Genomic DNA, 57,671 nt, shown 5'->3' with positions numbered 1-57,671 from the left:
ACCAGTCCCTGGATCGCCATGCTCGTGATCGTCGTCATGCTGACGTTCATCGGTATGGTGATGGATCCATTCGGTGCCGTGATTCTGGTGTCTGCCACGATAGCCCAGCCGGCCATTCATCTGGGTATTGATCCCCTGCATTTCTGGCTGGTCTGCCTGGTGGCCTTCGAGCTGGGCTATCTGAGCCCGCCCGTAGCCCTCAACCATCTGCTGACCCGGCAGGTGGTCGGAGAGACCGAGGTGCTGGCGGCCGAGCGCACCGGTTCCTTCTGGCATCGCTATCAGCGGCTTCTGCTGCCGCTGGCGGTGATGGGGCCGACGCTGCTGCTGGTGGCATTCGTGCCAATGTTGTTCTACGCGTTGTAGGGCCACAACGAGCCTTGCCAAAAAGCCGGATCCCGAGTGGTCCGGCTTTTTGCATCCGGGCTGTGAGGAATGACAGGTATTTGTCATTGTTTGGTTCTACAATGACGGTAGTCCCGCACCCGGGGTATACCGTCATCGAGGTAGAGGTTGTCATGGTTGTTCGCGACGTTTTGGGTGGGTCCGTACTCGTCTCTATCCTGGCTTTGTCCGGTTGTGGTGGCGGGAGTTCTACGGCCGATGATGGCGGCGATAGCACGGCGCCGGCCACCGTGGTATCTGGGTCGATCGGCATTGAAGCAAATACTCGTGTTGATATCGATACTGCTGACAAACTCCGCTTAGTCGATGGTTATTTGGATGCCTCTAGCCCCCAGGTGTTGCCCGGTAGTGTGATTCTAGGTGGGTATGTCAGTGATCGTTCGGGTTCCCGGGATCCTTCTGATCCCAACGATGATTATGATTCCGATCCAATCGATCGTTATCAGCTGGTGCTTAATGAAGGCGATCAGGTCGAGCTTCAGACCTTCTATAGTTATTACCTCGTAAGCAATAACAGGGTCCCTGCAAACTATCCTTTGTCGATCACTCTGAGAAGGGCTTCTGATCAAGTGGTGCTGGATTCAGCTCAAACGAATCCTGATGCATCTTCCCCAGTATATTCGGTTCAGGTTACGGTCCCAAAAGGTAGCGGCACAGCCACTTATTACCTTGATATAGAGGCAATTGACGGACCGATGCGTTATGTAATCAATACGCTGCCGTCCGAAAGTGCAACCGCTTTAGCATTTGACTGGCCTCGTTACCAGTTTGCTAATGACGAGGCGCTGGTGTCGCTCGCTGACCAAGGGATGCCTCGCACATTAACTGCGTCCTTGGCGGCCTCGCCAGTGAGGCTTTTGGGGAACAATACATGGTTGATGCGGCGATCGGATGCCAAAGCACTTTCTTCTAGTGGTGGATCCCGTCGGACTGCAAACTGGATCCATGAATTGCGGCGGCAGCCAGGCGTTAAATCGGCCACACCTAACTATAAAGTGTTCGCTCAGTCTCCAACCAGCGAGCCACTTTATCCAAAGCAATGGCATTATCCGCTAATCAATGCGCCCGCTGCTTGGCAGCTCGCTCCAAGCGGCGGAAGTGGGGTCCGGGTGGCGGTTGTGGATACGGGACTTTTTTTGGGGATCAATGGTTCGTGGCATCCGGATCTAAGTGACAACGTACCGCCCCTCGGTTCTACTTTACTTAGCGGTTCGGACTTTGTTAGTCAGAGTGACCTGGACAATGATTCAGCGAATACCAGTTTGTATGGTCCAGTTGGAAGGGACAGTATCCCGGCTGATCCAGGTAGTGCAGTGGGCAGCAATGTATTTCATGGCACGCATGTGGCAGGAACCATTGCAGCCGATGCCAATAACAATATTGGGGGAACGGGCTTAGCGTTTAATGCAAGTTTGCTGCCCGTTCGTGTGCTAGGTGAAGGAGGCAGTGGATCGCTTGATGATTTAATTGCGGGATTGAATTGGGTAGCGAGCGGTAATCAAGCCGAGATCGTTAACTTAAGCCTCGGTGGGCTACCCTTTGTACAGTCACTTGAGGACGCTTTGGAGAGCTTAAATGCCAAGCAAATCACTGTGGTTGCCGCTGCAGGTAACAGTGCAAGTAGTAGCAGAGAATACCCGGCTGCTTCCAGGTATGCAGTGGCGGTCAGTGCAGTTGATGGCGCCGGCAATCTGACATCTTATTCCAATTTTGGCGATTGGATCGATATTGCGGCACCGGGAGGGAGCGCCGCTGATGCCAATCTAGATGGCCAGCCAGATTTGGTGCTTAGTACGAGTGCAGCTCTTGGAGATAGTGGCAATTTTGAGCCTAGCTATCTGGGTTTAGCTGGTACTTCTATGGCAGCGCCGCATGTCAGCGGGATATTTGCCTTGATGAAAGGGGTTAACGGTAATCTTCAGCCTTCTAACTTCGAAGCATTGTTAAAGAGTGGCGCACTTACTCGGGATGGCAGCGGGCCTCGAAATGATCAGTTTGGCTATGGCATTCTGGATTCGGCAAAAGCTGTGACAGCGGCTCTAGACAACCCTTCGGTTACTGTTCTCTCTCCTGATCCTTACTATGTGAATCTTAACGATCAGAAGACCTCAGAAATTGTAACGCTGACTCGTATAGGGGATCTCTCCAATGATGTTTCGAGCTGCAGCGTTGGGTCTTCTCCTGCCTGGCTGAGCGAGGCCTGTGATCGATCGACTTCTCCGGTGAATGTTTCCTTTGTTCTAACTGATCCTGCAAGTTTGGATCCTAACGTGCCGTTGAAAACGTCTGTCCAGATTACCTACACCACAGATACCCAGCGAACATTGGAGATCCCAGTATCTGCTCAAGTGGTGACGGATGCTGAAGAAAGAGATGCAGGGCTTCACTTTGTCCTTCTGGTTCGGACAGAACCCGATGAGAATGGTAATTACCTGACCGAGGCACAGGATTCTGTTCAAGCAGATAATGGTCAATATGTATTCAGTTTTCGCCATTACGATGGTGTTGGGGAGCAAGAGCCGGACGAAGTGCGACCCGGAACATACTATTTAGTGGGCGGTACTGATCTGGATAACGATGGCATCATCTGCCAGCCGGGCGAGGCCTGCGCGGAATATCCGGTGTCCGGTTTGAGGGAAGCTATCCATGTAGATCAGAACACCGATCTGACCAGTATTCGAATGACCACCGGCTTCAGTCGCCCGACCATTTCTGCGGCAACGCCCGACGTGCTGCCCCGTCCGGATTTTGCAGGTTACCGGCTGATCCCGGAAGATGACTTTGTGAGACCCTTGAAGAAGCTGTCAGGAGAGTGAATGTGAGTCGGATTCTGCGATCAATGGTCGTCGGTGCTGCCACGCTTGGTATGGTGGGCCTGGCCGGTTGTGCGGCCAGCACGCCGGATGTCGTCTCTGCGCCCGCCAAGGTGCGGCAGGTGACCGAATCCAGTCATTGCGGGCTGATCGGTCCCGGCCTTTTGCTGGTCACTTCCGACGCGCAGCTGTCGAAGTATCTGGGGCTTCCTGCCCAGAACCTGGCAACCCAGCAGCTCCGTAACGTTGATCTGGAGCGGGAGTTTCTGTTGTTTGTAACTCTCGGGAAGAAATCGACCTCGGGCTATGGCGTCCGGCTGACGTCTGCTGAGATCCACGGTGATGTCCTGGATATCCGGGCCGAGGTCCGCTCTCCTCCCAAGGATGCCATCCTGGCCCAGGTGATGACGTCACCCTGTGCGGTGCTGGCGGTTGAACCGGGGAACTGGAATGCCATACGGGTGACCGGCGTCGGTGATTCGCCGTTGCTGTTGCGCCCCTGATCTTTCGATCGGAACACAAAACAACCGTTGATCTTTCCCGGTGAATCCCTAAGCTATGGCTCAGAATTTCTGATCCATTGCGGAGTCTCGTCCTGCCTATGAGCCAGCAACAGTACAACGCCGACGCCATTGAAGTTCTGAGTGGTCTGGACCCGGTGCGCAAACGCCCGGGCATGTATACGGACACCTCCCGGCCCAACCACCTGGCTCAGGAAGTCATCGATAACAGCGTCGACGAGGCGCTGGCGGGGCATGCCCGCCGGATTGATGTGGTGCTCCACGAGGACGGCTCTCTCAGCGTTGAGGACGATGGCCGTGGCATGCCCGTGGACCTGCATAAGGAAGAGGGATTGCCGGGGGTGGAGCTGATCCTGACCCGGCTCCATGCCGGTGGCAAGTTCTCCCAGGGCAATTACAACTTCTCCGGTGGTCTGCACGGCGTGGGCGTCTCCGTGGTTAATGCCCTGTCTACCGAGCTGGAAGTCACCATCAAGCGCGACGGACAGTTGCATCGGATGACCTTTGCCGACGGTGATAAGGCCTCCGAGCTTGAAGTGATCGATACCGTTGGCAAGCGGAACACGGGAACACGCCTGCGTTTCAAACCGGACCCCAAGTATTTTGACAGCCCGAATTTCTCCATCAGCCGCCTGAAACACAACCTGCGGGCGAAGGCCGTATTGTGTCCGGGGCTGACGGTAACCTTCCTCCAGGAAAAGTCCGGTGAAAAGGACGAATGGTTCTACGAGGATGGCCTGCGCGATTACCTCCGCACCGCGCTGGCGGATATAGAAGCGGTTCCCCTTGAGCCGTTCACCGGTACCTTCTCCGGCAACAGCGAAGCCGTGGACTGGGCGATCCAGTGGTTGCCCGAGGGTGGCGAGACGGTCATGGAAAGTTACGTCAACCTGATCCCGACGGCCCAGGGCGGTACACACGTCAATGGTCTGCGAACAGGCCTTCTGGAGGCCATGCGGGAGTTCTGCGAGTTCAGGAATCTGCTGCCCCGTGGAGTCAAGCTGTCTCCCGAAGACATCTGGGAGCGGGTCGCCTACGTGCTCTCGTTCAAGATGCAGGAGCCCCAGTTCTCGGGCCAGACCAAGGAGCGTCTGTCTTCCCGGGAAGCGGCGAGTTTTATTTCCGGGGTGGTCAAGGACGCGTTCAGCCTGTGGCTGAACCAGCACACTGACATTGCCGAGGCGCTCGCGGAGCTGTTCATCAACAATGCCCAGCGGCGGTTGCGTGCGAGCAAGAAGGTCGCGCGAAAGAAAGTGACCTCCGGGCCCGCCTTGCCGGGCAAACTGGCGGATTGCTCCGGTGGGGATACTGCCCGCTCGGAGCTGTTTCTTGTGGAAGGGGACTCGGCCGGTGGATCGGCCAAACAGGCCCGCGACCGGGAGTTCCAGGCGGTCATGCCGCTGCGGGGCAAGATTCTCAATACCTGGGAAGTGGACTCCGGTGAAATCCTGGCCTCCCAGGAAGTCCACGACATTGCCGTCGCCATTGGTGTGGATCCAGGCTCGGACGATCTGGCCGGACTGCGTTATAACAAGGTCTGCATCCTGGCGGACGCGGATTCGGACGGTCTGCACATTGCGACGCTCCTGTGCGCCCTGTTCGTAAAACATTTCCGTCCGCTGGTCGCCGCCGGTCACGTGTTCGTGGCAATGCCGCCGCTGTATCGGGTGGATCTGGGCAAGGAAACCTTCTACGCGCTGGATGAGCACGAGAAGCAGGGCATCATTGACCGTATCGAGGCGGAAAAGCGACGCGGCAAGATCTCCGTCACCCGCTTCAAGGGGCTTGGCGAGATGAACCCGTTGCAGTTGCGGGAGACCACCATGGCGCCGGATACCCGTCGGCTGGTCATGCTCACCCTTGAGGATGGCGACCAGACCGAGGAGCGAATGGACATGTTGCTTGGCAAAAAGCGTGCGTCGGATCGCCGTGCGTGGCTCGAAACCTATGGCAACATGGCGGACGTGGCGGTTTGATATTCCTTTTAGCGCTTTAAAAATCGCCCATTATTCTTTTTCAGTATTCATTAAAGTCGTTATCCTGCCAGTTTTTATGACGGGGAATACCGTACATGGACTGGCAAGGCTGGTTTTCTCTGGCACTGGCGGCCGGCGCGCTGCTGATGATGAGCTCTGGACGATTTGCCCCCCACATGGTGATGATGGGGGTGCTGGTTGTTCTGAGCACCAGTGGCATTATATCGCCGGTCCAGGCGCTTTCCGGGTTCAGTAACAGTGGCCTGATTACCGTTGCTGCCATGTTCGTCGTGGCCGCGGGTATTCACCATTCGGGCGGTGTCGACCTGGTGGTCCGATACCTGCTCCGTTCCCCGAAAACCGTCCGCAGTGCCCAGGCCCGTATTGCCTTTCCGGTTTCCCTGCTGAGTGGCTTCCTGAACAACACCCCCGTGGTAGCCACCATGATTCCCGCCGTCCACAGCTGGTCCCGACGCATTGGCATTGCCCCCTCCAAGCTGATGATTCCCCTGAGCTATTCGGCAATCCTGGGGGGTACCCTGACACTGGTCGGTACCAGCACAAACCTGGTGGTAAACGGCCAGTATCAGCAGCTGACGGGAAGTGCCGGTTTCTCCATCTTCTCGATTACCAGTGTCGGATTACCGGTTGCCGTGATCGGTCTGGCGGTGATGCTGCTGGTCCTGCCCCGGATGCTGCCAGACCGCAAGGATCAGCAGAAATTCGGTTCCATGCGGGAATTCACGCTGGAGGTGGCGGTGTCGCCCAACGGGCCGCTGGTTGGCAAAAGTGTGGGCGAGGCCGGATTACGAGAGCTTGAGCGTCTGTATCTGGTTGAGATCGAGCGGGATGGCAGCGTGGTCACGGCGGTGCCCTCGGAAGAGCGTTTGCAGGGAGGGGACCGCCTGGTGTTTGCCGGCGATACTCAGGCGATTTCCGATCTTCTGCGGATTCCGGGCATCGTCCCCTCGGTGCACGAGGACGAACCCAGCCTGAGTAAAGACCGGGCGGAACGGCGACTGGTGGAGGCGGCTCTTTCGCCCCAGTCTGACGTTCTCGGGCTGACCATTCGCGATGCGCGTTTCCGGGATCGCTACGGTGCGGTGGTGCTCGCTGTGGCCAGAGGGGGCCAGCGGGTATCGGGCAACCTGGGCAATATCCGTCTGAAACCGGGGGATGTGCTATTGCTGGAGGCGCGGCCTGCGTTTGTCAGCCGGCAGCGATACAACCGGGATTTCCTTCTCATCAACGATCTCGATACGGAGACGCCACGCCATGACCGGGCCTGGCTGGCATGGCTGATTCTTCTCGTGGTGGTGAGCCTGGCGGCCTGTGGAGTCATGACCATGCTCAATGCCGCTCTGTCCGGTGCTGCTCTCATGATCCTCAGCGGATGCTGCTCCGCGGGCCAGGCCCAGAAAGCGGTGGACGTGCCGGTGATCCTTACCATTGCAGCGTCGTTTGCGCTGGGGGCAGCACTCGAGGAAACCGGCGCAGCCACTTTTCTGGCGGGGACCATTATGGGCCTGAGCCAGGGGCACGTCCTTCTGAGCATCCTGATGGTGTATTTTGCCGTATCCGTGCTGACGGAAGTGGTGACCAACAACGCCGCTGCGGTGCTGGTGATTCCCGTGGTGTTGTCGATGACAACGGTCATGGGGGTGCCGGCAGAGCCTTTTGTTATAGCGGTGATGATGGCTGCGTCGGCCAGTTTTGCCACACCGTTGGGATATCAGACCAACATGATGGTGTTCGGTCCGGGCGGCTATCGATTTTCGGATTTTCTGAGGGTGGGGCTGCCGATGAATATCTTCATCGGATTGCTGACGGTTCTGGTCATCGGACTGGTCTACGGCATCAGCTTTTACTGATCTCCGTCCCCATCGGGTTGGAGAGGATGTCGCAGCAAAGCACTCTCAGTTGACCGTTGTCGTAGAAGCCCTGGGACATGGTGACGCACATGTAGGCGCCCGTGACACACAGGTAGGGTGCGGTTACCTGGAGTTGTTCCGGTTGGGCAAGCGCCTGGCGAAGGTAGTGCTGTCGATACCAGTCGGCGCTGGTGGTGCTTTCCAGTGGCTTGAAGCGCGGGTCCAGATTACGCACGCCGGCGTCTGATATCAGGGTATCTTCAATCTGAATGCCCTCGGCATTGACCAGATAGCACCTGGATACCGCTGGATGATCAAGCAGTTCCCTGCAGGCCTGCTGCATACCCGTACCAGAGCAAAGCCGATCGATGGCGGTCTGGAAAAATCCGTCGAAAAAACTGACCAGTTGGCGCGTCGGGTCCAGCGTCACCTGGGTCTGCTGCTTGTAATCGCTTAACAGGTGATCAAAATCCGCCGGCTGGATATCAATGCCCTCAAGCTCGATGGTGGGCTTGCGGAAGTAGTAACCCTGTACGAAGTCCACGCCCGCATCGATGGCAATCATCGCCTGATCGTAGGTTTCGACGCCTTCCAGCAAAACCAGACAGGCGGATTGATGCAGAAGAGATACGATGCCGTTCAGGATCTGCCGGGCCTTGTGATCCTCTGTCGCTCGGGTAAGAAGAGTTCGGTCGAGTTTGACGATGTCCGGTGACAGGTTCCAGATGCGTTCGAAGTTGGAATGTCCCGCGCCGAAGTCATCAATCGCAGTCAGGCACCCCAGGTCCTTGTAGTACGCCACGGTTTCCCGCAGCCGTTCCGCGTTATCCGTCGGCTGCTCCACAATTTCCATGACGATGCGATGGGGTGGCAGTCCGGTTTTCTTCAGCAGCTGGCCGAAGAAGGAATCCGAGTGACTGGCGCCTGCGGCCACCCGGGGTGACACGTTCAGAAACAGCCAGTTGAGCTCATCCCTGATGCAGCTGTAGTTGCGGATGTGAAGATAACGACACAGGCGGTCAAGCAGCAGGTTCTCTGCCTCGGACGCGGGTAACTGGAACAGCTGGACGGGCAGCACTGGCGCGTTGTCCGTATCGAAAGCCCGGATCAGGGCCTCGTAGCCAACAATGCGTTTGTGGGAAATGCTGTAAATGGGCTGGAGTGCGGTTCTGAGGGTGAGTCCTCGAAAATCTGCGGTCCAGCCGTTACCTTCCTGGTTCAGCATAGGGGACAGCAGATCCAGTTCCGGTGCTGTCAGCTTTTCAGGTAAGGGTCGCGACATAGAGTTTGTGGCTAGTTTGACGAACACAACGGGCAGCAGTCAGGCCCGAACTGTCTGAAACACGTACGTAAAAGCGGCGATCGACTCACCGAAGCACGTAGGAAGAAGCTTGCCAAAAAACCGGGTTTATTACCACCATTTCATATACAAACGAGAAACGGTTTGTATCCGGCGGATGTCAGTCGGTGCTGATCAGGAGGGAGGGCGGCGCGCGGGCCGCCCGAAACATCAGTTGTTGCTGGGAACAACCACGTTTTCGTCAAATTCCAGTTCCATGCTATGCCTCACGGTCGCTTGTTCTGATGGTTTTCAAGAATGCTTAAAGTTTATCGCCGCGATGAAATTCAACAATCCGTAAAACCCGTATAAGACTAAAGGGATAGGTGAAGATCGATCAGAAATTCTGATGAGCCACAGCAAAAGATTTTGGTTTGCTGTCGGTTAACGTCTTTTTAGACTGGGCTGATCAAAGTGACAGGGAGCAGTTGGAACCGTATGCAATGGCGTAATGATTCAACCCGTTATGGTGCCGTGGCCGTGACAGCACACTGGGTCGTGGCCGCCGCGGTACTGGGCTTGTTTGTCCTCGGCTCCTGGATGGTGGATCTGACGTATTACCACGCCTGGTATCAGCGCGGCCCGGATCTGCACCGGAGTTTTGGCATTCTTTTGCTGATGGTCATGATTGCCCGGGTTGCGTGGCGACTGACCGATTCCGTGCCGGATCCCGTTCAGGGGCATGCACGAATCGAGAGGGTCGTGGCCCGTCTGGCGCACGGTAGTCTGTACCTGTTGCTGTTTGTGGCGATGGCCAGCGGATACCTGATCACAACGGCCGATGGTTCATCCATCAGCGTTTTTGGCTGGTTCGATGTGCCGTCGATGACGGGCGACGTCGATCATCTGGAAGATGTCGCAGGAGGTGTTCATTACTGGTCAACCCTGGGGCTGGTCGTTCTGGCCGGGGTGCATGCGCTGGGCGCGCTCAAGCATCACTGGGTTGACCGGGACGAAACGCTCCGGCGTATGCTCGGTTTATAGAGTCAGGGGTTGTTATCTGAAATCTGTCCCGGTCAGGGACCGACATTGATGAAAAAGGAGATCACCATGAAAAAACTTATTCTGGCATCCGCGGTTTCACTTGCGTTGACGGGGGTTGCCTCAGCGGCGGAAGACGATGGCAGTGGCACCTATCAGTTCGATACCAAGGGCGACCACCAGTTCATCATGTTCAAGATTTCTCACCTCGGCTACAGCTGGCTCTATGGCCGTTTTAACGAGTTCGACGGCCAGTTCACCTACAATGCGGAAAATCCCGAGAAGAGTTCGGTGTCGGTGACGATTGACACGGCCAGTGTGGATTCGAATCACGCAGAGCGCGACAAGCATCTCCGGAGTGAGGACTTCCTGTACGTCGACAAATACCCGCAAGCCTCATTCAAGAGCAAACGGATCGAGATGCAGGGAGATGGTGAGGCCGACATCATCGGGGATCTCACGCTGCGCGGTGTCACCAGGGAAGTCACGCTCGATGCCGAAATGATCGGGCACGGAGCGGATCCCTGGGGCGGTTACCGAATGGGCTTCGAGGCCGAAACGGAACTGCGACTGAAGGATTTCGGTATCCCGATGGATCTGGGCCCCGCATCTGAAACGGTGGATATGATCATTTCCGTCGAAGGCATACGCCAGTAGGTCGTCGCGTCTCGGGGCCGATTTCGGGAATCAGACCCGGAATCGGCCCGTCTGTTGCTCCAGGTCGCTTGCGTAACCGTGCAACGACTGGCTGATCTCGTCGATCTCCCGCGAACGTTTGGCGCTGTCTGACGCCAGATCGTTGATTTCCGTAATACTTCGATTGATCTCGTCCACAACCTGGGTCTGCTGTTCCGTGGCGGACGCAACGCTGGTGTTGGCATCGCTGATATCGGCAATGCCTTCGAGAATGGCCTGAAGCCCGCTTTCGGCCTCGGTTGCCAGCTTCTCGGTTTCGGCGGCCTCGCGACTGCCAACCTCCATGACAGACACCACTTCCGATACGCCGCTTTGCAGGGCCGTGATCATGGTCTGGATATCTTCCGTAGACTGCTGGGTTCGCTGCGCCAGTGTTCGGACTTCGTCAGCCACAACCGCAAAGCCGCGCCCCTGTTCGCCGGCTCTGGCCGCCTCTATGGCCGCGTTAAGGGCGAGCAGGTTGGTCTGCTCGGCAATGCCCCGGATCACGTCCAGTACCGACGTGATGTTGTCGGAATCTTCCGATAACTTCCGGATCGCTTCGGCCGCTTTGGCGGTCTGGGCGGCGAGGCTGTGAACCTGCCTTGAAGAGTCCCCGATAATGCGAGCATTATCGCGACCTTTCTGTTCCGCTTCCCGGGTGATCTCGGCCGCCCGCGAGGCGTTGCCGGCCACTTCTTCGATGGCACTCTGCATTTCATTGATGGCGGTGGCCACCATGGCAATGGAGTCGGTCTGCCGACTCACGCCGTCGTTGTTTTCCTGAGCCGCGGTTGCCAGGCGACCGGCGCCGTCACCAAGCCCGTTACTGAGTTCCTGAATCGACCGGATCATGCTCTGGAGATTGGCGAGGACCTGGTTAAAACTGTCGGCCAGTCGGCCAAGGTCATCTTTTACTTCGACAGGAATTCGCTGGGTAAGGTCGCCTTTGCCCTGTGCTATTGCGTCGAGCTGACGGCGGACTGCACTGATTGAGCCAATGATCAGTCGCATGAAGAGCAGGAACAGAGCGAGACTCAGAATGATCGCCAGAACGGTGACAGTGCCCGTGGTGATTGAGCTGGACATGCCCTCCTGCGCAGAATCCTTTGCACGGTTTGCGGCCTGTTCGTCAGCAAGCGCGCCGAGCTTGTCGTAATAATCCCGCAGGTTGCTGAACAGTGTAGAAGTCTCACTCTCTGCAAGGGTTCTGGCCTGTTCGGGGTCGCCGTCGAGTGCGGTCTTTATTACCTTTCGGGCCGATGTTTCCCAGCGATCAAAGGCGGTGTCAAAGCCCTGGATAACCGGAGCCGCGCCCGAATCGGAGAGAAGGACAGACGCCTGGGTGAAACGATCCTGTGCCTGCTGGGCATTTTCATTGAAGCTTTCCAGGAACGCGCCGGTGTCTTCCTGATTGAAGGCTGCGTCAACCAGTTTGATCTGAGCTACATAAGCCTGATAGAGGTCGCGGTCGCCGTTCAGGATTTTGCTGACCGAGGGCAGGTAATTGGTAGCAATGCGATTGGTATCCGAGATGAGTTCCCGGACGGTCAGCGCGTTCAGAATTCCGATTACGATCAGGGCCGCGGCAGTGATGCCAAAAGGGAGGGCGATTTTGGTCCGGAGACCAAGGTTTCGAAACACCTGCATGCTGTCCTCGCAATGTCTGTTGTTCTGAAGACAGCATAGCAGCTGGATGCGTCAACGCTCCGAAAACATTAACAAAACGATGAGTCAGGGAATGGGGTTATGATGTGGGTCAACTTGGCCGGTCTTACGACGAAGAACGGGGAGATTCCTCGTTGGAGCTGCAGTTTCTGCAAAGATACCGTTGACGCCAGAACTGACCGGCAAAGATAACGACCCAGATCAGCAGGCCTGCCCACAAATAAGTTTTCGGAACGTCGAAGTTGCCGCTGATCGCAAATTCCACGAGCAGCATCAGTGCCACGGCCAGTACCGCATTGACCAGGGCTGTCACCATGGCCTGCCCGCAGGCTTTGAGGTTCTGTCTCATAATGTTCCGCTCGTCCGGGAAATAAAACGGTCAATGACTTACGCCTGATGAGAATACGATCAGGGTTACGGTCTCTCCATTCGGGAATTCCGCTATTGGCGTTTTCATCATTGGCCGGGATTGGAGTATCTGGGTTGGCCTCCATATAATGTGCGCTCGCACATATCCCGTGTATTTCGCGGGCGCAAAAGGTAGCATCACTGCCAGTTTCGACAAACCGGCAGTCCAGGTAAACAAGAGGCATACATGCCAGAATTTCAAACCACTGATGAAGGCTTTGAGCGCGTCTCGCTCAGGGATTACACGGAAAAGGCCTACCTTGATTACTCCATGTACGTCATCCTCGACAGGGCCCTGCCCAATGTCGGAGACGGGCTGAAGCCGGTTCAGCGGCGCATCGTTTATGCCATGTCGGAGTTGGGCCTGAAGTCCACCTCCAAGTACAAGAAATCGGCCCGCACGGTCGGGGATGTACTGGGCAAGTTCCATCCTCACGGTGACAGTGCCTGCTACGAAGCCATGGTGTTGATGGCCCAGCCGTTCTCCTATCGCTATCCGCTGGTGGACGGGCAGGGGAACTGGGGGTCTCCGGACGATCCCAAGTCCTTTGCCGCCATGCGTTATACCGAATCCCGTCTGGCTCCGTTTGCGGACGTTCTGCTGGGTGAGCTTGGCCAGGGCACGGTGGATTGGGTGCCCAACTTTGATGGCACAATGGAGGAGCCCTCCATCCTGCCGGCGCGTCTGCCCCATGTGCTGCTCAATGGGACCACCGGTATTGCAGTAGGCATGGCTACGGATATCCCGCCCCACAATGTCCGGGAAGTCGCGGCCGCCTGTATTCACCTGCTGGACCAGCCGGATGCCACCGTGGACGATCTCTGCGAGCACATCAAAGGCCCGGATTTCCCGACCCACGCCGAAGTGATCACACCGCGTCGGGACATTCGCCAGATGTACGAAACCGGCCGCGGATCACTGCGGATGCGGGCCCGCTGGACGCGGGAAAATGGCGAAGTGGTGGTCACGGATCTGCCGCACCAGGTGTCCGGAAACCGGGTGCTGGAGCAGATTGCCCATCAGATGCAGACCAAGAAACTGCCGATGGTGGCGGATCTGCGCGATGAATCCGACCATGAAAACCCCACGCGCCTAGTGATCGTTCCCCGATCCAGCCGCGTTGACCTCGATGGGCTGATGGCACACCTCTTTGCCAGCACCGACCTGGAAAAAACCTACCGGGTGAACATAAACGTTATCGGAAACGATGGCCGCCCGGGCGTGAAGGGGCTCCATTCCGTCCTGACCGAATGGCTGGCCTTCCGTCGAACAACAGTGGTTCGCCGCCTCCAGCATCGGCTGGACAAGGTGTTGGCCCGTCTGCACATTCTGGAAGGCCTCCTGGTCGCCTATCTGAATATCGACGAAGTCATCGAGATCATCCGGTATGAGGACAAGCCCAAAGATGAGCTGATGGCTCGCTTTGGACTGTCGCCGGAACAGGCAGAGGCCATCCTGGAGCTGAAACTCCGTCATCTGGCGAAGCTGGAAGAGATGAAAATCCGGGGCGAGCAGGACGAACTCTCGGCGGAGCGTGACGAACTGCAGTCCATCCTGGGATCCGAGGACCGTTTGCGCGAGTTGATCAAGACCGAGATCCAGCAGGATGCGGAAAGCTTTGGCGATGATCGCCGCTCACCCATTGTGGAGCGTGAAGAGGCACGGGCGTTCAGTGAAGTCGACCTCGTCTCCAACGATCCGGTGACGGTTGTGTTGTCCGAGAAAGGCTGGGTCCGCGCTGCCAAGGGCCACGATATCGAGCCCGAGGGCCTGAGTTACAAGGCGGGTGACCGGTTTGCACTGGCGGCCCGGGGGCGCAACAACCAGCAGGCGATCTTCCTGGATTCCACCGGGCGGGCATACTCGCTTCTGGCGCACACCCTGCCGTCAGCCAGGGGGCAAGGCGAACCGCTGACCGGCCGCATCAATCCGCCCTCCGGCGCGACCTTCTCCGGGCTTCTGCTGGGTGAGCCGTCCGGTAAGGTGCTGCTGGTTACCGATGGCGGGTATGGCTTCGTGACCAGTATGAACGACATGATCAGCAAGAATCGCAATGGCAAGGCCGTTGTCAGTGTGCCGAAAGGCGCAAAGATCCTGTCTCCGGTTTCCGTTCCCCGGTCGGAGAGTCCGCTATACCTGGCGGCCATTTCCAATGAAGGTCGGATGTTGGTCTTCCCGCTCAGTGAGTTGCCGGAGCTGGCCAAAGGGAAAGGTAACAAGATCATCAGTATCCCCTCTGCCCGCGTCCAGAACCGCGAGGAATATGTCGTGGCGGTGGCTGTGTTCGCGCAGGATGACCAGATCGAGATCCGGGCCGGCAAGCGCAAGATGGGATTGAAATTCAGTGATCTTGAGCATTACATCGGAGAACGCGGGCGTCGTGGCCATAAGCTGCCGCGGGGGCTTCAGCGGGTCGATGCCATAGACGTGATAGCCACTGCCGCCCAGGCGGGGCAAGAGGAGAGCGGCGACAGTGAGTGAGCTGGTACTGATTAACGTATCGGGACGCGACAAGCCCGGACTCACCTCGGAAATCACCGGCATCATGGGGCAGTACGATGTCCGGATTCTGGACATTGGCCAGGCGGTGATTCACGACCATCTGACCTGGGGAATTCTGATCGAGATTCCGGATGAGTCCAAATCGTCCCCGGTCATCCGGGACCTGCTGTTCCGGTTGCATGCCCTCGATCTTCAGGTTCACTTCGCGCCGATTACTGTCGAGGAGTACCAGGCGTGGGCGGCAGGTCGGAATCGTGCCTGCTACATCGTCACTCTCCTGTCCCGGGATATCAAGGCGGAGCAGATTGCCAAGGTTTCGGCGATTACCGCCCGGCATGGCCTGAATATCGACAACATCAGTCGCCTGTCGGCGCGACCGTCGCTAAATACGGGCGACAACCGGATTGCCTGTGTGGAGTTTTCGGTACGCGGTACGCCGGCGGATCTTGAAGAACTGCGCGCCGATTTCCTCCACATCGCCGGCGAAATGAACGTGGACATCGCCTTCCAGGAGGATTCCATTTTCCGCCGGAATCGTCGACTGGTGGTTTTCGATATGGACTCCACGCTGATCGAGGCAGAAGTCATAGACGAACTCGCTCGGGAAGCTGGTGTGGGTGACCAGGTGGCCGAGATTACCGAGCGGGCCATGCAGGGGGAACTCGATTTCAGTCAGAGCTTTGCCGAGCGTCTGGCCCTGCTGAAAGGGCTTGATGAGTCTGTGCTTGAAGGCATTGCCAGCCGCCTCAGGTTGACGGAGGGGGCCGAGCACCTGATTCGCAGTCTCAAAGGTCTGGGCTACCGCACGGCCATCCTCTCCGGTGGTTTTACCTACTTTGCGAAGCATCTGCAGTCAAAGCTGGGCATCGACTACGTTTACGCCAACGAGCTGGAAATCGAGAATGGCAGGGTGACCGGTCGGGTAGCGGGCCAGATTGTGGACGGCAAGCGCAAAGCGGAATTGTTGCTGGATATCGCGAAAAAGGAGCACATTTCCCGCGAGCAGGTCATTGCCGTGGGAGATGGTGCCAACGACCTGCCAATGCTGAGTCAGGCTGGTCTGGGAGTGGCCTTCCGGGCCAAGCCCCTGGTCAAGGAGTCTGCCCGCCACTCGATTTCCACGCTGGGGCTGGATGCCATCCTGTACCTGATCGGATTCCGGGAAAGTGAAACCAACCAGTCGATCCAGCAATCGGGATTGTAGGGTTTCTCAGTGGTACTGAACCAGAAACGGCGCTCACTGGAGCGCCGTTTTTTATTGGGTCCGAGTATCAGCTGTCGCCGAAATCGTAGTTCATCTCGGGAACCGGTGCCTGCAGGTAATAGCCCTGGATGTAGTTGACGCCGGCCTGCCAGAGTGTCGCCAGGATACTGGCGTTCTCCACCAGCGGAATGATCGTCAGCTTGCCGGAGGACTGCAGGCTCTTGACCATTTCCTTGACCTGCTCCTTGGCGTCGTCATTTTTCTGCATCTCTTCCGTGAAGGACCCGTCGATTTTTACGTAGTCCGCGTCAACGTGTTTGAAGGTGTTGAACGGATTCAGGCTGCAACCGAACTGCGAGATCGAGACCTTGCAGTGCAACTCGTGGACGGACTTGGTGAAATCCTTGGCCTGCTTCATGAAGTTGTTTGCATCGCCTTCACGGAGCTGGAAGATCAGTGAGTCACCGGGCAGGCGAGCGGCCTTAAGGGCTACGCTCAGCCAGGGCGTGAAGGTCTTGTCCTGGAGTGTTTCCGCTGTGACGTTCAGGAACAGCCGGGTGTCATGACCACGGGAACGATGACTGGCCAGCTGCTTGATGGTCTGGAGAATGACCCAGCGGTCGATCTTGATAGCCGTGTCTGTGGGCCCGGAAGGCGGCAGGAAGTCATAGGGGGATACTTCCTTCTCGTCCTTGTCGAGCATCCGAACGAAGGCCTCGTAATGCTCCTCTCCCTCGCCACGAAGGTTGATGATGGGCTGGAACAGCAGCCGGAAACGGTTGTCGTCGAGGGCTTTCTGAATGGTTTCCACCGAGTTGGTGGTGTCCAGAGATTCGTATTCGGCCGGGTTGTATACGAGGACTCCGTTACCCTGTTGCTGGCCTTCCTGCTTGCGAACATCGGCAGATGCCGTGTGGGCGCGACCGAGCAGTTCCTCTGCCCTGGGCGAGTTCTCGGTAATGGCCGCGACACCAATGCTCACGGTCAGGGGTACTGTACGGCCATCAATGTCGAACAGATGGTCCTCGACAGCCTTCCGTACCTTTTCTGCCTGCTCGGCCATGGCCTTCTCATCGCACGGCTGGCACATCATGCTGAAGGCGTCGTCACTGAGGCGGGCAAGCGTCATGTTGTCATCCACCTGTTCCTTGAGCAGTGACGCCAGATCTCCCAACAGAAGATCCGCGCCGGCAATGCCGACCTGGCTCTTCATGGTGATGAAGTTGTCGAGCGCAATGTAGGCCAGGGCGCCGGTTTCGTTTTCCTTGCCCGCCCGTGCGATTGCTTCGCCCAGCGCACTCATCATGTGCTGGCGGTTGTACAGGCCGGTCAACAGATCCTGGCTGCTGATCTGGCGCAGCTTTTCTTCCAGTTCCGCGTCGTTGTGTTCCGGTTGCAACACGATCTGCGTGCAGGCTTCCCCGTCGTAGGTGGCTGCGGACACCGACATGGTCACACTGAGCTCCTGGTCGTCACTGCGCCGGGCCGTGCAATTGAGGGTCATGCCGTCTTCGCCCTTTTCGACAAAGGACTTCATGAACTGTTTGTACTTCTCCTGACTTTCGGGTGTCAGGGTGTCCAGAACGGGAATGCAGATCAGCTCGTCAATGTCGTCGTAGCCGAGAAAATCCATGTACGACTGGTTTGCATAGATGTGCATGCCATCGTTGATGTAGGCGATCGCATCTTTGGAGCTTTCCAGAAGTAATTGACACCGCTGTTCCGCCTCCCGGAGATGGGATTCGAGCACCCGCCGGCGACGCCGTTCCTCCAGCGCTGCCAGTTCCCGGTTGACCACCAGCATCAGCATATCGGAATACTCGGCCGGTACCGTGTCCTGGGCGCCGGCCTTCATGATGTCGACAGTGCGCTCGCGGTTCTCCTCGGAGGTCAGCAGGATGAAGGGAATGTCCTTGTCCATGCGTCGTATGGTGGCCAGGGCCTCGTCCGCCGTGAACTCTTCGTCGCCGTCTCGAGCAAGGAGCAGGTCCCAGTTCCCCGTCTTCAGAACTTCTTCCAGATCTTCCTCAGACGTGATGCGGTGAGCGCGCGTCGCTTTTCCGGAGTTGCGAAGAAGGCTGACCAGCGATTCAGCATCGTTCTGGGAGGGATCAAGAATCAGGAGGTGTACGGTGGCGTTCTTTTTCTGCATTCGGAAAACGTCTCAAGCTACTCGTTGGCGGCGCCGGCTGATGGCAATGGTGACGCCGGCTTATTGCGTAAGCAGAATGATGCAGGGGTTAATGGCTAATAACAACCCTACAATCCGCGACAGCGCCACAGTTCTCGTATCATAAGGATGGCCAGAGCGAATCGAATTCGTCCTCGCTGGCGCAGCTATCGTCCAAACGATCGTCCGCAGCCTGGAGCCGGCTATTCTGAAGCTTCAGTTCGAATTGGCTGATGCTGCCTGTGGAGGAAACCTTGCGACCCAGCGTCCCCTGGTCGTCCCGCCCATCGTGCAGCAGGGAAATCCGGCTGCCGGACTGGAACGGCAGACGAGGCGTGATCAGGGTGGCAGACTGATTCACAACACTGATTTCCGGAAGGAGCAGGCCGCGCAGGTACTCACTGCTGTTGCCGATCTTCTGGATCAGGCGAACGCCACAGGGTGACGCACTGGGCGCGAGCAGCTCAATGCCCACCTGGGTTCCCTGGTTCTTCACCTGACGGATCCAGCGGACCACTGCAACACTCCAGGGGTGGGTTCGCTGTTCCCGAACACCCAGCACTTCGCCGGCCTGCAGAGAGATGGGGACATTCGATTCCCAACCCACACAGTATCCACCGGGGCTGGTGTTGATCAGGTACGCATGGTGAGAACCGGGACGGTTACGTTCCGCCTCGTTCTGGGGTGTTGTACCCCGGGCGCCCCGGAAATTGATCGGGGTATCTGCAGAGTAGAGGCGATCCTCGCTCGGCCCTGCGTCGTGAGCGCCCGACCAGGCATCGTCGCGTTGGCGTGAGGCGCGCACGAACCGGTTCTCTTCGTCTCCATGGCCATTATCATTGCCACTGACAAACTCGGTAAACGTTTTCTCTCCGGCAATGAAATAGTGAGCAGCGGTAAGGCCGACGCAGATTTCCAGCGTGCCCTGGCTGGCGATTCGGTTGAAATTGCGTTTGGCAAGGATACCCAGGGCCTGACTGAGGTGCAGCAGGAGCGTGTCGTTGATCTTGGCAGGAACCGACAGTGGGGTATCCTCTCGCCGGCCCTCGCGGCGCGCCTGCAGTGTTTCCGACACCAGTGCGGAGAGTTCGCGGGTATCAAAGCCGTAGCTTTCCTCTCCCGGGTGGGTATCGAGCAGGCTGCGGTAGATCGGCGGGCTGTCTTTTTCCATGTTGATGACAAACAGACTGTCCTGGCCAATGTTCGATCCGCAGTCGGTATGGTCGGTCCAGGTCTCGAACAGGTCATAGACCTGTTCCAGCTCTGACTGTCTCAGCTGGTTTGGTCGCGCGCAGCCCAGGAGCAGAATCCGCTTGTAGCTGTCTGCAATCGTACTGGCCCTTCGGTGTACCAGCGTGTCGTCGTCAACGGTCGCCGAAGCGAGCCCCTTCTGATAGGCGTACCTGAAGAGGTGGTGACACTCCAGCCAACTGTTGGTCGGGCTCGGACAATAGAGCTGGTGGGAGCGGAGTATGGTCGCGGAAAGCTCCGAGATCGCCCGGTGAATAGCCATGATGACCGGTTTCCGGAGTTTGTCCGATCCACCATTGTCGATCAGCTCCACAAGACACAGTTTGTAGCCACCGGCCAGGTGCAGCTGCAGAGCCTGGGACAGGTTGGCGACCTTGCGTTGCTTTTCGGGGAGTGCAACGGCAAGACCCAAAAAATGGCGGGAGAGTTCCTTGCACACGAAGTGGATCTTGTCCCGCAGCAGCTCGAGCAACTGAAGACGCTGCTGCGGCGCGATAAACAGCTGATTCACTTCGATAATGGCGTGATAAAGTTGCCGCGATACTTCGCCGATATTGGCCATGGGCAACTGGCTCACCCACTGGCGAAACGCCTTGGGGCTGGTGTCGCAGAACGACAGACTGGACGTTTTCTGTTCAGGAACTTTCAGCTCGTTTTTCAGGGTATTGCCTTCCATGAGTGCGCGCCAATCTCGGACCACGGTGAATATCCCGGAGTTTACCTCCATGAACAGCATCGGTCGGCCTTTGCTGCACATTATTCAGGAAAACGCCGTAAATACATGTTTTTATCGTTAAACACTACTCGACTTTAAAATAGCAAACCATCATCAAAAAGCGAGAAGATCACGTGTTGACAATCTTTGACAAGTCCCGGACGCGCGTTTTCTGTGCGCGATTTCACGGGAACAGGTCCAGCGGTGTCTTGCTCGTTCGCCCCGGAATTTCCCGGACAAGTTTCGGAACCAGGAAGCCCGGGAGTTGGTCGAGCAGCTCTCGCACCAGGTGGCGGGCCTTGTCATCGCTGACGTTGAAGTGGTGAGCGCCGGCCACCGGATCAAACGCGTGCAGGTAGTAGGGCATGACACCCGCATCGAACAGGCGTTCGCTGAGTGACGCCAGCACCTGCGGGCAGTCGTTGACATCCCGCAGTATGACACTCTGATTCAGCAGAGTCGCGCCGGCGGCCCGAAGATCGGCCAGGGCCTTGTATGTTGGCTCATCAAGCTCGGCGGGATGGTTGGCGTGCAGCACAATAACAATCTGCAGATCGGATTCCCGGATCCACTGCAAAAGTGTGTCGCAGACCCGCTGTGGGATAACCACCGGTAACCGGGTATGGATCCTGAGCCGGCGGATATGCGGGATTCGGGCGATATCCCGGGCCCATTGCGACAGCAAGCGATCGTTCACGGCCAGCGGGTCGCCACCGCTGAATATAACCTCGTTGAGCTCGGGGCTCTGTTCCAGTGTCCTGAGGACCGTCTGCCTGTCTTCGGGGGTCAGCCGCTGTTCGTCGTAGGGGAAGTGGCGGCGGAAACAGTAGCGGCAATTGATGGCGCACTGGCCGGTCACCATCAGCAGGGCGCGGCTCCGGTATTTCCGGATCAGGCCGGTGGTCTGGATGGCCTCGTTCTCCGCCAGAGGGTCGCGCACAAAGCCGTCGCGATTTTCCCGTTCCTCCTTACGCGGCAGCACCTGAAGCAACAGCGGATCGCGGGCGTTGCCGTACTCCATGCGCATCAGAAACGGTTCGGGAACCCGTATCGGAAACAGGCGGTGCCCGTCGGATGCTCCATCAAACCATGCCTGTGGGTCCAGGCCCAGACGCTCAAGCAGTGATTCCGGAGTGGTGATGGATCGGGATAGCAACGTCTGCCAGCTGCCCGAGGCGACTTCAAGTTCTTGGGCTTCTATACGGGCGGGGGTTCGCTGTATCATAGCGACCTTTCAAATTTAAACGACATACTGTCAGGTGGACATTTCATGGCTTCATATTCTACCAATGAATTCCGCGGCGGTCTTAAGGTTTTGCTCGACGGAGACCCCTGCATCATTCTGGAAAACGAGTTCGTAAAACCCGGTAAGGGTCAGGCATTCAACCGGGTGAAGCTGCGTAACCTGATGACCAACCGGGTGTGGGAGCGGACGTTCAAGTCCGGGGAAACCCTGGAATCTGCGGATGTCATCGACCAGGACATGGAATACCTGTACAGCGACGGTGAATTCTGGCACTTCATGGCGACCGACGGTTCCTTTGAGCAGTTCCCGGCGGACGCCAAGGCCGTCGGCGATACGGTCAAGTGGCTCAAAGAGCAGGACGTGTACACCGTGACCCTTTACAACGGATCGCCACTCACGGTGACGCCGCCCAACTTTGTCGAGCTCGAGGTTGTGGACACGGACCCCGGCATGAAGGGCGATACTGCTCAGGGCGGCTCCAAGCCGGCAACCCTGTCTACCGGTGCTGTGGTGAACGTGCCTTTGTTTATCACTATTGGCGAAGTCCTCAAGGTGGATACCCGCTCCGGCGAATACGTTAACCGCGTCAAAAGTAGCTGATCAGCCATGAGTGAAAAGCCGGCCTGGCGCCCCACTGCGTCGATGGCCGTCCTGAAAAGCCGCGCACAGCAACTGGCCTTTGTGCGCGGCTTTTTTGCTGAAAGAGGGGTTCTTGAAGTCGAGACGCCCGCGCTCGGGCGATTCGGCGTGACCGATCCGAATCTTGATCCCGTGGCCGCAACGGTGTCCGCGTCTGGTGTGCGTGGCGGGTGGCTGCAGACATCGCCGGAATATCACATGAAGCGGCTTCTGGCCGCAGGGGCGGGGTCGATCTATCAGGTTTCCAGGGTGTTTCGCGATGGCGAGCGAGGCCGTCGCCACAACCCGGAATTCTCGATGCTCGAGTGGTATCGCCCGGATTTCAGTGACAACGAGCTGATGGCGGAAGTGGCGGACCTGGTCTGCGACTGGCTCGACTGCGAGCGCCCGGATACGCTCTCTTATCGGGATGCCATGATCGCGTGGGCTCATGTGGACCCGTTTGAAGCAACCGATTGCATTCTGCGCCGTCGCTGCGAGGAATGGCTTGAACCGGAGCAGTTGGCGGGTCTTGGCCGCGATGGTTGTCTGGACCTGCTAATGAGCTTTGCGGTCGAGCCCAACCTCGGGCCGGAAAGACCGGTTTTTATCACGTCCTATCCGGCATCCCAGGCTTCGCTCGCGAAGATCTCGATGGAGAGCGGGGTTCCGGTCGCGCACCGTTTCGAGCTTTATCTTAAGGGGATCGAGCTGTGTAACGGCTATTGGGAGCTGACCAATCCGGAAGAGCAGCGACAGCGGTTCCAGGTGGATAATCGGCTCAGGCGCGCGTCAGGAAAGCCTGAAATGGCGATCGATGACGCGTTTCTGGCGGCACTGGACGAAGGGCTGCCGGAGTGTGCCGGCGTGGCACTGGGGCTGGATCGGCTGTTGATGCTCAAGCTCGGTCTCACGGATATCGCCGAGGTATTGACGTTTCCGCTTGAGAGGGCCTGATCTCAGGCCTGCCTGCCGAAGGCTTCACCCATCCTGACGGTTTTGCCGGCCTGTTGATCGTCGTTCCAATGGACGCTGCCTTTGGGCATGACCATGATCACCGTCGATCCCAGACGGAAGCGTCCCATTTCCTCGCCCTTGCCAAAGCGGATCGCCTGCTCGCCCTCATAGGCCGAGGCTGTAACCTGTCCGTTCCCCGGAGCGACGACGCCGGACCAGGTGGTTTCGACGCTGCCGACTATCATGGCGCCCACCAGAACCATGGCCATAGGACCGGCGTCGGTATCGAAGATGCAGGCGACGCGTTCGTTGCGGGCGAACAGGTTCGGGACATTCTCTGCCGTCACCGGGTTCACCGAGAAAAGCTTGCCCGGCACGTAAACCATCTCGCGCAGGGTGCCGGCCATCGGCATATGGATGCGATGATAATCCTTCGGAGACAGGTAGATCGTGGCGAACTCGCCTCCGGTGAAGGGTTGGGCGCGCTGTTTGTCGCCGCCAAGCAGCTCGACCAGGCTGAATGACTGGCCCTTGGCCTGGAAAACCCGGTCGCCGGTGACGGAGCCGATCTGCGAGATGGCGCCGTCGACCGGGCTCACCACGACCTCATCGCCTTCTGCAATGGGCCGGATGCCTGGCTTGAGGGCACGGGTGAAGAAGGCGTTGAAGCTCGGATACGTTGTGAAGTCCGGTTCCGTCGCTTCACTCATGTTTACGCCATAGCGGTCGATAAACCATTTGATCACGCGGTTTTTCAGTGCCGGGGTGCGGTCGTTATCCGCCAGTCTCCCGGCAAGGCGTGAGACGGCCAGTTGGGGTGTAACGTACTGGCTCAGTACGAACAGTTTATCGAGCATTAAAACGATACCTTTGATTTCAGGGGCCGGAAGTTTACCAAATCCGCGGGCGTGTATAGAAATTGTTTCACGGCTTCGCGGTTCCCGCGGCTCCTTGCTATTATCAGAAGGATTTTTGCGCGCTGGCATCTGACAGAAGCCTATTACATAACCATAAGGTTTGCGAAGTATCCCATGTTGCTGATTATTGGTTCGATTGTTGTTGTTGCCTGTGTTCTGGGCGGTTTCACCCTGCACGGAGGTAATCTTCTGGTTCTGTGGCAGCCCACAGAAGTGCTGATCATTTTTGGCGCTGCATTGGGCTCGTTTGTGATTGCCAACCCCATACATACCCTCAAGGAAGTGTTCAGCAAAGGTATGCGGCTGATTACCGGATCACCTTACAACAAGGCTTTTTACATGGACCTGCTCAGCCTGATGTATGAGATCTTCGATAAGTCCCGAAAGCAGGGGGTGATGTCGATCGAGGAAGATATCGACAATCCGGAGTCCAGCCAGATATTCAGTCGCTATCCCGCCGTCATGAAATCCAAGGATCTGCTGGCCTTCATTACTGACTACCTGCGCATCATCAGTGCCGGCAATATGGCCACCCATGAACTCGAAGGCATGATGGAGAACGAGATCGACAGTCGTCAGCACGAACTGGAAGAACCGGCTCATGCGGTCAACAAAATTGCTGACGCCTTGCCCGGCCTGGGGATCGTTGCGGCCGTTCTGGGTATCGTTGTCACCATGAACTACATGTCGGAGGGGCCGGAAAAAATCGGTCTCAGTGTTGCGGCTTCCCTGGTTGGTACCTTTATGGGTATCTTTATGGGGTACGGCTTTGTCGGCCCGGCTTCCATCGCGCTCGAGCATGCTTCCAAGTATGAATTGAAGGCCTACGAGTGCGTCAAATCTGCCCTTGTCGCGACGGTCTCCGGCCAGGCGCCGCAGATGGCAATCGAGTTCGGCCGCAAGGCCTTGCCTACCGACAAGCGCCCGGGTTTCCAGGAGCTGAACGATCATGTCCGGTCGACGTGATCCTCGTGACAGGCATCGGGAGCTGAAGCATGGCGGGTGAAGATCAGCCGATCATCATCAAACGCAAGAAAAAGGTCGTCGGTGGGCACCACGGCGGTTCCTGGAAGGTCGCGTTTGCCGATTTTGCCACGGCCATGATGGCGTTCTTCCTGGTCCTGTGGCTTACATCCACCGCCAGCCCGGAGCAGAAGCGGGCGGTTGAGGGGTATTTCCGGGATCCGGTGGGGTTCACCGAGGGTGGCTCGCCCAATCCGGTGGACCTGGAAGGCAGCGCCTCCGTGGTTAACGAGGCCACCCAGGATGTTGCAGACAGTCAGATCCAGATCAAGGACGAAGTCGTCGACCAGCTTTCCGATACCCTGGAAAAACGCCGGATGCAGGAGCTATTCCAGGAGCTCAAACAGCGGATCGAGCAGAACAAGACCCTGCAGGAGTTCAAGGACCAGTTGCTCATCGACATCACCGACGAGGGGTTGCGCATCCAGGTTGTCGACCGGTCCGGGCGGCCGATGTTCGACAGTGGCCGAGCTGAACTCAAGTATTATTCGCAGGAGATCCTGTTTGAGTTGGCCAAGACGTTGGGTTCGGTGAACAACAAGGTCAGCATCACCGGCCATACGGATGCCACGCCATTCAACGGGCGCCCCGGTTACACCAACTGGGAGCTGTCGGCGGATCGGGCCAATACCGCGCGGCGGGCTCTGGTGGCCGGCGGTGTCCGGCCGGAGCAGATCGCCCGTGTCGTGGGTTTGTCCGACTCGGTTCTGTTCGACAAGGAAGATCCCACCGCACCGGTGAATCGACGGATTTCTATTATCGTGCTGAACAAGAAAACCGCCGAGGACATCCAGCACAGCGCGGATGGCGGAGGTGCGCCGGTGATTGATCTGACCCGTCCCACGGACGCCGAAGCCCAACAGGCGATGGACAAACTTAAAGCGGGTGACTGGCAGCAGGACAAACCAAAGCCGGCGCCCGGCGAACTGAACTGGTAACCGTTCGATGGCTGCCTAGTCGATGGTCAGCCCACGGGATTGTTGTTCGGCCATGTCGGCCAGGATTCTGTGAAAGCTCCGGAGACGCTCCGGACTAATCCGGCCATCGGCCGCAGCCGCCTCCAGCGCGCAGCCTGGATCGCCCATGTGGCGGCAGTTTCGGAACTTGCACGTTCCGATGAGTTCGCGGATCTCCCGAAAACCGTATTCGATCTCCTGCGGCGTCATATGCCACAAGCCGAATTCCCGAATGCCGGGCGAATCGATCAGGTCTCCACCCAGGGGCAGGTGAAACAGCTTGGCGGTGGTGGTGGTATGGATCCCCTTGCCGGTGCTTTCTGAAACCGCGCCCACGCGCAGCGATTCATCGGGCAGCAGGGTCTGGATGATCGAGGATTTGCCCACCCCGGACTGGCCAACGAATACACTCGTCTGATCCTTCACCAGTCTAGTGACTTCCGGGGAAGGCTGGTCTCCGGCTTCGGCCGCAGATGTCCGCACCACCTCGTATCCGAGAGACTCATAGCGATGAAGCAGTTGTTCAATGGCATCCCGATTGGTGTCGGTGATGAGGTCGGTCTTGTTGAGCAGAATGACCGCCGGGATATCGGTGGTCTCTGACGCGACCAGATACCGGTCGATCAGGTTGTCGTGGGGTTCGGGCTCCGGTGCGATCACCAGAATGATGTGATCGATGTTCGCTGCCACAGGCTTCAATGCCCCGAAGTTGTCAGGACGCTGTAGCAGATTGCGTCGTTCACACCGGGCGACAATGACACCGGCATCGTTTTTACCCGGTCGCCAGATCACCTTGTCACCGGTCACCAGGTTGTCGATATTGGCCCGCACGAAGCACCGGAACACGGTGCCCCGCTCCTCGCCCTCAAGCGCTTCCACATCCAGTTGCTGGCCGTAGTGGGCGATGATCAGACCTTCCTGTTCCTGCCCCAGTTCTCCGGCCTCGGTCTGTTGCTCAATGGCTTTTTCCTTCCGTGCTGCACGGGCAGCCCGTTCCTGTTGGATTTTCTGGATGCGCCATTGCTGCTGTTTGTTCAGTCGCCGTTTTGCCATAGAGGTATCAGAGAGTGCCGTGAATGTTCCTTGTGGTCCGTGCCATCATACTGGAATCCCGCATGAGTCGCTGTACTATGTTGTCAAGCTTGGCGACTATATCGCCGGAATCTGAGCTGGAGAGCCGGCTCTCCAGCCTGCACCCGAAACCCAGAAGGTTAGAGCAATGTCTGAAGGAAATCGCCTGGTCTGGATCGACCTGGAAATGACCGGCCTGGATCCGGAGAAAGAGCGGATCATCGAAATGGCCACCATCATCACCGACGCTGAATTGAACGTCATCGCCGAAGGTCCCGTCATCGCCGTCCACCAGCCGGACAGCCTGCTGGATGCCATGGACGAGTGGTGTACCAGGACCCATGGGGCCAGTGGCCTGACCCAGCGGGTCAGGGAAAGCACCATTGACGAGGGGCAGGCGGAACAGCAAACGCTGGCGTTCCTGAACAAACACCTCGGTCCGGGGGAGTCCCCATTATGCGGTAACAGCATCGGCCAGGACCGCCGCTTCCTGGTGAAATACATGCCCGAGCTGGAACAGTTCTTCCATTACCGGAACCTGGATGTCTCCACCGTCAAGGAACTGGCCCGTCGCTGGCGTCCCGACGTGTTGGATGGGGTCAAGAAAAAGGGCAGCCATCTTGCGCTCGATGACATCCGCGATTCCATCAATGAATTGCGCCACTACCGGGAAACCTTTTTTAAGGTTTGATTCCGTGGCGGGCGAGCGCCCATTGGACGTGTTCCCTGACCACCTCGGAAGGGTGGTCAGCCCGCTTTTTGAGGGCCTCGATCACCGAGATGGTTGAGGGAGCATTGCCAAGGCCCACTGCGAGATTCCGGAGCCAGCCCTCATAGCCGGTTCGCCGGATCGCGGAACCTTCTGTACGCTTCAGGAACTCGGTCTCGGACCAGAGAAACAGCTCCGCCAATGACGCATTGTCCAGGCCGTGCCTTGGCTGGAAGTCCTGCTCGTCGGTGGGTTTGCTGAACTTGTTCCAGGGGCAGACCAGCTGGCAATCGTCACACCCGAAGACCCGATTGCCCATGAGTGGGCGCAGCTCTTCCGGGATAGAGCCCTTCAGCTCAATGGTCAGGTAGCTGATGCAGCGGCGTGCATCCAGTAAGTGGGGGCCCACAAACGCGTCCGTCGGGCAGACTTCCAGGCAAGCCGAACAGCTGCCGCAGTGATCGCTCTCGAAGGGCGGGTCCACCGGTAGCGGTGCGCTGGTAAAAATCTCCCCGAGGAAGAAGAACGAACCGGCTTTCGGGTGAATCAGCATATTGTTCTTGCCTATCCAGCCCAGGCCGGCGCGCTGGGCCAGTGCACGTTCAAGTACCGGCGCACTGTCGACAAAGGCGCGATGGTCATGGCCGGTGACGGCGTCGTCGATCCATTTGGCCAGGGTCGCGAGCCGCTTGCGCATCAGTTTGTGATAATCCCGCCCCAGGGCATAGCGCGTGATATAGGCTGTTTCGCGGTCAGTAAGTGCTTGTTTCGGGTTGTCCGGGGATGGCAGATAGTCCATACGGACGGAAATGACCCGGGCCGTTCCCGGGACCAATGCTGTGGGCGTGTAGCGCTTGTTGCCGTGGTGGCCCATGTATTCCATCTCACCCTGATAACCGCTTGCCAACCAGCTTTTCAGGTATCGGGCATGCTCTCCGGTGTCGGGAAGGGTGATCCCTGCATCTGCAAAGCCGAGCTCTCTGGCCCACTGACGAATGGTGCCGGGAAGGTCGGCCAGTGGTGGGGTTGGCGGTTGTTCTGACGTCAGGTCATTCATGGAGCAATGCACGGGGGTGGGCGAGAAAATCATCCATTGGATCTTTAATCTGATTAAGTTATGACCTTTTTCGCTGTTTTGCTATGCTTTACAGAGATCTGGCCAATTTTCTTAAACCGGTTTCTGTAACGGGAGCTCTGGCTCATGCCGCCACAATCTCCGCATAGTCTACCAGACGACCTTTACTCCGCCGATGCCGTTCGGCAGATCGACCGGTTTGTGATCGATGAACTGGGCGTTGACGGTTTCGAGTTGATGCAGGGCGCGGCTCGCGCTGCCTTCCGTCGGTTGATGGGCCGGTGGCCGGACATCAGTCCGTTGCTGGTTCTTTGTGGTGCGGGTAACAATGGCGGCGACGGCTATCTGGTGGCGGCCAATGCCCATCGCCATGGCCTGGAGGTACACTGTATTGCAGTGGCACCTACCGAGAAACTGGCCGGAGACGCCCGTAAGGCCTGGCAAAAGGCGTTGTCCGATGGCGTGGTGGTCAGGGAACTTGGTGACCTTGATGAGTCCGAGTTGGCGGGATTGTTCGACCAGGCCAGCCTGATCGTCGATGCCATGCTCGGAACAGGCGTATCCGGCGCCCCTGGGGGAGTATTTGCCGATTTGATCCGGCGAACCAATGATGTTCCGACGCCGGTGCTGGCTGTGGATTTACCGTCCGGCTTGAATGCAACCACAGGAGCCGCCGCAGGCGAGGTGGTCCGGGCAGATCTGACGGTGACTTTCATTGGTCTCAAGGCCGGATTGTTTACCGGACAGGGTGCCGCCGTGTGCGGTGAGATCGTGTTTGATGCGCTTGGAACCGGCGACGCCATTGAGGGCAGTGGCCAGGCGCCCTTGGCCTGGCTGCGCTTTCTCGACCGGATAGGTTCCTGGTTGCCAGCACGGCCGGCGAACGCTCATAAGGGGCGATTTGGCCACGTGCTGGTGATTGCCGGTGAACGCGGATTTGGCGGAGCCGGATTGATGGCGGCTGAGGCGGCGTCCAGGTCCGGGGCTGGCCTGGTGACCCTGGCCACTCGACCAGAACACGTGTCGGCGGCACTGGCCCGGTGCCCCTCCGTAATGGCTCACGGGATTATTCACGGCTCCGAGCTGGGTCCCATGTTGGAAGCGGCTTCGGTAGTGGTGTGTGGCCCGGGCATCGGTACCGGAAGCTGGGGGCAGCAGATGCTTCAGCAGGTGTTGGCATCCGAGAAGCCGAGGGTACTGGATGCCGATGCACTGAATCTGATGGCCGCGCGGGTCGCTGTCCTGTCTGATAGGCAGATTCTGACGCCGCACCCGGGCGAAGCGGCACGGTTGTTGGGCTGCTCGGTGGCCGAGGTCGAGAACGATCGGGTCTCGGCGGCAAAAAAGCTCCAGAGCACCTTTGGTGGAACCGTCTTGCTGAAAGGCGCGGGTACGGTGATAGCCCGGGGCGGAGAAACGGTGGATATTGTCGGTGGTGGCAATCCGGGCATGGCAACCGGTGGCATGGGGGACGTTCTGGCAGGCGTTATTGGCGCGCTGGCCGGACAGCTGGACGATATGTCCAGAGCCGCCACGCTTGGGGCTTGTGCCCATCTGGAGGCGGCAAACCTGGCTTCCCGGGACAAAGGCTACATGGGGATGATACCGGCAGACGTGATTGACGCCCTGCCGTCGGTCTTCCGTCCGATAGAATTCCCCGTACCCGATTTGCAGGAGTATTGATGACCATATACGGGAATGAGCGACGCCTGCTTCTGGACAGCGAATCAGAGACTGAACAACTTGGCCGCGAACTGGCACGACGGGCAGTTGAATCGGAATCGGGCCTGGTGGTTTTTCTCGAGGGTGATCTGGGTATGGGCAAAACGACCCTGAGCCGCGGCGTGATGCAAGGCCTGGGCCATGACGGGGCGGTCAAAAGCCCGACCTACACCCTGGTAGAGCCATACGAGCATCTCAAGCCGAGAGCCTATCATTTTGATCTTTATCGGCTCGGTGATCCGGAAGAACTGGAATACATGGGGATCCGGGATTATTTCTCGGACGAGAATCTGTGTCTGGTCGAATGGCCCGAGCGGGGACAAGGCGTTTTGCCCGAGCCCGATCTGGAAATCCATCTCGAGCGGCAAGGTGAGGGACGTTCTGTTGTCATTCGCGCGCGGTCGGCTCGCGGGGCTCATCTGATGAATGAACTGGAATTGATCGGGCCGGATCATTGACGGTCGGGTATGACTCAAGTCTGCAGGTATAGCGGTATGGACTGGAACAATCGTGGTGTTTTGAGGGCCCTTGTGTTTATCGCCAGTGTTTTGCTGGCGCTGAACGCCTGGGCGGGCGATCGTGTTAAGGATGCGCGTATCTGGCCCGCTCCGGACCACACTCGTCTGGTGTTGGATCTGACCGGTCCGGTGGAACACAACGTCTTTGCCCTGAGTGGGCCTGACCGGCTGGTCATCGATTTGAAGAACGCTTCGCTGAAGACCAATCTGGACGGTCTGGATCTTTCGGGAAGCCCGATTCGCCGTATTCGGAGTGCGCCGAGACACGGTCACGATCTCAGGGTCGTCCTGGATCTGAAAAGCGCCGTCAAACCTCGAAGTTTCCAGTTGGCGCCCAACCAGCAGTATGGTCACAGACTGGTTGTGGATCTCATTGACGAGAACGGCACAAGGATCGAGAAGGCCACGCAGCCAACGGTCACCCAGGATGCTGCCGGCAAGCGCGATGTGGTTGTGGTGGTGGATCCGGGCCACGGAGGGGAGGACCCAGGTGCGAGTGGCCCGCATGGTACCAAGGAAAAGGATATCGTCCTGAAGCTGGCGAAGAAGGTCGCTGCGATCATTAATCAGAAGGCCGGTTACACGGCCAAGCTCACGCGCACCGGAGACTACTATGTCGGGCTTCGGAATCGCACGGTGCTGGCCCGGAAGTACAACGCCGACCTGTTTGTGTCGATTCATGCCGATGCCTTTCGCACGCCACAGCCGAGGGGCGCGTCGGTATTTGCCCTGTCGCAGCGGGGAGCCACCAGTGAGACCGCCCGCTGGCTGGCGCAATCGGAAAACCGTTCGGATCTGATCGGCGGCACCGGGGGCGTCTCGCTCGATGGCAAGGACGATATGCTGGCGGGAGTGCTCCTGGATCTGTCAATGACGGCAAGCATCAATGCCAGCCTGGGTGTGGGCGGGTCCGTGCTCAGCAATCTGGACGACGTGGCAAAGCTGCACAAGTCCCGGGTGGAGCAGGCCGCGTTCGTGGTACTCAAATCCCCGGATATCCCATCCATCTTGGTCGAATCCGGTTTTATCTCCAATCCGCGGGAGGAAAAGAACCTGTCGACGGAATGGTACCGCAACCGGATTGCCAATGCCGTTGTCAGCGGCATCGATGAGTATTTCCGGAAAACGCCCCCGCCGGGGACCCTGCTTGCCTGGAAGAAAAAGCATGGCGACGTCAGTGACGGGATCAGTCAGTACCGCATCCAGCGAGGCGATACGCTGTCCCAGGTTGCGCGGGAAAACGAGGTTTCCGTCAATGAGTTGATGCGCTTTAACGGCCTGAGTGATGACCGTGTTATGGTAGGGCAAACCATTCGTATCCCTGCATCCTGATCAAGAGGTTTTTCCGAAACATGCCCCACATTCATTTGCTCTCGCCGCGGCTGGCAAACCAGATCGCCGCCGGCGAGGTGGTGGAGCGCCCCGCATCGGTCGTCAAAGAGTTGGTTGAAAATGCGCTGGACGCCGGCGCTGAGCGGGTCGATGTGGAAATCGAACAGGGCGGTGCCAAGCTGATTCGCGTCCGCGACAACGGATGCGGGATTGGCGAGGACGACCTTCCGCTGGCTCTGAGTCGGCACGCAACCAGCAAGATTACCAGCCTTGAGGATCTCGAGTCGGTGGCATCGTTGGGGTTCCGTGGCGAGGCTCTGGCCAGTATCAGTTCCGTTTCCAGGCTTACCTTGACTTCCCGAACCGAGTTTCAGGAGGCTGCCTCCCGGGTTGAGGTTGAGGGGCGGGAGATGGACGCTCGCATTTCTCCGGCGGCGCATCCGGTAGGCACCACCGTCGAGGTTCGCGATCTGTTCTTCAATACGCCTGCACGGCGAAAATTTCTGCGCACTGAGAAGACCGAATTCAATCATGTTGAGGAGTGTGTCCGGCGTCAGGCGCTGAGCCGTTTCGATGCGGGATTCACCCTGCGCCATAACCAGCGAGTGGTTCAGAGCCTTCGGCCGGCGGAATCCCCGCTGGACCGGGAACGGCGGATCGGCGCGCTGTGTGGCCAGCAGTTTATCGACAACGCCGTGGTGATCGATGCCGAAGCAACAGGTCTTCGGCTCTGGGGCTGGGTGGCGCTGCCGACGTTTTCCCGGAGTCAGGCCGACCTGCAGTATTTCTTTGTAAATGGCCGTGTTATCCGGGACAAGCTCGTCGCCCACGCGGTCCGACAGGCCTATCGGGATGTGCTCTACAACAACCGCCATCCCGCGTTCGTGCTGTATCTGGAAGTGGATCCGGCAACCGTGGACGTCAATGTCCATCCCACGAAACACGAAGTGCGTTTCCGGGATGGTCGTCTGGTGCACGACTTCATTTTTCGTACCCTGCATCGGGCCCTGGCGGATGTCCGGCCTGACGATCACCTGCGCGGGGCCGTTGCCCAGTCTGTCGGTCGCGAAACCGCGGGTCAGGCGACTCTGGTCGATTCAATGACCGGCAATGGGGCCGAGGTTGGTGGGGCAATGTCGGGTGCGCCGAGCGGGTATTCGGGATCCGGTGGCAACTGGAACCCGAATCCGCCACGGCAGGACTGGCAGGCCAGTGACCAGATGGCGTTTTATCAGTCGCTGAATGGTGGAGGGGGTGTTTCCGAGCAACCGGCACGCCCGGTGTCAACCCTGTCTGAGGTCACGCCAACGCCGCCGGCGGATACCGGTGAGGAACCACCACTCGGATACGCCATTGCCCAGCTCCACGGTATCTACATCCTTGCCCAGAGCCGCGCCGGGATGGTGGTGGTTGACATGCACGCCGCCCATGAACGGATTACCTATGAACGAATGAAGCGGGCGCTGGCGGAGCAGGATCTCAAGAGTCAGCCGCTGCTGGTGCCGGTATCGCTTGCAGTCAGCCAGAAAGAGGCGGCCCTCGCGGAGACCCACGGTGAGGAACTGCACCAGCTGGGGCTGCAGATTGAACGTATTGGACCGGAGACCCTGGCGGTGCGCCAGGTTCCCGCGTTGCTGCGGGGCGCGGATACCGAACAACTGGTTCGGGATGTGCTGGCAGATCTCATCGAGCACGGACAGAGCGACCGGATCGAGGCGGTGACCCATGAGCTGCTGGGCACCATGGCGTGTCATGGTTCGGTTCGCGCCAACCGTCAGTTGACCATTCCTGAAATGAACTCGCTGTTGCGGGACATGGAGGCAACCGAGCGGAGTGGCCAGTGCAATCACGGGCGGCCGACCTGGACGCTGGTTACCTTGAGTGAACTGGACAAGCTTTTCCTGCGGGGTCGATAGGACGAGCGGATGACAGAACAGAATGCCCCGGGGCACCTCCCGCCTGCCATCTTCCTGATGGGGCCGACTGCCTCCGGCAAGACCGACCTGGCGCTGGCCCTCTGTGAACGGTTGCCCTGCGACATTATCAGCGTGGATTCGGCACTGATATACCGCGGAATGGACATTGGTACGGCGAAGCCGTCGGCGGAGGAATTGGCCCGCGCACCGCATCGTTTGATCGATATCTGCGATCCGGCAGAGACGTATTCGGCCGCGGATTTTCGCCGCGATGCGCTGGCGGAAATGGCGAAAATCACCGAGCAGGGTCGGATTCCTCTCCTGGTGGGAGGGACCATGATGTATTTCAAGGCACTGATGCATGGCATCTCCGGCTTGCCATCTGCGAATGCGGATCTTCGGGCCGGGATCGAGCGGGAAGCCCGTGAAAGGGGCTGGCAGGCACTCCACGAAGAGCTCGAGCGGATCGATCCGGTCGCGGCCAGGATGATTCATCCCAATAACCGGCAGCGTCTGATGAGGGCAATAGAGGTCATCCGTCTGACCGGAAAACCCATTTCATCGTTCTGGCAGGCATCGCCGGAAGGTCATGGCAGTGAACCGGCGGGTGGCGTCGAGGATTACACCTATTTCACGCGCTGGCAGGCAGACGAAGGGGATGTGCTACCGTATACTGTAACCCAGCTTGCAATGGCTCCCCGGGCGCGTACGGAACTCCATGAGCGGATTGAGCGCCGTTTCCAGCTGATGCTGGAGGCGGGGTTTCTGGACGAAGTGCGGGGCCTCATGGCCCGAGATGATCTTCATCCTGAGCTGCCCTCAATGCGCTGCGTTGGATACCGGCAGGCCTGGGCGTATTTGTCGGGCGCGACGAATTATGAAGCATTTGTAAATTCCGGTGTGGCGGCGACGCGACAGTTGGCGAAGCGTCAGCTCACCTGGTTGCGCAAATGGTCCGATGTCCATTGGCTGGACAGTGACGATAAACTTATCGTCGCGACAGCCTTGAAAAAAATCGGGCAACGCACCACATTAAAATCTGAAAAATGACGATCTGCAATTACTCAAAACAGGAGAATACACATGTCAAAAGGGCACTCGTTACAAGACCCTTACCTGAATGCCTTGCGCAAGGAACGCATCCCGGTTTCCATCTTTCTGGTCAATGGCATCAAGCTTCAGGGCCAGATTGAATCTTTCGACCAGTTCGTGATTCTGCTGAAAAATACTGTCAGCCAGATGGTCTACAAGCACGCAATTTCCACAGTGGTGCCTGCTCGTAACGTTCGCGTTCCGCCGCAGAACCCGGCAGGTGAAGGCGAGTCTGAGGACTGATCTGTCCGGTAAAGCAGGTTTTGCCACCCGCGTTTCCGAGAGCCGTGAGCGGTTCCAGGGGCGCGGGTGTTTCTTTTTTGGCCTTCGGGCTTTTGTGATTCTGGAGTTGGTAGCCTTTGTTTGAGCGTCCCGATGTTGGTGAGAGGGCGGTGCTGGTCCACATCGATTTTACCGCCCACGATGATGTTGAAGATCCCGATGAGTTTCGTGAGCTGGTGACGTCTGCCAGTGTCGAGCCGGTTGTCCTGGTTACCGGTTCCCGGAAGCAGCCGAGCCCCCGCCTGTTTGTTGGTGAGGGGAAGCTTGAAGAGATTCGGGATGCGATTACGGCCCATGACGCAGACGTGGTTCTGTTCAATCACGCGTTGAGCCCGAGCCAGGAACGTAACATCGAGCGGGAACTCAAATGCCGTGTCCTGGACCGCACCGGCGTGATTCTGGATATTTTCGCCCAGAGGGCGCGGACGCACGAAGGTAAGCTCCAGGTCGAGCTGGCCCAGCTGGAGCACATGTCGACCCGACTGGTGCGAGGCTGGACACACCTTGAACGCCAGAAGGGGGGTATCGGTCTCCGCGGGCCCGGTGAAACCCAGCTGGAAACCGACCGTCGTCTGCTCCGGGAGCGGATCAAGTCGATCCACAAGCGCCTGGAGAAAGTTCGTCGCCAGCGTAACCAGGGGCGTCGGGCGCGCCATCGGGCGGATATTCCCACCGTGTCGCTGGTAGGTTACACGAACGCGGGCAAATCGACGCTGTTCAATAGACTGACCACCTCGACCGTGTACGCGGCCAACCAGTTGTTCGCCACACTTGATCCGACGCTCCGTCGTCTTGAACTTCCTGATATCGGGCCGGTCGTATTGGCGGATACCGTCGGGTTTATCCGGCATTTGCCGCACAAACTGGTCGAGGCTTTCAGGGCCACTCTGGAAGAAACGACGGAAGCGAGCCTGTTGCTGCACGTTATCGATTGTCATGACCACCGTCGGGATGACAACATCGAGCAGGTTGAAGGCGTGCTGGCAGAGATCGGTGCGGACGAAATCCCCGTATTACAGGTGTTCAACAAAATCGATCTTCTCGATGGGTTTGTGCCCCGTATCGACCGGAACGAAGAGGGGATTCCGGTGAGGGTGTGGGTTTCAGCGGTAACCGGTGATGGGCTCGACATCCTGTTCGATGCGGTGGTCGAGCGCCTGGCTGAAGACGTTGTCCATTATTTTGTGTTGCTCGGGCCGGCGGACGGAAAACTCCGGGCGCTGCTCCATGAAGCAGGATCGGTGCTCAGTGAAGAGCACCATGACACCGGCGAGAGCGTGGTGGAGGTGAGATTGCAAAACCGCGACTGGCTCCAGTTGCTGAGTCGGGCGGGGATGAAGGAGCATGAGGTTCGACTCGATGAGAGTCGGGCTTGAGCTGGCAGCTATTGCCGGGGCGTTGATAAATCCCTAGTATTTGCAGCCATTCGAAATGATAAGGAACGGAGAGCACTATGGCCTGGAATGAACCGGGTGGAAACCGTAATGACAACGATCCCTGGGGAACCGGGGGCGGTCGTCGCGGCAATGATCAGGGACCGCCAGACCTTGACGAGGCGCTGAAAAAAGGCCTGGACAAACTGAATCGCATGCTGGGCGGTAAAGGTGGCAAGTCCGGTGGCGGGAATACCGGTGGCAGCGCTGGTGGCTACGGCGCCATTCTGGCGATCGCAGTCATTCTTGTTGTCGGCTACGTGATCTATCAGTCTTTCTACACCGTTGACGAGCAGGAGCGTGCCGTCGTTCTTCGTTTCGGTGAGTATTCCAGGACCGAGGATCCGGGTCTCCGTTTCAAGGTGCCTCTCATCGATGACGTTTACAAGGTGCGGGTCACCAGTGTCCGTACGGCGGAATCTCAAGGTCAGATGCTGACGCAGGATGAGAATCTCGTGTCGGTAGATCTTCAGGTTCAGTACCGGGTGAGCAATGCCCGGGATTACGTTCTGAACGTCCGCGACTCCAACCAGGCCCTGGCGTTCGCTACTGACAGTGCCCTGCGTCACGAGGTCGGTAACGCCACCATGGACGCCGTTCTGACCGAAGGTCGGGCAGAACTGGCAATCAACGTGGAGCAGCGCCTGCAGGCGTTCCTCAAGGAGTACGGTGCCGGGCTCCAGATCATTCGTGTGAACGTTGAGAGCACACAGCCGCCCGCAGCGGTCCAGGACGCCTTCCGCGAAGTTCAGCGGGCGCGTGAAGATGAGCAGCGGCTGGTAGAAGAGGCCGAAACCTATCGGAATAAAGTCGTTCCGGAAGCGCGTGGTAGAGCTCAGCGTCTGGTAGAGGAGGCAAACGCCTACAAATCCCGGGTGACCGAGTCCGCCAATGGTGAAGCCGCCCGCTATCTGGATCTGTTGAGTGCCTATCAGGAGGCGCCGGGTGTGACCCGCGAGCGCATGTATCTGCAGGCTCTGGAAAACGTGATGTCGAATACCAGCAAGGTCTATGTCGATACCAAATCATCGAACAACATGATGTATCTGCCACTGGACCAGATGATGAAGAACCAGTCCGGTTCCTCCAGTCAGAACAGCACCTCCGGCGGGTCCGGCAGCGGTTCTGGCCAGGTGGATATCCAGTCGGTGACGGATCAGGTGCTGCGTGAACTGCGCAACCGCCAAACTGCCAATTCCAGGACGGGGAGATAATCAATGGGTCCGAAAAGTATTATCGGTCTTGCTGGGGCCTTGATCGTTGTTCTGGTGGTCACCTCCAGCGTCTACATTATTCCTGAAACCCATCGGGGCGTCCTGTTACGCTTCGGCGAGCTGATTGAAACCAACGTCGGCCCGGGTATCCACTTCAAAGTGCCGGTGATTGACCAGGTGCGAATGTTCGATGTTCGGGTGCTGACCATGGACCTTCCGTCTCGTCAGTACCTGACCGTGGAGAAGAAACCGCTGGACGTGGATTCCTACATCGCGTGGCAGATTAGCGACGTGGATACTTTCTACCGGGCAACCGGGGGTAACGAGTTCAGTGCCCAGTCGTTGCTTTCGTCCCGCATCGACAACGGCCTCCGAAACGAATTCGGTGTCCGTACCATGCACGAAGTAGTTACCGGACAGCGGGACGAGCTGATGCATACGCTCCGTGATCAGGTTAACGAGACGTCGATTTCGGAATTCGGCATCCGGGTACTCGACATTCGTGTGAAGGCGATCGAATTACCGAAACAGGTAAGTGAGAACGTGTATCGCCGGATGTCGACGGAGCGTGAAAAGCTCGCCCAGGAGTTCCGCTCCCGGGGTAAGGAAGCGGCTGAAGGTATTCGCGCCGACGCGGATCGCCAGAAGACGGTGATTCTGGCTGAAGCCTTCTCCAAGTCCGAGAAGATCCGCGGTGAAGGTGACGGTGCGGCTGCCCGGACCTATGCCAGGGCGTACAGCCAGGATCCGGACTTCTACAGCTTTTACCGGAGCCTGTCCGCCTACCAGAAGTCCTTCGCCAACAAGAACGACATCATGGTGATCGACTCGGACAGCGATTTCCTGAAGTTCCTGAAAGACCCGAAGGGCGCCCCCAACTGAGGGTGCCCTGGTCAAAGAACCGGAATGCTGCGGTATTCCGGTTTTTTTGTGCCTGACAACCGTGTAGAATTCGGTCGGTTTTGTTTCGGGTTTTTCCGGACGCCGACTATGTCACAAATCCTGAGCGTCCGTGCTGGCCATCCGGTCGTTGCGGACATCACAGTCAACGGAATCTCATGACAGTATCTGATCGCTGGTTACTGCCGGACGGGGTAGAGGACATTCTGCCGCCGCTGGCCGGACGGATCGAATCACTTCGCCGGGATGTAATGGATACCTGCCAGCGCTGGGGTTACCAGCTGGTGATCCCGCCGCTCATTGAATATCTGGAGTCATTGTTTACCGGTACCGGTCATGACCTGGAGCTGCAGACCTTCAAACTGACGGATCAGCTCACGGGACGCATGATGGGTGTCCGGGCCGACATGACACCCCAGGCTGCCCGCATCGACGCCCATACGCTGGGTGAGGAAGGTATCACCCGGCTTTGTTACGCCGGGCATGTGCTGCATACCCGTCCCCGTCACATGCTGACCGGCCGTACGCCCATTCAGGCAGGCTGCGAACTGTTTGGCAGCGCCTCCGAGTCTGCGGACATGGAAGTGATCAGCCTGATGCTGGAGACATTGCGTGTCGCGGGGCTGCCTCGTATCCACCTGGATCTGGCCCACGTTGCCATCTACGAGAGTCTGGTCGGCGAGGCCGATTTCGACCGTGATACCGAAGCCTCGATTTTCGATGCGATGGCCCGCAAGTCCGTGCCCGAGCTCGATGAATTACTGGGTGAATGCCCGGAGGGCTCGGCTGGAAGCCGATTGCGTCGGCTGGCCCGGGTCAGCGGTGGCCCGGAAGCGCTGGACGAGGCGCGTCAGATTCTCAGCGGTGCCTCCGAAGCACTGGACAGCGCGCTGGATCAGTTGGAGCGTGTGTCCCGGATGCTGGCCCGTGACTTCCCGGAGATCAGTTTCGGGTTCGATTTCTGTGAGCTCCGGGGATACAACTACCATACCGGCCTGGTGTTTGCGGCCTATGTGCCGGGCCACGGGGATTCGGTGGCCAAGGGTGGCCGATACGATGCGATCGGAAGCGATTTTGGCCGCGCGCGTCCTGCGACCGGTTTCAGCCTGGACATTCGTGCGCTGGTCTCCCTGGGGGAGCGGGTGGTCCAGAGGCAGGGAGCGATCTGGGCTCCGGCCGACCAGGATCCTGCCCTGGAGGGCGTCATATCCGGATTGCGGCTGACCGAAGCAGTGGTCCGTGCATTGCCTGAGGATGAAGGTTGCGATCCGGCCACCCGAGGGTGTAACCGGCAATTGGTTAAAAGAGATGGCCAGTGGGTCGTCGAATCTCTGGACTGAATCGAGAGCGAATCATGGGTAAGAATGTTGTTGTGCTGGGCACCCAGTGGGGTGACGAAGGCAAAGGTAAGATCGTCGACCTGTTGACCGACAAGGTATCGGCCGTGGTCCGGTTCCAGGGTGGCCATAACGCCGGCCATACCCTGGTGATCGAGGGCAAGAAGACGGCTCTGCACCTGATTCCTTCCGGTATCCTGCGCCAGGATGTCCAGTGCCTGATCGGCAACGGGGTTGTTCTCTCTCCGGAAGCGCTGTTGAAAGAGGTTCGGGAGCTGGAGAGCAATGGCGTTGCCGTCAGAGAGCGTCTGAAAATCAGTCTCGCCTGTCCGATCATTCTTCGTACCCACGTACGTATTGACCAGGCTCGTGAACGGGCCCGCGGTAACGACAAGATTGGCACTACCGGTCGGGGCATTGGTCCCGCCTACGAAGACAAGGTTTCCCGGCGGGGCGTCCGTCTGGGTGACCTCTGCAATCCCGCTGACTTCGAAGAAAAGCTGCGGGAGATCATGGCGTACCATAACTTCGTCCTGACCGAGTATTACAAGGAAGAAGCCGAAGACATCGACGCCGCTCTGGAAGAGCTGCGTCAGATGGGTGAGGAAATCCTGCCCATGTCCGCCGATGTGACCGACATTCTTCACGATCTCCGCAAGCGTGGTGAGAACATCCTGTTCGAGGGTGCACAGGGTTCGCTGCTGGATATCGATCTCGGAACCTATCCGTACGTGACGTCATCCAACACCACGGCCGGTGGTACGGCAACCGGCTCCGGGTTCGGTCCGCTGTTCCTCGACTATGTGCTGGGCATTACCAAGGCCTACACCACCCGTGTGGGTTCGGGCCCGTTCCCGACCGAACTGTTTGACAACATGGGCGAGCACCTGGCGGTGAAGGGCAACGAAGTCGGCACCACCACCGGTCGTTCCCGTCGCTGTGGCTGGTTTGATGCCGTGGCGCTGCGCCACGCGATCCAGATCAACAGCGTCTCCGGCATCTGCCTGACCAAGCTGGACGTGCTTGATGGCCTGGAAACCGTGAAAGTGTGCGTGGGCTACAAGACTCCGAATGGCGAAATCTTCCGTCCGCCCATCGGCTGCGACAGCTACAAGGACATTGAGCCGGTGTACGAGGAACTGCCGGGCTGGAGTGAGAGCACTGTTGGCCTCACCAGCATCGACCAGCTTCCGGAGAATGCCAAGGCCTATATCCGCTTCCTGGAGGAGCAGATCGAGGCGCCGATCGATATCATCTCGACTGGTCCGGACCGGATCGAGACGATTACCCTGCGTCATCCGTTTGGCGAGTGATCGGTCGGTTCCTTTGAAAAACCCCGCTGTTGCGGGGTTTTTGCGTTTCAGGGCTTGGTCGCGATAACCGTCGCGCGTCTGGGGCCGGGATAGCCTTCAATGGTGCGGGAGGGGTCCTCCGGATCCAGAAAATCCTGAAGCGAGTTGAATCGCATCCAGTCTGTGGAGCGCTGCTCCTCGGTGGTGGTTACCGAGACATCCACCACCCGGGCATCCCGGAAGCCGGTCCGTTGTAACCAGCGTAGCAGAGTGTCGCAACTGGGCAGGAACCAGACGTTGCGCATCTGGCCATACCGGTCCTCCGGCATCAGGCTGTAGCCTTCGGGGCCGTCTACAACCAGGGTTTCCAGCACCAGCTCACCTCCGCGGCGCAGCGTGCCCTTCAGTTCCAGGAGGTGATCCAGTGGTGAGCGTCGGTGATAGAGCACGCCCATTGAAAACGTGGTATCGAACGCCTCCAGTCCAGCCGGAAGGTCTTCCATTCGCACCGGCAGGAGATCCACGGGCACGTCTCCCAGATACTTTTTAACGGCCAGGAACTGGAACAGGAACAGCAGGCCCGGATCAATGCCGATGACCCGTCCGGCGCCAGCACCGTACATGCGCCAGCAGTGATAGCCAGAGCCGCAGCCCACATCCAGAATCTGTCGACCGCTCAGGTCCGAGAGGTGGGGCGCAACGCGATCCCATTTCCAGTCCGATCGCCATTCGGTATCAATATCGATGCCAAAGAACCGGAAAGGGCCTTTTCGCCAGGGCATCAGGCCTCTGAGTCCCTGCTCCATTTGCTCGCAGATGGACGCCGATAGCGGGGTCGGCGCATCCAGAGTAATCGCGGAGGTGGTGAGGTCGGCGCTCGCAGCGCTCACGGCAGGGAGCGATTCCAGTGCGTCCTGCCAGCGTCCCAGGTCGCCGTGGGGATTATCATCAAACTTGCGCCGGAACTGCTCTCTGAGCAGCTCTGCCCAGTCCTGAAGGCCGTCCTTGTCGAGGGCGTTCAGTACGGGATCGAAGGTGGACTGCCAGTCAAATCGGGTCATGGTAAGGGTCGGATGTCAGTCGGCCTTGATGGCCAGCATGGATACAAAATTGAAGCATTGGTACCAGAGCACCACCCGCTCGAAGCCTGCGCTTAGCAGTCGTTCCCGGTGGGCGGCCAGGGTCTCGGGAATCAATACCTGTTCGATGGCCGTTCGCTTCTGACTGATTTCCAGGTCGGAGTAGCCGTTGGCCCGTTTGAATTCATGATGCAGGCGGGTCTGGATGTCCTGTTCTTCGTCTGACTCGAAGCGAATCTTCTCCGACAGGATCAGGACGCCGCCAGGCCGGGTCGCTGATGCAATTCGGGTCAGAAGCTCGGTGCGTCGTTCCGGTGGCACGAACTGGAGCGTGAAGTTCAGCGTCGTCACTGAGGCGTTGCTCAGCTCGGTCGTAAGTATGTCCTCGCACCGAAGCGTCACCGGCACCGATGAATCGTCCAGCGCGACATAGTGTTCGCAGCGTTCGATCATGGCGTCGGAGTTGTCGACACCAAATAGACGGCAGTCGTCGTGCCGGATGCCATGGCGCATGGCCAGCGTCGAGGCGCCCAGGGAACAGCCCAGATCGTAGCAGTGGGAGTCCGGCTGGGCATACTGCTCCGTGATCACTTCGATCATCGGAATGATCGTGGTGTAGCCGGGCACCGAGCGCCGGATCATGTCCGGGAAGACCCGGGCGACGGATGCATCAAACCGGAAGTCTTCCGGTTTGCGTTCGGTGGCGAACAGACGGTCCGTGATTTGCTCCGGTGTCTTCGGACCCTCACTCATTGGCCGGCTCCTGTTTCGGAACGGCGGGCGCGGTTGGCGAGGGGCGGGTACAGCGTACGCCACGATTCTTGTAGTCCACCAGGATACCAAGGAACGACGGATCCTCGTCTGCGGCGATGGCCAGATAGCCATTTTCACAGGCGGCGTGCAGTTCCGAGGCCTTCGGAGACATCCGGAAATCCTCTCCGGGCGTAACGTGGATGGCCTGGAAATCCCCGACAGGCACATGGTCCTTGTTGTCGGAATGATCAATCCGGCCGGCGACCTCAAGGGCGAGTATGGTGCCGATCACCGACACCAGTGCTGTCAGGATCAGGCTGCGGGCGGTAAAGCGTGCTTCGGTCTGGCTCATGCCTACCTCAATGATGAATGGATGAAATCAGTATTGACCGGGAATGCTGATGGCCGGCGATTGCAGTGCTGAGATCTGTTCCCGGAGCGCCAGGATCTGATCCGACCAGAACCGCGCCTGGCCAAACCACGGAAAGAAGCGTGGGAAGGCCGGATCGTCCCAGCGTTTCGCCAGCCAGGCGCAGTGGGCGATTTGCCGGTAGCAGCGGAATGGCTCGATGAGGTGCCGTTCCCGCCGGTTGAAGTCACGGAACATTTCATAACCTTCCAGCAGTTCTCCCAGTTGGGCGCCCCGTTCGTTGTCTTCCCCGTTCAGGAGCAGCCACATGTCCTGGATTGCCGGCCCGGAACGGCAATCGTCGAGATCAACGAACAGCATCTGTTCCTCGCGGCAGAGGATGTTTCCGGCATGGCAGTCGCCATGCAGGCGAAGCGTGTCGACGGGGCCGGCCTCTTCAATGCGCGCAGCGCAGAGTTTGGTGAGCTCTGGAATCAGACTGTCCCAGGCCGGGCGAAGATCCCGGGGGACCCAGTCGCCCTCGATCAGCAGTTGGTTATTGGTCGCCAGCCCCTGAAGAAGCGAAAAAGACGGCCGGTGTTCAAAAGTGTGTCGGGCGCCGATGTTGTGCAGTTGCCCGAGCCACTGGCCCAGTCGATAAAGCGTGTCCGTTACGCTGGTGTCCGGTGCCTGCCCGCCTCGCTGCGGGAAGACCGCAAAGAGAAATCCTCCCTCCGATCCCAGCGTATCCCCATTGGCCAGGGGCACGGGCGCGACGACCGGAATGCCCGCTTCCTGCAGTTCAAGGCTGAACGCATGCTCTTCCCGGATTGCTGCTTCAGACCACCGACCGGGCCGGTAGAACTTGACGATGACGGACGGCGCGTCCTCGACACCAATCTGATACACCCGGTTCTCATAACTGTTCAGTGCGAACAGCCGGCCATTGACGGCGACCCCGGCGGCCTCGACAGCGTCAAGAATCAGGTCCGGTGTCAGTTGGTCGTAGGGATGGCTGGAAACATCGGGCATAGTGACTGCAAACCGCGGAAAATTTGGCCGATTATACCTGTTCAGGGGGTGGCCCGTAATGCTCGCTGGCGAGGAATGTTTATGGTTACAGGATCGGGATCAACAGGGTAAGTTGTCGAACTGGTGTGCAGGAGTATCGGGTAACCCCATGGAAGACGTACTGAAAACACAGACGGTCGTGATCGGCGCAGGCGTTGTTGGTCTGGCTATTGGCCGTGCACTGGCGTTGGCGGGGCAGGACGTTATTGTACTGGAGGAGGCCGGCCGCTTCGGCTCAGGGATATCCTCACGCAACAGTGAGGTGATTCACGCCGGTATCTACTATCCGGAGGGATCCCGGAAGGCTCGCCTGTGTGTGGCGGGGCGTCAGGCTCTCTACGAGTATTGCCGGCGGCATCAGGTCGGATACCGGCAATGCGGCAAGTGGATCGTGGCCACGTCGCCGGAGCAGGCCGGTCAGTTGGAAGACATTCAGCGAAAAGCGGAGGGCAACGGGGTGACGCTGACCGGGATGACGGGCCAGGATTTTGCCCGGCGGCTCCCGGATATCCGCGCCGATGCGGCCCTGTGGTCGCCGGAAACCGGCATCGTGGATTCTCACGGTCTCATGCTGTCACTGCTTGGTGACCTTCAGGATCATGGGGGTCAACTGGCATTGAACACGCCGGTTCTCCGTGGGGTGTCCGACCGGACCGGCCATCGTCTGATCGTCGGAGGAGCGTCGCCCTGTATTCTCCTTGCCGAACGGGTCGTGAACGCCGCAGGTCTCGGGGCACCGGGGTTGGCCGGTCACTGGGAGGGCTTGTCGGACGACTGGCGGCCCCGCCAATGGCTGGCGCGAGGTGTCTATTTTTCCTACTCGGGTCATCATCCCTTCGACAGTCTCATCTATCCTGTCCCGGAGCCGGGCGGTCTGGGTGTTCACCTGACCCTGGATCTGGCGGGCCAGGCCCGTTTCGGGCCGGATGTGGAGTGGATTTCGGAGGAACGTTATTTTGTGGATCCCGAGCGGGTTCATCCGTTTGAGGCCGGGATCCGGCGCTGGTGGCCGGATCTGGATGCATCCCGACTTCAACCGGCTTATGCGGGGATAAGGCCCAAGCTGGGAGGACCGGACGACGGCTTCCGGGATTTTCGGGTCGACGGCCCGAACGATCACGGCATCCCGGGACTGGTAAACCTGTTCGGCATCGAATCACCCGGCCTGACGTCTTGCCTGGCTCTGGCCGATGAGGTCGCGCAACTGTTGGGTTAGCCTTCGTGCTGGCCCTGGCCGGGCGTTCGCGCGAGGGCCCAGATCTCGACGTGCCGGGCGCCGGCTTCGAGAAGGTTTGCCGCCATCACTCTCGCCGTTGCGCCGGTCGTCACCACGTCATCCACAATCGCAATGTCTGAAGGCGGTGTACCGCAGACCTCGAACACTTCCCTCAGATTGTCCAGTCTCTGTGTCCGGGTCAGCGCTCTCTGGGGCGTTGTTCGCCTTGCCCGCCGGATAAGGCCGGCGTGAATCGGGAGTATCAGGTGTTTTGCGAGGCCCTCGGCAATGTCGTCAGCGTGGTTGAAGCCGCGTTGTCGGCGACGCCCGGGATGCATGGGAGCCGGCACAAGGGCGCAGGTGGCGGGGGATGGTTCTTCCCGCAGGTCCTGTTCGAGAAAGCGGGCAAAGTCCTCAATGAGAGGCCGCCCGAATTTCCGGTCTCCCCGGTATTTGTAACGACCGATCATGCCATCGACAGGAAACCGGTATTGCCAGGGAATCCGGGCCCTGACAAACGATGGTGGGTCCAGAATGCATTCGCCGCAAAGCCTAGGCATCGCCGATTCCGGCAGGGGGAGTCCGCAGCGGCGGCATCCATACCGGTTAACGGGAAGTTCCTGCCGGCAGGGCGCGCATAGGCCATTGAATGCGTTGGAATCCAGGCAGGCGACGCAGCGCCCGATAGTTGGTCGGCCGTTAACCTTTAGTCCTATCAAGGTTGACAGCGAGGGTAGTCCCTTTATCATCTGTTTATCCGTAAACCCAGAGACCGGGAAAGGTTAACAGGACTGAACTATGACCGCTACTGAACTGCGTCACGATTGGACCCTACAAGAGGCCCGGGCTCTTTTTGAGCTGCCGTTCAATGATCTTCTGTTCCGTGCCCAGACGGTGCACAGGGCCCATTTCGACCCCAATGAGGTGCAGGTGAGTACCTTGTTGTCGATCAAGACCGGTGCCTGTCCGGAGGACTGCAAGTACTGCCCCCAGAGTGGTCATTACAACACCGGCCTGGAAAAGGAAAAGCTTCTGGAGATCGAGAAAGTGGTGGCCGAGGCCCGTGCAGCCCGGGAGAAGGGCGCGTCGCGCTTCTGCATGGGCGCCGCCTGGCGGAGTCCGGCCCGGAAGGATATGCCCTATGTGCTGGACATGATCCGGCAGGTCAAATCGCTGGGGCTTGAGACCTGTATGACCCTGGGAATGCTTGAAGAGAACCAGGCCAGGGAACTGGCGGACGCGGGGCTGGATTATTACAACCACAACCTCGATACCTCCGAGAAGTTCTACAACCACATCATTACGACCCGGACCTACCAGGATCGTCTGGACACGCTGGATAACGTGCGAAAGGCGGGCATGAAAGTCTGCTGCGGCGGCATCATGGGTATGGGGGAAGAAGAGGATGACCGGGTTGGGCTTTTGGTCCAGCTGGCCAATCTGCCCCAGCACCCGGAAAGTGTTCCGGTGAATATGCTGGTCAAGGTGAAGGGGACGCCCCTGGAGAATGTGGAGGATCTGGATTCGTTCGAGTTTATCCGAATCATTGCGGTGGCTCGCATCATGATGCCGGCTTCCCACGTTCGGCTTTCTGCCGGCCGCGAGCAGATGAACGAGCAGATGCAGGCGTTGTGCTTCATGGCGGGAGCCAACTCCATATTTTATGGAGAGAAGCTGCTGACCACATCCAATCCGGAGGCGGATTCGGACATGCAGCTGTTCCGAAAACTTGGAATCCGGCCGGAGCAGCGGGAGCAGTGCGCGACCGAGGAGCAGGAGGAGGAAGCGATTGCCGAGGCGGTAGAGCATGAGGCAACCCGCCACCTGTTTTATGACGCGACCCGGGAGTCGGCCTGATAGCGGGGCGACTTTGGAGCTTGCTATCGGCGGGGAGGCCCTTCCAGGAACCGCTACGAGCACATCCATGTGCGCTTGAGTGAAGCCGTCCATGGCTTCACACATTCCTGGAAGGGCCTCCCCGCCGATAACCCGGGCCAAGGAGTCGTCTTCCGATCCAATATGGGCTTAAGTGATGCGTGATTTTGCAAGAGAGATTGAAGAACGGAAGCAGGTCGGGTTGTACCGGACCCGGAGGCTGGTTTCTGGTCCCCAGCGACCCGAACTGACGGCTGATGGTAACCGGCTGCTGTCCTTCTGTAGCAACGATTACCTTGGTCTGGCCAATCATGCTGCCAACATTGAAGCCTTGCAGAATGCCCTCCCTCAAACCGGCCTGGGCGGCGCGGCATCTCACCTGATCTGTGGCCATCATGAGGCTCATCACGAACTTGAGCAGCGCTTGGCAGCCTTTACCCGCCGCAGTGCGGCGTTGTTTTTTTCCACGGGCTACATGGCGAACATGGGCGTGATTTCGGCACTGGCCGGTCGTGGTGACACGATTTTCTCGGACAGCCTCAATCATGCGTCGATCATCGACGGTTGTATTCTTAGCCGTGCCCGAATCCAGCGTTACCCGCATGGTGATGTGAACGCCCTCGAATCCATGCTCCGTGAGACGTCAGGTCACAAACTTGTGGTTACCGATGGCGTGTTCAGCATGGACGGCGATGTCGCACCGTTGCGGGAGCTGGCCCGTGTTTGTCGCGAAAACGACGCGTTGTTAGTGGTCGATGATGCGCATGGTATTGGCGTGCTGGGTCCGGAGGGCCGGGGCAGTGTTCTCGATGCGGGGCTCACGGAGCAGGATGTGCCGGTTCTGATCGGTACCCTGGGTAAGGCTGTCGGCACCAGTGGTGCTTTTGTGGCCGGTTCGGAACTGCTCATGGACTATCTGGTCCAGAAGGCCCGGACCTATATCTACACGACGGCCATGCCGCCGGCGATGGCCAGGGCAACGATCAACAGTCTTGATGTGATTGAGCAGGGCGACCACCTTCGGGCGCATCTGGATGGGTTGATTGCCCGTTTTCGTGCCGGAGCCAATGAGCTCGGTTTCGAGTTGATGGCGTCGCACACACCGATCCAGCCGTTGATGGTGGGTGACAATGAGTCTGCGCTTGGGCTCAGCCGGGCGCTTGAAGCGCGGGGCTTCCTGGTGACCGCCATACGTCCGCCAACGGTGCCGGCCGGAGAGGCACGGTTACGGGTGACCCTGAGTGCCGCACACAGCATGGCGGACGTCGAAAAATTGTTGGTCGCGCTGTCTTACTGCCGGCCAACCCTGCCTGTTCGGGCAGCGGCGTCGGTTTAATCACTTCTGCACTATTATCCACCACAAATCTCCTGACGAAGGGACCATTCTTGCATGGCCAGGAAAACCTTTTTTGTGACCGGAACCGACACCGGCGTTGGCAAGACCATGGTGTCCGCGGCCATTCTTGAGGCCGCAAAAGCCCTTGGTAAACGGACCGTTGCCATGAAGCCGATCGCCTCCGGCTGCGATCAGACGCCCGATGGCCTGCGAAATGAAGACGCCCTCATACTGCAGGAGGCCATCACCGAAAAACTCTCCTACGATCGAATCAATCCCATCGCGCTTGAGCCGGCAATCGCGCCCCATGTGGCTGCCCAGCAGGCGGGGAAAGGACTTTCTGCCCAGCGTCTCGTCGGTTTTTGCCGCGGTCTGCAAATGCAGCCCGCGGATCTAATGTTGATTGAGGGTGCCGGTGGTTGGCGGGTGCCTCTGAACGATCGTGAAACCTATTCGGTGGTGCCCCGGGAGCTTGGTGTGCCGGTGATTCTGGTAGTGGCACTCAAGCTGGGTTGTATCAATCACGCACTGTTGACCGCAGAGGCGATACGAGGGGACGGTCTCGTTATCGCCGGCTGGGTTGCGAACCGTCCTGAACCGGAGCCGATGGCTTGCGAGCGGGAAACGCTGGATTACCTGACCAATCATCTCGGTGCGCCCCGTCTGGGCGTGTTGCCGTGGCTGGACGAGCCTGCACCGCCTGTTCTGGCAGAGTCGCTCACCGTGGCTCCGCTGTTTGAAAATTGAACAGGTTTGTGGCTAAATAGAGCCAATAATCTGTCATTGGAGTGTCAGTGATGATCAACAACACGCTCGGGATCGGTGTTCAGGGCATGCAGGACGGGATGATCGGCATGGACAATGCCGCCCGGAAGATTGCCCGTGGTGGCGTGGATGGTCCCCAGGGAACGGCCGATGGCGCTGGTGGCCTGGTCGAGCCCATCATTGACATGAAGCTCTACCAGCGTAGCGTGGAAGCCTCGGCGCAGGTGGTCAAAACCGCCGACGAGACGCTGGGTACATTGCTGGACATCATGGCCTGAAACCGGCGTTGTGAGCGCACTTTCCTCCCTTCCCCCAATACTGCCGGCAGGTGGTGTCACTTATCCGACGTCGCGGCCGGCCGGATCTGGCGATTCTTCTTCCGTATCACAACAATCTGACGGTGCTGACCAGAATGGCTCCCAATCGTTTCCCGTTGCGGAAGACAAGGGCGGCAGGGAGCGTACGCAGTCAGTCGAGGGGACACAGGCGTCCGGTCTGGACCAGTCCGAACTCAAGCTATTGTCCAGATTAAAGTCCCGGGACCGCGAGGTACGGGCCCATGAGGCTGCTCACCAGTCGGTTGGTGGGCAATATGCAGGTTCCATGTCTTTCACCTACCAAAGAGGGCCGGATGGTGCCCAGTACGCCATCGGTGGTGAGGTGCCGGTCGATGTGTCTCCGGTGGAGGGGAATCCTCAGGCAACACTCGAAAAAATGCGCATCGTCCGCGCGGCGGCCCTCGCGCCCGCTCAACCATCCGGTCAGGATCGGGCGGTTGCGGCCCAGGCGATGCAAACCATGCTGGAAGCCCAGTCGGAGCTTGCAACGCAGAATTCAGGCAAGACAGAACCCGGGACCGATAAAGCCGACTCCGCACAGAAGACGGCGTCAGATCCGGCCGCCGAGTCCGGTTCGGAATCCTCGCGCCAGGCCAGGAATGTGTATCAGGATGTGGCCGGGCTGGGTGAAAAACCGAACGGATCCGGAGCCTCCTTGTTGCCTTCCTCTCTCTACGCCTGATTAGCGTCTTCCAGTCTTCAGGTCCTTTCTCCACGAACGCCTGTCAGTGCAGTCAGAGCCCTTTTTGCCCATTGCGATACGACACAAATTTTCACTTCGGCTATTGACAATTCCTTGCCTCTAAACGTATGTTTCAAACAAGTGTTTAATTAACGCCGCAACGCGGGTCGTTGTGGTGTCTGAGCAAACCAAGGCCTGAGGCTGTAAACCTGTTGTCAGCTGAGACCGAAAACTGAGGTGGATTCCATGCCTGAATACAAAGCGCCCCTGCGTGATATCAAATTTGTAATGAACGAGCTGCTGAACAGTGAGCAGCATTACGCCAGCCTGGAAGGCGCGGAAGACGCGACTCCGGATATGGTGGACGCCATTATCCAGGAAGGTGCAAAGTTCTGTGAGCAGGTGCTGTCTCCGCTGAATCAGGTGGGTGACAAAGAAGGCTGTACCTGGAGCGAGGACGGCGTAAAGACACCGACCGGTTTCAAGGAAGCCTATCAGCAGTACGTAGAGGGTGGCTGGCCGTCCATGACCGCCGATCCGAACTACGGCGGCCAGGGACTTCCGCATTCCATCGGCCTGGTTATGAGCGAAATGGTTGGTACGGCAAACTGGTCCTGGGGTATGTACCCGGGCCTGAGTCACGGTGCGACCAATACGATCGAGGCTCACGGTACCGAAGAGCAGAAGCAAACCTATCTGACCAAGCTGATCAGCGGTGAGTGGACTGGCACCATGTGTCTGACCGAGCCGCACTGTGGTTCGGATCTGGGTACCTTGCGCACCAAGGCCGAGCCGAATGCAGACGGCACCTACAGCATCACCGGTACCAAGATCTTTATCTCCGCTGGCGAACACGACATGGCCGAGAATATCGTCCATATCGTCCTGGCACGTCTCCCGGGCGCGCCGGAAGGCACCAAGGGCATTTCCCTGTTCATCGTGCCCAAGCAGCTGCCGAACGAGGACGGTTCTGCCGGTGAGCGTAACGCCGTTTCCTGTGGCTCCCTGGAGCACAAGATGGGTATCCACGGTAACGCGACCTGCGTCATGAACTTCGATGGCGCCAAGGGCTGGCTGATCGGTCCCGAGAACAAGGGCCTGAACTGCATGTTCACCTTCATGAACACGGCCCGTATCGGAACCGCGATTCAGGGGCTGGGCGCAGCTGAGCTGGGTTTCCAGGGCTCACTGACCTATTCCAAAGACCGTCTTGCCATGCGTTCCCTGAGCGGACCAAAGAATCCGGAAGGTATTGCCGATCCGATCATTGTGCATCCGGACGTTCGTCGCATGCTGCTGACCCAGAAGGCGGTCGCCGAAGGTGCGCGCGCCCTGATCTACCTTGCCGGCCAGCAAGTGGATGTGGTCCACAGTGGCAAAACCGAGGAAGAGCGCAAGGCAGCAGACGGCCTGCTCGGCTTCCTGACACCGATCGCCAAGGCCTTCCTGACTGAAATTGGTTACGAGTCTGCCAACCTGGGTATGCAGGTGTTCGGCGGCCACGGTTTCATCTCTGAGTGGGGTATGGAACAGAACGTGCGTGATGCGCGCATCGGCATGATCTACGAAGGTACCACCGGCATTCAGGCGCTGGATCTGTTGGGCCGCAAGGTGCTGATGACCCAGGGCGAATCCCTCAAGGGGTTCACCAAGCTGGTGCATGTGTTCTGCAAAGAGAATGCGGATAACGAACAGCTGAAGGAATTCATCGAGCCGCTGGCGGCGATCAACAAGGAGTGGGGCGAGCTGACCACGAAGGTTGGTATGGCTGCCATGAAGAACCGCGAAGAAGTAGGTGCGGCGTCTGTGGACTACCTGATGTATTCCGGTTACGCCGTATTTGCCTACCTGTGGGCGCGTATGGCAAAGGTTGCCCTCGACAAGATGGTCGACGGCACCACTGAAGAAATGTTCTACAACGCCAAGATCCAGACAGCACGCTTCTACTTCAAGCGCATGCTGCCGCGGTCCAGGGCCCATGCCGAGACCATGCTGGCGGGTGCCGACACGTTGCTGGACATGCCGGAAGAAGCCTTCGCCCTCTAAAGGTGCGGGCGCTGTCCTGAAACGGATGAAAGGAAAAGCCCGTGCTCGGAGAGCCGGGCTTTTTTCATGAGTCCGGACGGACTTTTGAGGTAAACTACCAGCCTCGAAAAGAACAATATTCAGCGGACACATAGCCGAACAGGTGGCCTCGGACCAACATCGGGTCAGGGGACGCCTGCAAAGACTGACTGGGATTTTTGGAGAGTTTTACATGGCTGATTATCAGGCACCGTTACGTGACATCCGATTTGTTCTGAACGAAGTGTTCGATGCACCGTCGTTGTGGGCATCGCTGCCGAAAGTGGCAGAAAACGTGGACCCTGAGACCGCGGATGCGATCCTTGAAGAAGCGGGCAAGATCACCAGTGGCGTGTTGGCTCCGCTCAACCGCGAGGGTGATGAGCAGGGCAGCAAATGGAATGACGGCGAGGTAACGGCGCCGGAGGGTTTCAAGGAAGCCTATCAGACCATCGTTGAAGGTGGCTGGAACGGACTGGGCGGTAATCCTGAGTTTGGCGGTATGGGAATGCCGAAGACCCTCGTGGCCCAATTCGAGGAGATGATGCAGGGCGCCAATATGGCCTTTGGTCTTGCCCCCATGCTGACCGCCGGTGCCTGTCTGGCCCTGGACGCTCATGGCAGTCAGGAGCTGAAAGAGAAGTATCTCCCCAATATGTATTCCGGCGTATGGTCCGGTGCCATGGATCTCACCGAGCCTCATGCCGGTACGGATCTGGGTATTATCCGCAGCAAGGCCGAGCCGAATGGTGATGGCTCCTTCAACGTGACGGGCACCAAGATCTTTATTACCTGGGGCGAGCACGATATGGCGGAGAATATTATCCACCTGGTGCTGGCCAAGCTGCCTGATGCCCCCAAGGGGCCCAAGGGTATTTCCCTGTTCCTGGTACCCAAGTTCCTGGTGAACGACGATGGTTCCCTGGGTGAGCGCAACAGCTTCAGCTGTGGCTCCATCGAGAAGAAGATGGGTATCAAGGGCTCCGCTACCTGCGTCATGAACTTTGATGGTGCCAAAGGCTGGCTCGTTGGCGAAGAGAATAAGGGCCTGGCCGCGATGTTCACGATGATGAACTATGAGCGTCTCGGTGTCGGTATCCAGGGTATTGGTGCCGCGGAAGCCTCACTGCAAAGTGCCCGGGAATATGCGCTGGACCGTATTCAGAGTCGCGCGCCCACCGGTGCCCAACAGCCGGAGAAAGCGGCGGACCCGATTATCGTACATCCGGATGTACGCCGCATGCTGCTGACTATGAAAGGGTATGTCGAAGGTGGCCGTGCGTTCTCCACCTACGTGGCGCAGTGGCTGGACGTCTCCAAGTACGCGGATGACGACGAGCGTCGCAAGCACGCCGAAGGCATGGTGGCGTTGCTGACGCCCGTTGCGAAGGCGTTCCTGACAGATCGCGGTCTTGAGGCATGCATCCTCGGTCAGCAGGTCTTTGGCGGTCACGGGTTTATTCGGGAATGGGGCCAGGAGCAGTTGGTCCGGGATTGCCGGATTACCCAGATTTACGAGGGGACCAATGGAATCCAGGCCCTGGACCTGATGGGCCGTAAGGTGGTCGGCAGTCAGGGCAAGCTGTACGAGCTGTTTGCACAGGATGTTGCCAACTTCCTGGAAGAGAGCAGTGGCGATGAGCATCTCAAGCCGTTCCTGGAGCCGCTTGCCGCTGCCGTAGAACGCCTGGATGACGTCACTGAGCATGTGCTGAAGCAGGCGGCCACATCTCCGGACGCAATCGGTGCTGCCTCGGTGGACTACCTGGATCTCTTTGGCCTGACAGCTCTGGGCTATATGTGGGCTCGAATGGTGAAGGCGGCCGCACCGAAGGCGGCGAGTGACAGCTCCGGCTTCTATTCGGGCAAGGTTAAAACAGCCCGTTTCTACTTTGACCGTCTGTTGCCCAAAACGGTTTCCCTCGCCGAAGGGATTCGCAGTGGTGGCGACGCCATGATGGCATTGACTGCAGACGAGTTCTGACGGTCATCGTTGCGATGAAAAGGCAGGCCGATACGGCCTGCCTTTTTTTGTGCGTGGAAATGTGGGACGCGCCGATCCAGAGGCAGGTAGTCAGAGCTGGTTCATGCGATCCGGATCGGTGACGAAGGGGTTTTCATTACCCTGTATGTCTGCAATCCGGCGATGACGGGTAAGTTCGGTGTCGTCCGGTGGGTCTATCCGGTTCCAGTCCTTGAAAACGGGAGGTGCGCCGAGCCAGGGCAACCCGTAAGTGTCGACCATATAGGCGACGGTTCGGGCGACATCCCCTTTGACCCTCTTCGGAGGTTCAAAGAACTGGGCGCTTGCCCGTATGCCGCATTCATCCGGCTGGGCAACATTACCTACGTCATCGTATCGGATGTTGCGTCTCTGCATTTCGATACGGGACCGAACCGGTACCATGTTATGCAGGTCCGAAGCGATCTGGCGATACCGGTTATCCTGTTCGCATTGTCGTGAGGTGCCACAATTCAGGGCGCTTCGGATGTCTGCCAGTGGATACACGTAGCCGTCAGTCAGGGTGAAGCCCTTGGACGTGAACGGGGTGTCGCAGAAAAAGGAGTGGCCACCTTCAGCGTACAGGTTGCCCCAGAATTGATCCTTGATGACGGCCGTGGGATCGCTAAACCGGGTGTTCTGGCCAATAACGACTGAGGCCGAGGCCAGTAGCGCGAGGGACGAGACGGAAATCAGCAGCTTTTTCATACGCCATTTATACCTCTCAGTGTTCTGAAGCGCACTGTCCCATCGGGCCGTATCGATGCGGTTCCGATGTTTTTCAGGTCAAAAATATGACGCTTCGTTCACCAGTATTGAGAAGTATGGCACAAAGGCTCCGCGTGGCAGAGCCTTTGTGTTGTAAAACTGTGGCGTTATGTTAACCCGTTAACATATTACTTGAGTTTGTTCCGGATGTTCTGATACCCCGTTTTCAGATCTTCACCCAGTTTTTGGGTAGTCTCACGGGCCTCTTTGGAGGCGCCTTCCGCGTCGTGGAGCACCTGATCAATTTTGCTGCGGAATCGATCCCAGTCCTGTTCCAGATCATCCCACTCGTCCTTGACGTCTTCCCGCGCCAGGTGAAGCTGGACCCGGGCTTCGTCCCGGTACTGTTTGATCTTGTCGGACAGCTTTTTAAAATCGTCTTGAAGACTCATCTCTTGCACCTCCTTGAACAATCGGTGAGGCTACAATGCGCCGGAATGTGAAAAACTGTCAAGTGTTGGAATCAGCGGGCTTTCAGAGGATTGACGCAGGTCAGGCTTTTACGGCCAACAATACCGAAAGGTCTCTCAGATACTGCCATGGCGAAAGATCGTCGTAGCCTTTGGCGGCACGGTCTACCTGGCTGCAAAGACGAAGGGATTCCAGCAGCTGGGAGGGAGTCAGGCGTCGGCTTGCGCGCTCAAGTGTGCGTGCCCTTTGAGGCTGGAAAACGCCGCGTTTTTTGAGGAAAGCCGATGGATTGTCCCGGGCGCCGGGAGTGGATTGAAGTTCTGCCAGAATGTTCAGGTCCCGGTGGAGAACCGCCAGCAGCCCAAGCGGGTTCTCGCCTTCCTGATTGAGCACGCCGATGATTTTGCATGCATGTTGCGCATGCCCGGCCAGAAGCTCCTGAACCAGTTCGAAGCCGTTAAAACGCGAGCTGTCCTGAACGGCTTGTTCGATGGTCTCTTCGTCGACCGTGTTACCGTTTGTCAGTAGCGACAGACGATCAAGTTCCTGACTGGCGGCCAGCAGATTGCCCTCCAGGCGTTCGGCCAGCATGGACAGGGCGCCACGCGTCAGGCTCAGGCCATGACGGTTGGCCCTCTGCTGAAGCCAGCCCTGAAATTTATCGGCGTCGATTGGCCAGACTGGAACGTGAACGCCTTTACCCTGAAGCTCCCTATACCATTTCCGTTTGGTTTCCGCCGAGTCGAGACGCGTGCTTATCAGCAGCAAAACGATGTCTTCCGGAGGCTGCTGGAGCACTCTTTCCATCACATTCCGGCCATCCCCGAGTTTTCCGGTTGGCAGGTGGATTTC

Annotated in this window: 50 protein-coding genes (2 of these 50 running past the window's edge); 33 read left to right on the top strand and 17 right to left on the bottom strand. The window is 58.5% G+C overall.

Annotated features, from left to right (window positions below; translation table 11 throughout):
* The 5 genes from MSNKSG1_RS09430 to MSNKSG1_RS09410 form a co-directional block, all read left to right on the top strand.
* Window positions 1–366: the 3' end of a TRAP transporter large permease subunit gene (locus MSNKSG1_RS09430; protein ID WP_008939027.1), read on the top strand. Its footprint begins 1,686 nt before the window's first position; 366 of the gene's 2,052 nt are visible here — the last part of the coding sequence; the start codon falls outside the window, past its left edge; the stop codon is at window positions 364–366.
* 269 nt (window positions 367–635) lie between these two features.
* On the top strand, window positions 636–3,221 hold the full coding sequence (locus tag MSNKSG1_RS18920) for a S8 family serine peptidase (RefSeq protein WP_160164271.1): 2,586 nt from the start codon (window positions 636–638) through the stop codon (window positions 3,219–3,221).
* A gap of 2 nt (window positions 3,222–3,223) precedes the next feature.
* Window positions 3,224–3,721 (top strand): protease complex subunit PrcB family protein, encoded by a 498-nt coding sequence (locus tag MSNKSG1_RS09420; RefSeq protein ID WP_040886741.1) that lies wholly within the window; start codon window positions 3,224–3,226, stop codon window positions 3,719–3,721.
* Window positions 3,722–3,819: 98 nt separating this feature from the next.
* Window positions 3,820–5,715 carry a DNA topoisomerase IV subunit B gene (parE, locus tag MSNKSG1_RS09415; protein WP_008939023.1) on the top strand — a complete coding sequence of 632 codons (1,896 nt, stop codon included), beginning with the start codon at window positions 3,820–3,822 and terminating at the stop codon, window positions 5,713–5,715.
* A gap of 95 nt (window positions 5,716–5,810) precedes the next feature.
* Window positions 5,811–7,586 (top strand): SLC13 family permease, encoded by a 1,776-nt coding sequence (locus MSNKSG1_RS09410; RefSeq protein WP_008939022.1) that lies wholly within the window; start codon window positions 5,811–5,813, stop codon window positions 7,584–7,586.
* On the opposite strand, the gene MSNKSG1_RS09405 is transcribed toward MSNKSG1_RS09410, so the two are convergent.
* A complete protein-coding gene (locus MSNKSG1_RS09405; protein WP_040886740.1) occupies window positions 7,573–8,868 on the bottom strand; it encodes an EAL domain-containing protein in 1,296 nt (431 codons plus the stop codon). The genes MSNKSG1_RS09410 and MSNKSG1_RS09405 overlap by 14 nt on opposite strands.
* Before the next feature lie 495 nt (window positions 8,869–9,363).
* Here MSNKSG1_RS09405 and MSNKSG1_RS09400 point away from each other — a divergent pair, with 495 nt between their 5' ends.
* Entirely contained in the window at window positions 9,364–9,909 is a 546-nt protein-coding gene (locus MSNKSG1_RS09400; protein WP_008939020.1) for a cytochrome b, read from the top strand.
* Between the two features lie 66 nt (window positions 9,910–9,975).
* Window positions 9,976–10,563, top strand: coding sequence for a YceI family protein (locus MSNKSG1_RS09395; protein WP_040886834.1), 588 nt, complete (start codon window positions 9,976–9,978; stop codon window positions 10,561–10,563).
* A gap of 30 nt (window positions 10,564–10,593) precedes the next feature.
* On the opposite strand, the gene MSNKSG1_RS09390 is transcribed toward MSNKSG1_RS09395, so the two are convergent.
* Entirely contained in the window at window positions 10,594–12,231 is a 1,638-nt protein-coding gene (locus tag MSNKSG1_RS09390; RefSeq protein WP_008939018.1) for a methyl-accepting chemotaxis protein, read from the bottom strand.
* A 124-nt stretch (window positions 12,232–12,355) separates the two neighbouring features.
* Window positions 12,356–12,598, bottom strand: coding sequence for a hypothetical protein (locus MSNKSG1_RS09385; RefSeq protein ID WP_008939017.1), 243 nt, complete (start codon window positions 12,596–12,598; stop codon window positions 12,356–12,358).
* Between the two features lie 246 nt (window positions 12,599–12,844).
* Between MSNKSG1_RS09385 and parC the strand changes: the two genes are divergently transcribed.
* Both parC and serB read left to right on the top strand, forming a co-directional pair.
* On the top strand, window positions 12,845–15,139 hold the full coding sequence (gene parC / locus MSNKSG1_RS09380; RefSeq protein ID WP_008939016.1) for a DNA topoisomerase IV subunit A: 2,295 nt from the start codon (window positions 12,845–12,847) through the stop codon (window positions 15,137–15,139).
* Window positions 15,132–16,364: a phosphoserine phosphatase SerB gene (serB, locus tag MSNKSG1_RS09375; RefSeq protein WP_008939015.1), complete on the top strand. Its 1,233-nt coding sequence runs from the start codon at window positions 15,132–15,134 to the stop codon at window positions 16,362–16,364. Before parC ends, serB begins: the two co-directional genes overlap by 8 nt.
* 67 nt (window positions 16,365–16,431) lie before the next feature.
* Here the strand turns inward: serB and MSNKSG1_RS09370 are convergent, their stop codons facing one another.
* The 3 genes from MSNKSG1_RS09370 to epmB all read right to left on the bottom strand — a co-directional run bounded on the left by MSNKSG1_RS09370 (window position 16,432) and on the right by epmB (window position 21,725).
* Window positions 16,432–18,516 carry an EAL domain-containing response regulator gene (locus MSNKSG1_RS09370; RefSeq protein WP_008939014.1) on the bottom strand — a complete coding sequence of 695 codons (2,085 nt, stop codon included), beginning with the start codon at window positions 18,514–18,516 and terminating at the stop codon, window positions 16,432–16,434.
* 139 nt (window positions 18,517–18,655) lie between these two features.
* Entirely contained in the window at window positions 18,656–20,461 is a 1,806-nt protein-coding gene (locus MSNKSG1_RS09365) for a hypothetical protein (protein WP_040886833.1), read from the bottom strand.
* A gap of 223 nt (window positions 20,462–20,684) precedes the next feature.
* Window positions 20,685–21,725: an EF-P beta-lysylation protein EpmB gene (epmB, locus tag MSNKSG1_RS09360; protein WP_008939012.1), complete on the bottom strand. Its 1,041-nt coding sequence runs from the start codon at window positions 21,723–21,725 to the stop codon at window positions 20,685–20,687.
* A gap of 45 nt (window positions 21,726–21,770) precedes the next feature.
* Between epmB and efp the strand changes: the two genes are divergently transcribed.
* Window positions 21,771–22,346 (top strand): elongation factor P, encoded by a 576-nt coding sequence (efp, locus tag MSNKSG1_RS09355; RefSeq protein WP_008939011.1) that lies wholly within the window; start codon window positions 21,771–21,773, stop codon window positions 22,344–22,346.
* Window positions 22,347–22,352: 6 nt separating this feature from the next.
* A complete protein-coding gene (epmA, locus tag MSNKSG1_RS09350; protein WP_008939010.1) occupies window positions 22,353–23,321 on the top strand; it encodes an EF-P lysine aminoacylase EpmA in 969 nt (322 codons plus the stop codon).
* Window positions 23,322–23,323: 2 nt separating this feature from the next.
* Here the strand turns inward: epmA and asd are convergent, their stop codons facing one another.
* On the bottom strand, window positions 23,324–24,178 hold the full coding sequence (gene asd / locus MSNKSG1_RS09345; protein WP_008939009.1) for an archaetidylserine decarboxylase: 855 nt from the start codon (window positions 24,176–24,178) through the stop codon (window positions 23,324–23,326).
* Between the two features lie 174 nt (window positions 24,179–24,352).
* Between asd and motA the strand changes: the two genes are divergently transcribed.
* Entirely contained in the window at window positions 24,353–25,204 is an 852-nt protein-coding gene (motA, locus tag MSNKSG1_RS09340) for a flagellar motor stator protein MotA (protein WP_008939008.1), read from the top strand.
* Window positions 25,205–25,233: 29 nt separating this feature from the next.
* Complete coding sequence (motB, locus tag MSNKSG1_RS09335; protein ID WP_008939007.1) at window positions 25,234–26,199, top strand: flagellar motor protein MotB; 966 nt, start codon at window positions 25,234–25,236, stop codon at window positions 26,197–26,199.
* 15 nt (window positions 26,200–26,214) lie between these two features.
* Here the strand turns inward: motB and rsgA are convergent, their stop codons facing one another.
* Complete coding sequence (gene rsgA, locus MSNKSG1_RS09330; protein WP_008939006.1) at window positions 26,215–27,270, bottom strand: small ribosomal subunit biogenesis GTPase RsgA; 1,056 nt, start codon at window positions 27,268–27,270, stop codon at window positions 26,215–26,217.
* A 166-nt stretch (window positions 27,271–27,436) separates the two neighbouring features.
* Here rsgA and orn point away from each other — a divergent pair, with 166 nt between their 5' ends.
* The gene (gene orn, locus MSNKSG1_RS09325) at window positions 27,437–27,979 is read left to right on the top strand and encodes an oligoribonuclease (RefSeq protein WP_008939005.1); all 543 of its coding nucleotides are present in this window, start codon (window positions 27,437–27,439) and stop codon (window positions 27,977–27,979) included.
* Here orn and queG read toward each other — a convergent pair.
* Entirely contained in the window at window positions 27,969–29,054 is a 1,086-nt protein-coding gene (queG, locus tag MSNKSG1_RS09320) for a tRNA epoxyqueuosine(34) reductase QueG (protein ID WP_040886739.1), read from the bottom strand. The genes orn and queG overlap by 11 nt on opposite strands.
* Before the next feature lie 144 nt (window positions 29,055–29,198).
* On the opposite strand from queG, the gene MSNKSG1_RS09315 reads away from it, so the two are divergent.
* The 11 genes from MSNKSG1_RS09315 to MSNKSG1_RS09265 all read left to right on the top strand — a co-directional run bounded on the left by MSNKSG1_RS09315 (window position 29,199) and on the right by MSNKSG1_RS09265 (window position 42,131).
* The gene (locus MSNKSG1_RS09315) at window positions 29,199–30,755 is read left to right on the top strand and encodes a bifunctional ADP-dependent NAD(P)H-hydrate dehydratase/NAD(P)H-hydrate epimerase (protein ID WP_008939003.1); all 1,557 of its coding nucleotides are present in this window, start codon (window positions 29,199–29,201) and stop codon (window positions 30,753–30,755) included.
* Complete coding sequence (gene tsaE, locus MSNKSG1_RS09310; protein ID WP_008939002.1) at window positions 30,755–31,252, top strand: tRNA (adenosine(37)-N6)-threonylcarbamoyltransferase complex ATPase subunit type 1 TsaE; 498 nt, start codon at window positions 30,755–30,757, stop codon at window positions 31,250–31,252. The genes MSNKSG1_RS09315 and tsaE overlap by 1 nt, the downstream gene beginning before the upstream one ends.
* Window positions 31,253–31,288: 36 nt before the next feature.
* Window positions 31,289–32,644, top strand: coding sequence for an N-acetylmuramoyl-L-alanine amidase (locus MSNKSG1_RS09305; protein WP_008939001.1), 1,356 nt, complete (start codon window positions 31,289–31,291; stop codon window positions 32,642–32,644).
* Window positions 32,645–32,664: 20 nt separating this feature from the next.
* Window positions 32,665–34,560, top strand: coding sequence for a DNA mismatch repair endonuclease MutL (gene mutL, locus MSNKSG1_RS09300; protein WP_008939000.1), 1,896 nt, complete (start codon window positions 32,665–32,667; stop codon window positions 34,558–34,560).
* 9 nt (window positions 34,561–34,569) lie between these two features.
* Window positions 34,570–35,610: a tRNA (adenosine(37)-N6)-dimethylallyltransferase MiaA gene (gene miaA / locus MSNKSG1_RS09295; RefSeq protein WP_008938999.1), complete on the top strand. Its 1,041-nt coding sequence runs from the start codon at window positions 34,570–34,572 to the stop codon at window positions 35,608–35,610.
* A gap of 33 nt (window positions 35,611–35,643) precedes the next feature.
* On the top strand, window positions 35,644–35,895 hold the full coding sequence (hfq, locus tag MSNKSG1_RS09290; protein ID WP_008938998.1) for an RNA chaperone Hfq: 252 nt from the start codon (window positions 35,644–35,646) through the stop codon (window positions 35,893–35,895).
* A gap of 116 nt (window positions 35,896–36,011) precedes the next feature.
* Window positions 36,012–37,310, top strand: a complete 1,299-nt coding sequence (gene hflX, locus MSNKSG1_RS09285; RefSeq protein ID WP_008938997.1) for a ribosome rescue GTPase HflX — start codon at window positions 36,012–36,014, stop codon at window positions 37,308–37,310.
* 77 nt (window positions 37,311–37,387) lie between these two features.
* Window positions 37,388–38,581, top strand: a complete 1,194-nt coding sequence (gene hflK, locus MSNKSG1_RS09280; RefSeq protein ID WP_008938996.1) for an FtsH protease activity modulator HflK — start codon at window positions 37,388–37,390, stop codon at window positions 38,579–38,581.
* Between the two features lie 3 nt (window positions 38,582–38,584).
* A complete protein-coding gene (hflC, locus tag MSNKSG1_RS09275; RefSeq protein ID WP_008938995.1) occupies window positions 38,585–39,463 on the top strand; it encodes a protease modulator HflC in 879 nt (292 codons plus the stop codon).
* A gap of 176 nt (window positions 39,464–39,639) precedes the next feature.
* Window positions 39,640–40,821, top strand: coding sequence for an ATP phosphoribosyltransferase regulatory subunit (locus tag MSNKSG1_RS09270; RefSeq protein ID WP_008938994.1), 1,182 nt, complete (start codon window positions 39,640–39,642; stop codon window positions 40,819–40,821).
* A 14-nt stretch (window positions 40,822–40,835) separates the two neighbouring features.
* Window positions 40,836–42,131, top strand: a complete 1,296-nt coding sequence (locus MSNKSG1_RS09265) for an adenylosuccinate synthase (RefSeq protein ID WP_008938993.1) — start codon at window positions 40,836–40,838, stop codon at window positions 42,129–42,131.
* A 47-nt stretch (window positions 42,132–42,178) separates the two neighbouring features.
* Here the strand turns inward: MSNKSG1_RS09265 and cmoB are convergent, their stop codons facing one another.
* Genes cmoB through MSNKSG1_RS09245 form a run of 4 tightly spaced genes read right to left on the bottom strand, consistent with a single transcriptional unit; the run spans window position 42,179 to window position 45,323 of the window.
* On the bottom strand, window positions 42,179–43,171 hold the full coding sequence (gene cmoB, locus MSNKSG1_RS09260) for a tRNA 5-methoxyuridine(34)/uridine 5-oxyacetic acid(34) synthase CmoB (protein WP_008938992.1): 993 nt from the start codon (window positions 43,169–43,171) through the stop codon (window positions 42,179–42,181).
* A 15-nt stretch (window positions 43,172–43,186) separates the two neighbouring features.
* Entirely contained in the window at window positions 43,187–43,942 is a 756-nt protein-coding gene (gene cmoA, locus MSNKSG1_RS09255) for a carboxy-S-adenosyl-L-methionine synthase CmoA (RefSeq protein ID WP_008938991.1), read from the bottom strand.
* A complete protein-coding gene (locus MSNKSG1_RS09250) occupies window positions 43,935–44,294 on the bottom strand; it encodes a hypothetical protein (protein WP_008938990.1) in 360 nt (119 codons plus the stop codon). Before MSNKSG1_RS09250 ends, cmoA begins: the two co-directional genes overlap by 8 nt.
* Window positions 44,295–44,321: 27 nt before the next feature.
* A complete protein-coding gene (locus MSNKSG1_RS09245; RefSeq protein ID WP_008938989.1) occupies window positions 44,322–45,323 on the bottom strand; it encodes a serine/threonine protein kinase in 1,002 nt (333 codons plus the stop codon).
* A 148-nt stretch (window positions 45,324–45,471) separates the two neighbouring features.
* Here MSNKSG1_RS09245 and MSNKSG1_RS09240 point away from each other — a divergent pair, with 148 nt between their 5' ends.
* On the top strand, window positions 45,472–46,578 hold the full coding sequence (locus MSNKSG1_RS09240) for an NAD(P)/FAD-dependent oxidoreductase (protein WP_008938988.1): 1,107 nt from the start codon (window positions 45,472–45,474) through the stop codon (window positions 46,576–46,578).
* Here the strand turns inward: MSNKSG1_RS09240 and MSNKSG1_RS09235 are convergent.
* Window positions 46,575–47,327: a ComF family protein gene (locus MSNKSG1_RS09235; protein WP_040886738.1), complete on the bottom strand. Its 753-nt coding sequence runs from the start codon at window positions 47,325–47,327 to the stop codon at window positions 46,575–46,577. The genes MSNKSG1_RS09240 and MSNKSG1_RS09235 overlap by 4 nt on opposite strands.
* A 49-nt stretch (window positions 47,328–47,376) precedes the next feature.
* Here MSNKSG1_RS09235 and bioB point away from each other — a divergent pair, with 49 nt between their 5' ends.
* The 7 genes from bioB (at window position 47,377) to MSNKSG1_RS09200 (ending at window position 55,622) form a co-directional block, all read left to right on the top strand.
* Complete coding sequence (gene bioB / locus MSNKSG1_RS09230) at window positions 47,377–48,435, top strand: biotin synthase BioB (protein ID WP_008938986.1); 1,059 nt, start codon at window positions 47,377–47,379, stop codon at window positions 48,433–48,435.
* Between the two features lie 175 nt (window positions 48,436–48,610).
* A complete protein-coding gene (gene bioF / locus MSNKSG1_RS09225) occupies window positions 48,611–49,789 on the top strand; it encodes an 8-amino-7-oxononanoate synthase (RefSeq protein WP_008938985.1) in 1,179 nt (392 codons plus the stop codon).
* A 54-nt stretch (window positions 49,790–49,843) separates the two neighbouring features.
* Window positions 49,844–50,536 (top strand): dethiobiotin synthase, encoded by a 693-nt coding sequence (gene bioD, locus MSNKSG1_RS09220; protein WP_008938984.1) that lies wholly within the window; start codon window positions 49,844–49,846, stop codon window positions 50,534–50,536.
* 50 nt (window positions 50,537–50,586) lie between these two features.
* On the top strand, window positions 50,587–50,832 hold the full coding sequence (locus MSNKSG1_RS09215; protein ID WP_008938983.1) for a flagellar basal body rod C-terminal domain-containing protein: 246 nt from the start codon (window positions 50,587–50,589) through the stop codon (window positions 50,830–50,832).
* A gap of 10 nt (window positions 50,833–50,842) precedes the next feature.
* Window positions 50,843–51,574: a putative metalloprotease CJM1_0395 family protein gene (locus MSNKSG1_RS09210; protein ID WP_051067771.1), complete on the top strand. Its 732-nt coding sequence runs from the start codon at window positions 50,843–50,845 to the stop codon at window positions 51,572–51,574.
* Between the two features lie 246 nt (window positions 51,575–51,820).
* Entirely contained in the window at window positions 51,821–53,620 is a 1,800-nt protein-coding gene (locus MSNKSG1_RS09205; protein ID WP_008938981.1) for an acyl-CoA dehydrogenase C-terminal domain-containing protein, read from the top strand.
* Between the two features lie 211 nt (window positions 53,621–53,831).
* Entirely contained in the window at window positions 53,832–55,622 is a 1,791-nt protein-coding gene (locus MSNKSG1_RS09200; RefSeq protein WP_008938980.1) for an acyl-CoA dehydrogenase C-terminal domain-containing protein, read from the top strand.
* 90 nt (window positions 55,623–55,712) lie between these two features.
* On the opposite strand, the gene MSNKSG1_RS09195 is transcribed toward MSNKSG1_RS09200, so the two are convergent.
* The 3 genes from MSNKSG1_RS09195 to holA all read right to left on the bottom strand — a co-directional run.
* The gene (locus MSNKSG1_RS09195; RefSeq protein ID WP_008938979.1) at window positions 55,713–56,348 is read right to left on the bottom strand and encodes an endonuclease; all 636 of its coding nucleotides are present in this window, start codon (window positions 56,346–56,348) and stop codon (window positions 55,713–55,715) included.
* Between the two features lie 188 nt (window positions 56,349–56,536).
* Window positions 56,537–56,800, bottom strand: a complete 264-nt coding sequence (locus tag MSNKSG1_RS09190) for a hypothetical protein (protein WP_008938978.1) — start codon at window positions 56,798–56,800, stop codon at window positions 56,537–56,539.
* A 100-nt stretch (window positions 56,801–56,900) separates the two neighbouring features.
* Window positions 56,901–57,671, bottom strand: the 3' portion of a protein-coding gene (holA, locus tag MSNKSG1_RS09185; RefSeq protein ID WP_008938977.1) for a DNA polymerase III subunit delta. 237 nt of this gene lie beyond the right edge of the window; only the last 771 of its 1,008 coding nucleotides appear in the window; its start codon lies beyond the right edge, outside the window; its stop codon occupies window positions 56,901–56,903.

Source organism: Marinobacter santoriniensis NKSG1, assembly GCF_000347775.1.
GTDB lineage: Bacteria > Pseudomonadota > Gammaproteobacteria > Pseudomonadales > Oleiphilaceae > Marinobacter > Marinobacter santoriniensis.
This window is presented reverse-complemented; position numbering and strand designations above follow the sequence as displayed.

Bases quoted from the DNA above. Each gene is read 5' to 3' on its own strand.
- parE (WP_008939023.1), top strand. From the start codon at position 3,820: ATGAGCCAGCAACAGTACAACGCCGACGCCATTGAAGTTCTGAGTGGT.
- MSNKSG1_RS09410 (WP_008939022.1), top strand. From the start codon at position 5,811: ATGGACTGGCAAGGCTGGTTTTCTCTGGCACTGGCGGCCGGCGCGCTG.
- MSNKSG1_RS09405 (WP_040886740.1), bottom strand. From the start codon at position 8,868: ATGTCGCGACCCTTACCTGAAAAGCTGACAGCACCGGAACTGGATCTG.
- MSNKSG1_RS09400 (WP_008939020.1), top strand. From the start codon at position 9,364: ATGCAATGGCGTAATGATTCAACCCGTTATGGTGCCGTGGCCGTGACA.
- MSNKSG1_RS09395 (WP_040886834.1), top strand. From the start codon at position 9,976: ATGAAAAAACTTATTCTGGCATCCGCGGTTTCACTTGCGTTGACGGGG.
- MSNKSG1_RS09390 (WP_008939018.1), bottom strand. From the start codon at position 12,231: ATGCAGGTGTTTCGAAACCTTGGTCTCCGGACCAAAATCGCCCTCCCT.
- MSNKSG1_RS09385 (WP_008939017.1), bottom strand. From the start codon at position 12,598: ATGAGACAGAACCTCAAAGCCTGCGGGCAGGCCATGGTGACAGCCCTG.
- parC (WP_008939016.1), top strand. From the start codon at position 12,845: ATGCCAGAATTTCAAACCACTGATGAAGGCTTTGAGCGCGTCTCGCTC.
- MSNKSG1_RS09370 (WP_008939014.1), bottom strand. From the start codon at position 18,516: ATGCAGAAAAAGAACGCCACCGTACACCTCCTGATTCTTGATCCCTCC.
- MSNKSG1_RS09365 (WP_040886833.1), bottom strand. From the start codon at position 20,461: ATGGAAGGCAATACCCTGAAAAACGAGCTGAAAGTTCCTGAACAGAAA.
- epmB (WP_008939012.1), bottom strand. From the start codon at position 21,725: ATGATACAGCGAACCCCCGCCCGTATAGAAGCCCAAGAACTTGAAGTC.
- efp (WP_008939011.1), top strand. From the start codon at position 21,771: ATGGCTTCATATTCTACCAATGAATTCCGCGGCGGTCTTAAGGTTTTG.
- epmA (WP_008939010.1), top strand. From the start codon at position 22,353: ATGAGTGAAAAGCCGGCCTGGCGCCCCACTGCGTCGATGGCCGTCCTG.
- asd (WP_008939009.1), bottom strand. From the start codon at position 24,178: ATGCTCGATAAACTGTTCGTACTGAGCCAGTACGTTACACCCCAACTG.
- motA (WP_008939008.1), top strand. From the start codon at position 24,353: ATGTTGCTGATTATTGGTTCGATTGTTGTTGTTGCCTGTGTTCTGGGC.
- motB (WP_008939007.1), top strand. From the start codon at position 25,234: ATGGCGGGTGAAGATCAGCCGATCATCATCAAACGCAAGAAAAAGGTC.
- rsgA (WP_008939006.1), bottom strand. From the start codon at position 27,270: ATGGCAAAACGGCGACTGAACAAACAGCAGCAATGGCGCATCCAGAAA.
- orn (WP_008939005.1), top strand. From the start codon at position 27,437: ATGTCTGAAGGAAATCGCCTGGTCTGGATCGACCTGGAAATGACCGGC.
- queG (WP_040886739.1), bottom strand. From the start codon at position 29,054: ATGAATGACCTGACGTCAGAACAACCGCCAACCCCACCACTGGCCGAC.
- MSNKSG1_RS09315 (WP_008939003.1), top strand. From the start codon at position 29,199: ATGCCGCCACAATCTCCGCATAGTCTACCAGACGACCTTTACTCCGCC.
- tsaE (WP_008939002.1), top strand. From the start codon at position 30,755: ATGACCATATACGGGAATGAGCGACGCCTGCTTCTGGACAGCGAATCA.
- MSNKSG1_RS09305 (WP_008939001.1), top strand. From the start codon at position 31,289: ATGGACTGGAACAATCGTGGTGTTTTGAGGGCCCTTGTGTTTATCGCC.
- mutL (WP_008939000.1), top strand. From the start codon at position 32,665: ATGCCCCACATTCATTTGCTCTCGCCGCGGCTGGCAAACCAGATCGCC.
- miaA (WP_008938999.1), top strand. From the start codon at position 34,570: ATGACAGAACAGAATGCCCCGGGGCACCTCCCGCCTGCCATCTTCCTG.
- hfq (WP_008938998.1), top strand. From the start codon at position 35,644: ATGTCAAAAGGGCACTCGTTACAAGACCCTTACCTGAATGCCTTGCGC.
- hflK (WP_008938996.1), top strand. From the start codon at position 37,388: ATGGCCTGGAATGAACCGGGTGGAAACCGTAATGACAACGATCCCTGG.
- hflC (WP_008938995.1), top strand. From the start codon at position 38,585: ATGGGTCCGAAAAGTATTATCGGTCTTGCTGGGGCCTTGATCGTTGTT.
- MSNKSG1_RS09270 (WP_008938994.1), top strand. From the start codon at position 39,640: ATGACAGTATCTGATCGCTGGTTACTGCCGGACGGGGTAGAGGACATT.
- MSNKSG1_RS09265 (WP_008938993.1), top strand. From the start codon at position 40,836: ATGGGTAAGAATGTTGTTGTGCTGGGCACCCAGTGGGGTGACGAAGGC.
- cmoB (WP_008938992.1), bottom strand. From the start codon at position 43,171: ATGACCCGATTTGACTGGCAGTCCACCTTCGATCCCGTACTGAACGCC.
- cmoA (WP_008938991.1), bottom strand. From the start codon at position 43,942: ATGAGTGAGGGTCCGAAGACACCGGAGCAAATCACGGACCGTCTGTTC.
- MSNKSG1_RS09250 (WP_008938990.1), bottom strand. From the start codon at position 44,294: ATGAGCCAGACCGAAGCACGCTTTACCGCCCGCAGCCTGATCCTGACA.
- MSNKSG1_RS09245 (WP_008938989.1), bottom strand. From the start codon at position 45,323: ATGCCCGATGTTTCCAGCCATCCCTACGACCAACTGACACCGGACCTG.
- MSNKSG1_RS09240 (WP_008938988.1), top strand. From the start codon at position 45,472: ATGGAAGACGTACTGAAAACACAGACGGTCGTGATCGGCGCAGGCGTT.
- MSNKSG1_RS09235 (WP_040886738.1), bottom strand. From the start codon at position 47,327: ATGATAAAGGGACTACCCTCGCTGTCAACCTTGATAGGACTAAAGGTT.
- bioB (WP_008938986.1), top strand. From the start codon at position 47,377: ATGACCGCTACTGAACTGCGTCACGATTGGACCCTACAAGAGGCCCGG.
- bioF (WP_008938985.1), top strand. From the start codon at position 48,611: ATGCGTGATTTTGCAAGAGAGATTGAAGAACGGAAGCAGGTCGGGTTG.
- bioD (WP_008938984.1), top strand. From the start codon at position 49,844: ATGGCCAGGAAAACCTTTTTTGTGACCGGAACCGACACCGGCGTTGGC.
- MSNKSG1_RS09215 (WP_008938983.1), top strand. From the start codon at position 50,587: ATGATCAACAACACGCTCGGGATCGGTGTTCAGGGCATGCAGGACGGG.
- MSNKSG1_RS09205 (WP_008938981.1), top strand. From the start codon at position 51,821: ATGCCTGAATACAAAGCGCCCCTGCGTGATATCAAATTTGTAATGAAC.
- MSNKSG1_RS09200 (WP_008938980.1), top strand. From the start codon at position 53,832: ATGGCTGATTATCAGGCACCGTTACGTGACATCCGATTTGTTCTGAAC.
- MSNKSG1_RS09195 (WP_008938979.1), bottom strand. From the start codon at position 56,348: ATGAAAAAGCTGCTGATTTCCGTCTCGTCCCTCGCGCTACTGGCCTCG.
- MSNKSG1_RS09190 (WP_008938978.1), bottom strand. From the start codon at position 56,800: ATGAGTCTTCAAGACGATTTTAAAAAGCTGTCCGACAAGATCAAACAG.